This window comes from [Flexibacter] sp. ATCC 35103, from assembly GCF_001975985.1.
GTDB lineage: Bacteria > Bacteroidota > Bacteroidia > Flavobacteriales > Flavobacteriaceae > Flavobacterium.
In genome coordinates this window covers 1-57,671 of record NZ_MTQF01000006.1, presented here as the reverse complement: position 1 = coordinate 57,671, position 57,671 = coordinate 1, and the positions used below count along the sequence as shown (strand labels likewise).

Annotated in this window: 51 protein-coding genes and 1 pseudogene (1 of these 52 running past the window's edge); 28 read left to right on the top strand and 24 right to left on the bottom strand. The window is 34.8% G+C overall.

The features are described from left to right. Positions 1-269: the 5' end (the start) of an MFS transporter gene (locus tag BXU01_RS13750; RefSeq protein WP_083693733.1), read on the bottom strand. The gene continues 958 nt to the left of window position 1, outside the view; only the first 269 of its 1,227 coding nucleotides appear in the window; its start codon is at positions 267-269; its stop codon lies off the left edge, out of view. A 38-nt stretch (positions 270-307) separates the two neighbouring features. Continuing rightward, positions 308-970: a FadR/GntR family transcriptional regulator gene (locus tag BXU01_RS13745; RefSeq protein WP_083693732.1), complete on the bottom strand. Its 663-nt coding sequence runs from the start codon at positions 968-970 to the stop codon at positions 308-310. Between the two features lie 215 nt (positions 971-1,185). Here BXU01_RS13745 and BXU01_RS13740 point away from each other — a divergent pair, with 215 nt between their 5' ends. The 3 genes from BXU01_RS13740 (at position 1,186) to BXU01_RS13730 (ending at position 4,116) form a co-directional block, all read left to right on the top strand. Beyond that, positions 1,186-2,412, top strand: a complete 1,227-nt coding sequence (locus tag BXU01_RS13740; RefSeq protein WP_083693731.1) for a PQQ-dependent sugar dehydrogenase — start codon at positions 1,186-1,188, stop codon at positions 2,410-2,412. 158 nt (positions 2,413-2,570) lie between these two features. Beyond that, positions 2,571-3,434 (top strand): AraC family transcriptional regulator, encoded by an 864-nt coding sequence (locus tag BXU01_RS13735; protein WP_123774052.1) that lies wholly within the window; start codon positions 2,571-2,573, stop codon positions 3,432-3,434. 175 nt (positions 3,435-3,609) lie between these two features. Further along, positions 3,610-4,116 carry a hypothetical protein gene (locus BXU01_RS13730; protein ID WP_083693729.1) on the top strand — a complete coding sequence of 169 codons (507 nt, stop codon included), beginning with the start codon at positions 3,610-3,612 and terminating at the stop codon, positions 4,114-4,116. Here the strand turns inward: BXU01_RS13730 and pdeM are convergent. From pdeM to BXU01_RS13690, 8 genes are all read right to left on the bottom strand, one after another. Then, entirely contained in the window at positions 4,108-4,743 is a 636-nt protein-coding gene (pdeM, locus tag BXU01_RS13725) for a ligase-associated DNA damage response endonuclease PdeM (RefSeq protein WP_083693728.1), read from the bottom strand. The genes BXU01_RS13730 and pdeM overlap by 9 nt on opposite strands. Positions 4,744-4,748: 5 nt before the next feature. After that, positions 4,749-7,208 (bottom strand): ligase-associated DNA damage response DEXH box helicase, encoded by a 2,460-nt coding sequence (locus BXU01_RS13720; protein ID WP_083693727.1) that lies wholly within the window; start codon positions 7,206-7,208, stop codon positions 4,749-4,751. Positions 7,209-7,556: 348 nt separating this feature from the next. Continuing rightward, positions 7,557-9,158, bottom strand: coding sequence for an ATP-dependent DNA ligase (locus BXU01_RS13715; RefSeq protein ID WP_083693726.1), 1,602 nt, complete (start codon positions 9,156-9,158; stop codon positions 7,557-7,559). A 203-nt stretch (positions 9,159-9,361) separates the two neighbouring features. Then, positions 9,362-10,390, bottom strand: coding sequence for a ligase-associated DNA damage response exonuclease (locus tag BXU01_RS13710; protein WP_083693725.1), 1,029 nt, complete (start codon positions 10,388-10,390; stop codon positions 9,362-9,364). A gap of 7 nt (positions 10,391-10,397) precedes the next feature. Next, on the bottom strand, positions 10,398-11,009 hold the full coding sequence (locus BXU01_RS13705; protein ID WP_083693724.1) for a hypothetical protein: 612 nt from the start codon (positions 11,007-11,009) through the stop codon (positions 10,398-10,400). A 95-nt stretch (positions 11,010-11,104) separates the two neighbouring features. After that, entirely contained in the window at positions 11,105-11,485 is a 381-nt protein-coding gene (locus BXU01_RS13700; RefSeq protein WP_083693723.1) for a response regulator, read from the bottom strand. 164 nt (positions 11,486-11,649) lie between these two features. After that, positions 11,650-12,462 (bottom strand): SDR family NAD(P)-dependent oxidoreductase, encoded by an 813-nt coding sequence (locus tag BXU01_RS13695; RefSeq protein WP_083693722.1) that lies wholly within the window; start codon positions 12,460-12,462, stop codon positions 11,650-11,652. Positions 12,463-12,583: 121 nt separating this feature from the next. Continuing rightward, complete coding sequence (locus tag BXU01_RS13690; RefSeq protein WP_083693721.1) at positions 12,584-13,171, bottom strand: TetR/AcrR family transcriptional regulator; 588 nt, start codon at positions 13,169-13,171, stop codon at positions 12,584-12,586. Between the two features lie 333 nt (positions 13,172-13,504). Here BXU01_RS13690 and BXU01_RS13685 point away from each other — a divergent pair, with 333 nt between their 5' ends. Next, positions 13,505-13,996, top strand: a complete 492-nt coding sequence (locus BXU01_RS13685) for a GNAT family N-acetyltransferase (protein WP_083693720.1) — start codon at positions 13,505-13,507, stop codon at positions 13,994-13,996. A 2-nt stretch (positions 13,997-13,998) separates the two neighbouring features. Further along, positions 13,999-14,478, top strand: coding sequence for a MarR family winged helix-turn-helix transcriptional regulator (locus BXU01_RS13680; RefSeq protein WP_055095210.1), 480 nt, complete (start codon positions 13,999-14,001; stop codon positions 14,476-14,478). A 100-nt stretch (positions 14,479-14,578) separates the two neighbouring features. Here the strand turns inward: BXU01_RS13680 and BXU01_RS13675 are convergent, their stop codons facing one another. Further along, on the bottom strand, positions 14,579-14,920 hold the full coding sequence (locus tag BXU01_RS13675) for a helix-turn-helix domain-containing protein (protein ID WP_055095209.1): 342 nt from the start codon (positions 14,918-14,920) through the stop codon (positions 14,579-14,581). A gap of 268 nt (positions 14,921-15,188) precedes the next feature. On the opposite strand from BXU01_RS13675, the gene BXU01_RS13670 reads away from it, so the two are divergent. From BXU01_RS13670 to BXU01_RS13610, 13 genes are all read left to right on the top strand, one after another. Further along, positions 15,189-15,932, top strand: coding sequence for an SDR family oxidoreductase (locus BXU01_RS13670; RefSeq protein ID WP_083693719.1), 744 nt, complete (start codon positions 15,189-15,191; stop codon positions 15,930-15,932). Between the two features lie 239 nt (positions 15,933-16,171). Beyond that, positions 16,172-16,744 carry a Crp/Fnr family transcriptional regulator gene (locus tag BXU01_RS13665; protein WP_083693718.1) on the top strand — a complete coding sequence of 191 codons (573 nt, stop codon included), beginning with the start codon at positions 16,172-16,174 and terminating at the stop codon, positions 16,742-16,744. A gap of 593 nt (positions 16,745-17,337) precedes the next feature. Continuing rightward, positions 17,338-17,892: a YceI family protein gene (locus tag BXU01_RS13660; protein WP_083693717.1), complete on the top strand. Its 555-nt coding sequence runs from the start codon at positions 17,338-17,340 to the stop codon at positions 17,890-17,892. A 4-nt stretch (positions 17,893-17,896) separates the two neighbouring features. Continuing rightward, on the top strand, positions 17,897-18,115 hold the full coding sequence (locus BXU01_RS13655) for a 4-oxalocrotonate tautomerase family protein (RefSeq protein ID WP_083693716.1): 219 nt from the start codon (positions 17,897-17,899) through the stop codon (positions 18,113-18,115). A 5-nt stretch (positions 18,116-18,120) separates the two neighbouring features. Beyond that, positions 18,121-18,852, top strand: a complete 732-nt coding sequence (locus tag BXU01_RS13650) for an SDR family NAD(P)-dependent oxidoreductase (RefSeq protein ID WP_083693715.1) — start codon at positions 18,121-18,123, stop codon at positions 18,850-18,852. Positions 18,853-18,856: 4 nt separating this feature from the next. Further along, entirely contained in the window at positions 18,857-19,306 is a 450-nt protein-coding gene (locus BXU01_RS13645) for a nuclear transport factor 2 family protein (protein WP_083693714.1), read from the top strand. A gap of 18 nt (positions 19,307-19,324) precedes the next feature. Continuing rightward, a complete protein-coding gene (locus BXU01_RS13640; RefSeq protein WP_083693713.1) occupies positions 19,325-20,410 on the top strand; it encodes a nitronate monooxygenase family protein in 1,086 nt (361 codons plus the stop codon). A gap of 432 nt (positions 20,411-20,842) precedes the next feature. Continuing rightward, on the top strand, positions 20,843-22,144 hold the full coding sequence (locus BXU01_RS13635; RefSeq protein WP_083693712.1) for an epoxide hydrolase family protein: 1,302 nt from the start codon (positions 20,843-20,845) through the stop codon (positions 22,142-22,144). Positions 22,145-22,318: 174 nt separating this feature from the next. Continuing rightward, complete coding sequence (locus BXU01_RS13630; RefSeq protein ID WP_083693711.1) at positions 22,319-22,720, top strand: cupin domain-containing protein; 402 nt, start codon at positions 22,319-22,321, stop codon at positions 22,718-22,720. A 139-nt stretch (positions 22,721-22,859) separates the two neighbouring features. Next, complete coding sequence (locus BXU01_RS13625; RefSeq protein ID WP_123774050.1) at positions 22,860-23,879, top strand: alpha/beta fold hydrolase; 1,020 nt, start codon at positions 22,860-22,862, stop codon at positions 23,877-23,879. Between the two features lie 268 nt (positions 23,880-24,147). After that, positions 24,148-24,558, top strand: coding sequence for an organic hydroperoxide resistance protein (locus BXU01_RS13620; RefSeq protein WP_083693710.1), 411 nt, complete (start codon positions 24,148-24,150; stop codon positions 24,556-24,558). Between the two features lie 520 nt (positions 24,559-25,078). Continuing rightward, positions 25,079-26,095: a sensor histidine kinase gene (locus BXU01_RS13615; protein ID WP_083693709.1), complete on the top strand. Its 1,017-nt coding sequence runs from the start codon at positions 25,079-25,081 to the stop codon at positions 26,093-26,095. Then, positions 26,076-26,843, top strand: a complete 768-nt coding sequence (locus BXU01_RS13610) for a LytTR family DNA-binding domain-containing protein (protein ID WP_056254387.1) — start codon at positions 26,076-26,078, stop codon at positions 26,841-26,843. Before BXU01_RS13615 ends, BXU01_RS13610 begins: the two co-directional genes overlap by 20 nt. Positions 26,844-27,002: 159 nt before the next feature. On the opposite strand, the gene BXU01_RS13605 is transcribed toward BXU01_RS13610, so the two are convergent. The 3 genes from BXU01_RS13605 to BXU01_RS13595 all read right to left on the bottom strand — a co-directional run bounded on the left by BXU01_RS13605 (position 27,003) and on the right by BXU01_RS13595 (position 29,341). Next, positions 27,003-27,806 (bottom strand): thioredoxin family protein, encoded by an 804-nt coding sequence (locus tag BXU01_RS13605; RefSeq protein WP_255373768.1) that lies wholly within the window; start codon positions 27,804-27,806, stop codon positions 27,003-27,005. A gap of 92 nt (positions 27,807-27,898) precedes the next feature. Beyond that, positions 27,899-28,303, bottom strand: coding sequence for a DoxX family protein (locus BXU01_RS13600; protein ID WP_083693707.1), 405 nt, complete (start codon positions 28,301-28,303; stop codon positions 27,899-27,901). Positions 28,304-28,501: 198 nt separating this feature from the next. Further along, positions 28,502-29,341: an AraC family transcriptional regulator gene (locus BXU01_RS13595; protein ID WP_083693706.1), complete on the bottom strand. Its 840-nt coding sequence runs from the start codon at positions 29,339-29,341 to the stop codon at positions 28,502-28,504. Positions 29,342-29,434: 93 nt separating this feature from the next. On the opposite strand from BXU01_RS13595, the gene BXU01_RS13590 reads away from it, so the two are divergent. The 3 genes from BXU01_RS13590 (at position 29,435) to BXU01_RS13580 (ending at position 32,509) form a co-directional block, all read left to right on the top strand. After that, positions 29,435-30,430 (top strand): hypothetical protein, encoded by a 996-nt coding sequence (locus BXU01_RS13590; RefSeq protein WP_083693705.1) that lies wholly within the window; start codon positions 29,435-29,437, stop codon positions 30,428-30,430. Between the two features lie 223 nt (positions 30,431-30,653). Beyond that, complete coding sequence (locus BXU01_RS13585) at positions 30,654-31,235, top strand: TetR/AcrR family transcriptional regulator (protein WP_083693704.1); 582 nt, start codon at positions 30,654-30,656, stop codon at positions 31,233-31,235. Between the two features lie 59 nt (positions 31,236-31,294). Further along, positions 31,295-32,509 carry an MFS transporter gene (locus tag BXU01_RS13580; protein ID WP_083693703.1) on the top strand — a complete coding sequence of 405 codons (1,215 nt, stop codon included), beginning with the start codon at positions 31,295-31,297 and terminating at the stop codon, positions 32,507-32,509. A 139-nt stretch (positions 32,510-32,648) separates the two neighbouring features. On the opposite strand, the gene BXU01_RS13575 is transcribed toward BXU01_RS13580, so the two are convergent. Beyond that, positions 32,649-33,761, bottom strand: coding sequence for a PepSY domain-containing protein (locus BXU01_RS13575; RefSeq protein WP_083693702.1), 1,113 nt, complete (start codon positions 33,759-33,761; stop codon positions 32,649-32,651). A gap of 475 nt (positions 33,762-34,236) precedes the next feature. Here BXU01_RS13575 and BXU01_RS13570 point away from each other — a divergent pair, with 475 nt between their 5' ends. From BXU01_RS13570 to BXU01_RS13560, 3 genes and pseudogenes are all read left to right on the top strand, one after another. Further along, positions 34,237-36,621 carry a TonB-dependent receptor gene (locus tag BXU01_RS13570; RefSeq protein WP_083693701.1) on the top strand — a complete coding sequence of 795 codons (2,385 nt, stop codon included), beginning with the start codon at positions 34,237-34,239 and terminating at the stop codon, positions 36,619-36,621. 120 nt (positions 36,622-36,741) lie between these two features. Continuing rightward, positions 36,742-37,026, top strand: a complete 285-nt coding sequence (locus BXU01_RS13565) for a hypothetical protein (protein WP_083693700.1) — start codon at positions 36,742-36,744, stop codon at positions 37,024-37,026. 89 nt (positions 37,027-37,115) lie between these two features. Next, positions 37,116-38,042, top strand: a pseudogene (locus BXU01_RS13560) (IS3 family transposase); the annotation flags it as partial. A gap of 190 nt (positions 38,043-38,232) precedes the next feature. On the opposite strand, the gene BXU01_RS13555 reads toward BXU01_RS13560, so the two are convergent. The 8 genes from BXU01_RS13555 to BXU01_RS13520 form a co-directional block, all read right to left on the bottom strand. Next, the gene (locus tag BXU01_RS13555; RefSeq protein ID WP_083693699.1) at positions 38,233-39,618 is read right to left on the bottom strand and encodes an AMP-binding protein; all 1,386 of its coding nucleotides are present in this window, start codon (positions 39,616-39,618) and stop codon (positions 38,233-38,235) included. Positions 39,619-39,878: 260 nt separating this feature from the next. Beyond that, positions 39,879-40,121, bottom strand: coding sequence for an acyl carrier protein (locus BXU01_RS13550; RefSeq protein ID WP_083693969.1), 243 nt, complete (start codon positions 40,119-40,121; stop codon positions 39,879-39,881). Positions 40,122-40,573: 452 nt separating this feature from the next. Then, complete coding sequence (locus tag BXU01_RS13545) at positions 40,574-41,980, bottom strand: MATE family efflux transporter (protein WP_083693698.1); 1,407 nt, start codon at positions 41,978-41,980, stop codon at positions 40,574-40,576. Then, positions 41,977-43,812, bottom strand: a complete 1,836-nt coding sequence (locus BXU01_RS13540; RefSeq protein WP_083693697.1) for an IucA/IucC family siderophore biosynthesis protein — start codon at positions 43,810-43,812, stop codon at positions 41,977-41,979. The genes BXU01_RS13545 and BXU01_RS13540 overlap by 4 nt, the downstream gene beginning before the upstream one ends. Before the next feature lie 22 nt (positions 43,813-43,834). Continuing rightward, positions 43,835-45,184, bottom strand: a complete 1,350-nt coding sequence (locus BXU01_RS13535; RefSeq protein ID WP_083693696.1) for a lysine N(6)-hydroxylase/L-ornithine N(5)-oxygenase family protein — start codon at positions 45,182-45,184, stop codon at positions 43,835-43,837. Positions 45,185-45,201: 17 nt separating this feature from the next. Continuing rightward, entirely contained in the window at positions 45,202-47,643 is a 2,442-nt protein-coding gene (locus BXU01_RS13530) for a GNAT family N-acetyltransferase (protein WP_083693968.1), read from the bottom strand. Next, positions 47,621-49,141 (bottom strand): aspartate aminotransferase family protein, encoded by a 1,521-nt coding sequence (locus BXU01_RS13525; protein ID WP_083693695.1) that lies wholly within the window; start codon positions 49,139-49,141, stop codon positions 47,621-47,623. The genes BXU01_RS13530 and BXU01_RS13525 overlap by 23 nt, the downstream gene beginning before the upstream one ends. A 32-nt stretch (positions 49,142-49,173) precedes the next feature. Further along, entirely contained in the window at positions 49,174-49,806 is a 633-nt protein-coding gene (locus BXU01_RS13520) for a nitroreductase (protein WP_083693694.1), read from the bottom strand. Positions 49,807-50,075: 269 nt separating this feature from the next. Here BXU01_RS13520 and BXU01_RS13515 point away from each other — a divergent pair, with 269 nt between their 5' ends. Next, the gene (locus BXU01_RS13515) at positions 50,076-51,191 is read left to right on the top strand and encodes a taurine catabolism dioxygenase TauD (RefSeq protein WP_083693967.1); all 1,116 of its coding nucleotides are present in this window, start codon (positions 50,076-50,078) and stop codon (positions 51,189-51,191) included. Positions 51,192-51,366: 175 nt separating this feature from the next. Here BXU01_RS13515 and BXU01_RS13510 read toward each other — a convergent pair whose 3' ends face one another. After that, the gene (locus BXU01_RS13510) at positions 51,367-51,600 is read right to left on the bottom strand and encodes a hypothetical protein (protein WP_083693693.1); all 234 of its coding nucleotides are present in this window, start codon (positions 51,598-51,600) and stop codon (positions 51,367-51,369) included. 334 nt (positions 51,601-51,934) lie between these two features. Here BXU01_RS13510 and BXU01_RS13505 point away from each other — a divergent pair, with 334 nt between their 5' ends. The 3 genes from BXU01_RS13505 to BXU01_RS13490 all read left to right on the top strand — a co-directional run. Beyond that, positions 51,935-52,990, top strand: a complete 1,056-nt coding sequence (locus tag BXU01_RS13505) for a helix-turn-helix transcriptional regulator (protein ID WP_083693692.1) — start codon at positions 51,935-51,937, stop codon at positions 52,988-52,990. A gap of 849 nt (positions 52,991-53,839) precedes the next feature. After that, on the top strand, positions 53,840-54,583 hold the full coding sequence (locus tag BXU01_RS13495; protein WP_083693690.1) for a hypothetical protein: 744 nt from the start codon (positions 53,840-53,842) through the stop codon (positions 54,581-54,583). Between the two features lie 11 nt (positions 54,584-54,594). Next, positions 54,595-57,671, top strand: a 3,077-nt coding sequence (locus tag BXU01_RS13490) for an Ig-like domain-containing protein (RefSeq protein WP_083693689.1), incomplete at its 3' end; no start/stop codon positions are given.

Here is a 57,671-nt window from a genome sequence, read left to right as displayed (position 1 = left end):
GCGATAGCCAGCGAATACGGGCGTGGTCTTCTATCCGTATAAAAACCAACGAAGGGCTGTAAAATTGACGCTGTAAGTTGGTAAGTCAAAGTAATTAACCCGATGTCAGTAAAGGTTAAGTGAAATTTTTCCTTTATAATTGGGTATACGGCCGGAACCACTGCCTGAAGCATATCATTAAGAAAATGCGTAAAGCTAATAGTAAATAAAATGGAAAAAACAGTTTGCTGTGCTATCTGTTTCGACTGAGTAATGGTATTTGTTTTCATGTTTTAATATCAGATCATCTGATGAATTTGGGTAAAAATTAGTAATTAATATGTCCTATGATTTTTGCAACTGTGTTCCAGGCTTTTTTAGAATCTTGTGCAATAATACTTTTTAAAAGCTGCTCGTGTATTGCATATGTATCCTGAAATATTTTGGTATCCGGATAAAGATGTAGAAATCCCTTTTTTAGATGAATAGAAGCAGATTTGTATAAATCAGCCAGAATTTCATTTTTTGATGCTTCTGCAATCGCGATATGAAATTGTATATCAGCTTCTATACATTCTTCTAGTAAACCTCTGTTCGCAGCGATCATTCTGTTTTGTAAATGCATTTTCATGGCCATTATATCGTCTTCAGATCTGTTAATGGCTGCTTTTTCGGCGATCTTTAATTCTAATAATTGTCTTACTTCATCTAAATCCTGAACATTGGCGCGCATTAATCTCTGATCCATAGGCTCACGGGTTGTTCTAACTTCCTGAACAAATGTACCAACGCCTTGCTGGATGCGCAGTAATCCTGAATTGGCCAATAACTTCATAGCTTCTCTAATCGAAGATCTGCCAACACCAAAACTTTTCATGAGTTCTGCCTCAATAGGTAATTTCTCATTGAGTTTATAATGACCTAAAGAAATCTGCTCCTGTAATTTTGAAGCGACTTCTTCTGCCAGAGATTTTTTATTGATTAATGCCATAATTGTATTATCATATCATCTGATGATTACAAACTTAAAAAATATTATTAATAAATTATCAAAAAAATTAGAAACACTATTCTAGAAATTAAAATCGTATAACTTTTCTCATAAATTATATAACGGCTTTCATTTTTAATTTAAGATTTTTGTTTTATTCTAAATTTAGAATGACTACAACTGATAATTTTTTAAATATTTAAAACCCCAAAACTATGAGAAATATTAACCAGATTGCTATTGTTTCAAGTGTGCTAATTACTTTATTTAGCTGCTCTAACGATAAAGAAGTCGATGTAAATCCAGGCACAACTACTAATCCTGTAGAAGGTGATGCTGCCAATACAACTTATAAACCCGCATTCGAGGGACAAACCCGTATAAACGGTATTCAAACCAATACACCTTATGAAGGAGTTGCTATTGCTACGACTTTAACAAGCCCATGGGGAATAAAAACGCTTCCAGACGGAAGATTACTAATTACAGAAAAAACAGGTACAATGCGTATCGCTACAACAGCTGGAGTTTTGAGTGCTCCTATTACTGGTATTCCTACTGTAAATGCTGCTAATCAGGGAGGTTTATTAGGGTTATGTATTGACCCTGATTTTACTACAAACCGCATGATATACTGGGTTTTTGCTGAAGCAACTACTGGTGGAAATAATACGGCAGTAGCCAAAGGAAAACTATCGGCTGATGAAAAAACAATCGAAGGTGCAACAATAATATACAGAGCAAAACCTGCTAATCCAAGTACGCTTCATTATGGCGGACGTATTCTTTTTGACAAAACAGGTTCACTTATAATTAGTACAGGAGAAAGATCTGTATTAGAAACCAGACCATTGGCACAATCAGTTACGGCAGCTCTTGGTAAAGTAATTAGAATAACAAAAGACGGACAACCAGCAACCGGAAACCCTACTTTTACGCAAACCGGAGCTTTACCTGAATTATATTCTATTGGGCATAGAAATCCGCAAGGTTTAGCACTTAATCCAGTTACCAACGAAATCTGGCTTGCTGAGCATGGACCAAGAGGTGGTGACGAAATTAACCGTATAAAACCAGGTGCAAATTATGGATGGCCTACAATAACTTACGGAATCGAATATACAGGTGAAAAAATTGGTGCAGGAATTCAGCAACAAGATGGTTTAGAACAACCTGTTTACTATTGGGATCCGGTAGTTTCACCAAGCGGAATGACTTTCTATACCGGTAATCGTGTTCCGGAATGGCAAAATAACTTGTTTATTGGCGCTCTAAGCGGAATGCATATCGTGCGTCTTGCTATAAAAGATAATAAAGTAATTGGAGAAGAAAGACTTCTTGCTTCAGAAGGTCAACGTTTTAGAGACGTAACGCAAGGAAACGACGGAGCTCTATATGCTATTACTGATGCTGGAAGACTTTATAAAATCGATAAGAAATAGAGAGAAAATAGAAGATAGAGTAAAGAAAATAGAAGAAAGACTATAGACAATAGAGTAAAGACACTCACTCTTGATAAGATAATGGCGCTGTATGGCGCCATTTTTTTTGTTATGGGTAAATGGTTGACTATATTTGATATTGATTAAACCTAATACAATTGAAGAATAAAATTATAACATACTCGCTCGAACATCATAAGAGTTTGTTTGCTAATGCTGACACTAATACTGATTATTTTTACATTCAGGCGCAGGATCATCCTTACATCAGCGAACCTTATCGGGCAGAAAGCTATGCAATAGAATTTTTAAGAAAAGGAAGTATTGTAATGCAGAGTAAACTAAAAAAAGTTATAATTCACGCTCCGGCAATACTTACATTAGGACCATCTGTAATTAGAAGTTTTACAAAAGAAAGTGACGAAATTTTAATTGATATTATTTTTTTTAAACCGCAATTTTTTTTGCACAATCAGGCAAATGTTTTCTTTTTGTCACAATATGAGTTTTTCGAAAATAGCGAAATGCACGTTTTTAATCTGGAAAAAAAGAACAAAATTAAGTTTGAGCAAATCTTTTCGCTGCTAAGACAATCACTGGATAATAATTCTGCGCATCAGCCTTCTATATTTAGGGGATATCTCTATATTTTAATTTACGAACTTGATTTAATAAAGCAAATCTCTCGCGATGATTCAGCGCAAAATCCGCTATTCGAAAAATTTAAAGAACTACTTTCTAAAGAGTTTATAAACCAGCGATCTGTTCAGTATTATGCAGATGTTTTGAATGTAACCCGCAAATATTTATCAGAAGTAATGAAGAATAATAGCGGCAAGACAGCCAGCGAATGGATTGATGATATTGTTGTTCTTGAGGCAAAAGTATTGCTTCAGAACAAGGATCTAACGATCAGTCAGATTAGTGATATTTTAAATTTTCCTAATCAATCCGGATTTGGCAGATTTTTTAAAAAATGTGAAGGGATTTCACCTTTAGAATATCGCAGAAAGAATATCTGAAATATAATTTTGTATTCAAATAAAATTATATTAACAGAAAGTTTGTCATTTCGAGTAATGACACAAAAAGATGGGAAAAAAACTCCCGACTTTTCGAACAAACTACAAGACATTTAGCTCTTTCCTTATCAATCAAATCACCTCAACTTTGCACTGTAATAAAATAATATAAAATATGTCTAAAGTCGCAAAATTTGTAGTAATCATAAATGATAATGTAGTTTGGATGGAAGAAAAAGCACTAAAATTCTATTCCAATTTATTTGATTCATCTCAAGAAATAGGAGAGAAGTACGCTCAGGAAAACCTTTCAAGGCAAAAACTATTTAAAATTCAGAATGATTTTTCAGTTGAAGTGTTAATGGCGTATGAAGGCGAAAATCCGTTGTCATTTATGAAACTGAATTCATCCCGCCTTTGTAATCAAAATCTTGATGCCAATAAACCTGTGGGTGTAGATCATATCGTTTATTTCAGTCCTGAGGATATAATGGTACTTTTTAAACGTGCCGAAGAAATCGCTTTACAGAGAAAATACGATTTAATTTGGGCAAAAGCTTTTGAAATTGATGCCGTTTTAATAGAAAACCTGAAAACTTTGGGATACGAGGAATTCAATTATGAAAATGACAATACCCGCGATACCAATCAAAAACAACTTTATTTTAAAAAATCAGTTTAGATTGATCCTGATAACTTCATCATTTGCAATAGCATAAACAATATCATTTTCCTGCGGTTTTAGAACATGTTTTCCGGTAAATTCACCAAAAGCAGCTAAAATCATCTGATTTTCTTTTTGAAAAAAACAAGGTAGTTTTAAAGATTGTGCTCCAAAACCCCGAAGAATAATTCCGGGATGAATGTGCCCTGAAAAATTAAAAAAACCTTCCTTTATTGTGGGATGATGGGTTAATAAAAAGTCATCTATTTCCAGGGATTCTACAACATCAATATCAATTTTAGTATAATGTTTTTTATCGATAATGTCGTGATTTCCTGCAATAAGGATGATTTTATTAGTGCAGCAATCTACCCATTTTTCGAATAAATCCCATTCGGTATTTTTTGTGCTATGAAATAAATCTCCCAGAAAAATAATCTTTTCAGGTTTAAAAAAAGCTACGATATCAGTCAAACGTTTAAAGTTTTCAGAAACCACATTATTCGGAATCGCCACGCCGTGTTTTCTAAAATGCGATACTTTCCCTAAATGCACATCAGAGATCAAAAGCAATTTTCTGGTTTCCCAAAATAAAGCCCCGCTTGGATGCAAAATAAACGTTTGATTTTGTATTGTAATAGTCATAAATATTACTTCATATAAGAAGCTGTCATTTTTTTAATTCGTTCTGCTAATGTCTCGCTCGACAATTTTTCCCGTAGTCTGTCTGTAATCAACGGAAAACTAAAAGGAGTTGGTTTTAAACAGGGTTTCCATACTATTTCCTGATTGTTTATTCGTTCCAAAGCCAAAATCAAACGACCTTCTTCTAACTGATGTTCAAAGGTTTCGCGATACGCCTGCTGAAACAATAAATTATCAGGTTCGTAATCCCTGAAAACTTCAAACAATAATTGAGAACCGCTTTGCAAATGCTTTGTCTTTACCATTTTTCCGGGAAAACCAGTAAATACCAAACCTGCAATTACGGCAATATCCCTGAATTTTCGTCTTGCCATTTCAGTCGCATTCAAACTTTTTTGCAAATCATGATGCACATATTCCGTCGAAAACAAATTATTATCCAAAACATTCTGCATATCAATTTCCTGATCAGAAAGTAATTCAAATCCATAATCGTTATACGCCAATGAAAAACTGATAGGCAATAGTAAACTAATTCTGTAAGCTAATAAACTTGCTAAGGCTTCATGCACAAAACGACCTTCAAAAGGGTAAAAAATAGCATGATATCCTTCTCTCGTTTTAAAAGTTTCGATCAAAAACTGGTCATCTCCCGGAACGATAGATTCTTTTCTCTGCCTTGCAAATAAAGGTTTTAATGCCTTTAATTCCGGTGATAAATTATCAGTATTGGCGCGATACAATTCCTGACGCAGCAATTCGCTCATTTGTGCAGAAAGTGCCATTCGACCTCCCATCCAGCTCACTACTTTCGATTTCTTTTTGGGATCTGCTTTTCGTACCAATACCTGCATGTTCCTGACCCTGAAAAGTTCCAGATGTTTACCGGCAAAAATAAAAGTATCTCCCGGTTTTAATTTAGATACAAACCATTCCTCAATAGTTCCTATATAACCGCCGCTCATAAATTTTACATTTATAACGGCGTCGCCCACAATAGTCCCAATTTGCATTCTGTGATGCATGGCAATCAATCTGCTGTTTATTTTATAACGTCCGTCTTCTTCAACTTCTACCTTCTTATACTCGTCATAGGCTTGTAAACTCTGGCTTCCGTTAGTTATGAAATTCAAAATCCAATTCCAGTTTTCCTCTGTCATTGCCTGATAACAAAAGGTTGCTTTTACTTCCTTATAGATTTCATCAGGAATAAACCCTTCAGAAACAGCTAAAGTATTGAGATATTGTACTAAAACATCCCAACTGTTTAAATAAGGAACCCGATCTTCGATAACATTTTCTTCAACTGCTTTTTTTAATGCCGATGCTTCGATTAATTCGATCGCATGGGTTGCCAGAAAATAAATCACACTTTCCTTGCCGGGCTGATGTCCGCTTCGTCCGGCTCTTTGCAAAAAACGTGCAACGCCTTTTGGTCCGCCAACCTGAATAATGGTTTCTACGGGCGCAAAATCAACCCCCAGATCCAGACTCGAAGTACAAACCACAACTTTTAATTCTTCATCCCTGATAGCTTGTTCGACCCAAAGCCTCGTTTCCCGATTGATACTTCCGTGATGCATCGCCATTTCTCCGGCAAACTCAGGGTATTTTTCGAGCAATCGCTGGAACCAGATTTCACAGGCAGATCGTACATTGGTAAAGATTAAAGTCGTTTTACTGGCTTTTACAATTTTAGCAACCTCATCAATAAGATGCAGCCCCATATGTCCGCGCCACGGATACGTTTCCATCTTATCCGGAATAATCGAAATAACCTTTATTTTTTTATGAATCTGTGCCTTAATCAAAACCGAATTATGATAGGCTTCTGAATCCACTCCAAGTAAGACTTCCTGAGCTTGCTGCAAGTTTCCAATCGTTGCTGATATTCCCCAGATTCGCATTTTGGGAGCAATCGTTTTTAGTCTCGATAAAGCCAGTTCTGTCTGAACACCTCTTTTCGTACCTAATAATTCGTGCCATTCATCAATGACAATTGCCGTACAATTGCCAAATATTTTATCATAACCTTTTGTCGCCAAAAGCAATTGTAAACTCTCTGGAGTTGTTACCAATAAATCCGGCATTTTACCTTTTTGCTTGGCTCTTTCACTTGCAGATGTATCTCCGGAACGAATTCCGACTGTCATTTTAGTTCCTAAATCATTCACCACTCTTTCTGCAGCTTGTTTTATTTCTACCGAAAGAGAACGTAAAGGCGTAATCCAGATCGCTTTAAGTCCAGGACTATGTTTCGTTTTATAATTGGGATTATTTTTTATGTAGTCTAAAACAATAGGCAGCCAGAGCGCATAAGTTTTTCCGCTTCCTGTTGGAGCGTTTAGTAAACCATTTTTTCCTTGCAAAAAAGCAGTCCAGGTTTGTGTCTGGAACGGAAACGGTTTCCATCCCTGATTTTGAAACCAGTCGTTTGCTACCGAAAAAAGTTGCTCTCTGTTCATTTTATTATTTTTTCACCATTAAGATATTAAGTCCCATTAAGGTTTGCTGTCTAAAAGAAAATTTAGAAATGCATTTTTAATTAAGTCCCAACGGGACGGCATATTTATAAAAATTTTTAATGTATTTATTAAAGCCACGTAGGGGTGACATATTTTCGCATTTATTAGAAAATTAATATATCGCTCCGCTGGAGCTTTTTTTTATATTTATCTTGATTTCTATAAATATAAGACTCCGCTGGAGTCTTCTTAATGCGATTGCTTCGTTCCTCGCAATGACAAAAAATCCGCGCCGATCCGTGTTTTCGTTTTAGCGAATCCGCGTCATCCGCGTGCCATTTATTTACACTACAAAATCATATCTTTCAAATCCTCAATAGAATTCGCTTCATCGATTTTTTTATCGTGTCGCCATCTTAAAATCCTCGGAAATCGTGTTGCGATTCCGCTTTTATGTCGCTTAGAAAGTGCAATTCCTTCAAAACCAATTTCAAAAACCAATTGAGGCGTTACACTTCGAACCGGACCAAATCGTTCCAGTGTATTTTTCTTGATCCAGTCATCCACCATTCTAAATTCGGCATCTGTTAAACCGGAATACGCTTTTGCAAATGTCACTAATTCACGTTCGTTATTTTCGTTATTGTGCCATAAGGCAAAAGTATAATCGGTAAATAAATTAGACCGTCTTCCGTGTCCGCGCATCGCGTAGGTGAGGACGGCATCAATTACCAAAGGTTCAATTTTCCATTTCCACCAATCGCCTTTTTTTCTTCCTACAAGATAAGGAGAATCGTTTCTTTTAATCATCAAACCCTCGCTTCTCATTTCGCGGGAACGCAATCTTTCCTCTGTTAATTCTTCCCAGGTCGAAAATTTCACTCGTTCTGAAAGCAACAGCGGAATATCATTGTGTTTAATATCTTCATATAATTGTTCTAATAATATACGTCTTTCTTCAAAAGGAAGATTTCGAATATCCTGACCTTTCCATTCTAATAAATCGTATGCTTTTATAATTACGGGTGATTTTTTTAGTATTGCAGCCGAAACTGTTTTACGTCCAATTCGGGTTTGGAGATCATTAAAAGTTCCGATTTCGTTTTCTATAAACGGTAAAATTTCCCCGTCTATTACAGTTCCATCAGGAATTATACCAATGAAAGAAGCAAATTCCGGATATTTATCCGTTACCAATTCTTCGCCACGGCTCCAGACAAAAATTTCATTATCACGAATAATAGTTTGCGATCGAATTCCGTCCCATTTGTGTTCAGCACTCCAATCTTCCGGATTTCCTAGATTTGATGGTTCTCCTTCGATAGGATAGGCGAGGTAAAACGGAAAAGGCTTTGATAAATAATCGCTGTTTTTTTCGTCTAAAATTAATTCCTGAAACGTAATTGTATTCGGATTCCAATCGCCCATTAATTTGTGCGCAAGAGCATCTTCATCGATATTTTCAGCTTTAGAAAGTGCTCGCGTCATTAATTTCTGGCTTACACCAATTCTGAAGCTTCCGGTAATTAATTTGGTAAAAACAAAGCGTTCGTAATAATTTAATGCAAGCCAATTCTCCTGCAGATATTCTTTTTTCTCAATATCCGTTTTCTTTTTCAGGGCAATAATTTCCTGAAGATATTCAGTTAAACTTTTATCAGAATGTTCTTTTGTAGTTGGGATTACCAAAGCTATTGTTTCAGCTAAATCCCCTACAATATGGTAACTTTCTTCAAACAGCCAAAGCGGAATATTAGCAAGTTCATTTGCCCATAATCGCAATAATGTAGTATTAACCGGTCTTGGCGGACGACGGTGCGAAAGAATAGCAATTGTCCAGACTTTATCTTCATTACTGGCATTCATGAAATAATTGGTCAAAGCATCTACTTTTACCGACGTTTTATTAGAACTGTCAAGCGCTTTTATAAGTTCGGCAAAGTTTTTCATTTTTTATTTTTTTAGGAGAAGGAAGAGAATAGAGAATAGAGAATAGAAAAAAGATGAAAGAAGAAAGAGACAAGACTATAAATAGAGCAAAGAGGACATTTATATTTTTTTTTATATTCTTATTTCTTCTTGTGTTTTTTCTATACTCTTAATTCTATTTTCTATGCTCTTTCTTCTTCCATCTTGTCTCTTTCATCTTTTTTTTATTCTCTCTCTTCCTCAACATCTTTTTTCGAATCCATTTCTCCCAATTCGCCTTCATATTGAGTATGAGCAGTTCTGGCATCATATCCTAATTCCTGAAGATATTTAGAGAATATATCTGAATAACCGTGTGTACAAATTACTTTTTCGGCTCCGGTTGCTTTAATGCTTTCGAGTAAACCTGTCCAGTCGCAGTGATCGCTTAAAACGAAACCCCTGTCTACCGCGCGTCGTCGTCTTGCACCACGAAAAGTCATCCATCCGCTTGCAGAACCGGTAACAAAAGGCGTCATTTTTCTAATCCATGTAGAGCCATGTGCGCTTGGTGGAGCAAGAACAATACTCCCCAGTAAATCTTCTTTTTTAATTGCTGGTGTTACTCTTGTTGTTGGCGGAAAATGAACCATTGGTCTTAAAACTTCGGTCATGTTTTCGATTGCGCCATGTGTGTATATTGTGCCAATATTCGTGTCGAGGTATTTTAATAAACGTTGCGCTTTTCCTAATGAATATCCAAATAAGACAGATGTTTTTCCTTCGGCACGATTTTCTGCCCACCAATTATTGATGTCCGTCATTACTTCAGCCTGAGGAGTCCACTTAAAAGCAGGTAATCCAAAAGTACATTCTGTTATAAAAGAGTTGCATTTTACAACCTCGTATGGAGTAGAAATCCCGTCATCTTCGGTTTTGTAATCGCCTGTAAAAACCCAGACTTCACCTTTGTATTCTACCCGAATTTGGGCAGAACCTATAATATGACCTGCAGGATGAAGGGAAAACTTTACACCATTTACAGTAAAAGTCTCGTTCCAGTCTTTTCCTGTAACGTTAATATCGCCAAGACGGTGTTTTATGATAGGTACATTCGTATGATGTGTGATATAATTTTGATGTCCCCAACGCGAGTGATCTGCATGACCGTGCGTAATGATGGCATTTGTAACCGGACGCCACGGATCAAGATATACATCTGCCTGCTGACAATATATGCCTTTATCATTGAATGCTAATAGTGGGACTTTCATAACTTTATTAAGCTATTTGAGCAATTCTCGCACTTTTATACAAAGGATATGAACTCATAAAATGAGATACTTCATCTTTCATTTTTTCGTAAGATTGCCCATAAAAGTATAATCCTGTTGTCGAATTTCCTTTCCAGAATCTTTCAGCAGATTGTGTAGTATTGGTTCGTCTTGAAATTTCAGACTGAACGAAATCTAGATTATAAGTTTCCTGATTTTTTTCTTCTGAGTTTTCTCCATCCAGATAAATGGCAATTCCTTCGTTTTTACCAAACGGAATTTCCTGATGTGTTTTTTCGATAATGATCTTTGATCCCTTTGGAGCACCACAATCCTCAAGATAAATCATGATATCTTTTAGGATATTTTCATTTATTTCTTCCTGATGAAATTTGACATGAATATCGCAAAAAATAATTTCTCCCGGTTCCTCCTTAAGAATTCCGCCACCGGAAATCTCACCATAATTTTTTGAAGTTAAAAAATCATTTAAAGGTAACAGATAAAGATTTCGTTTATCTGCGGGTGAAACTTTATCATTGATCTGAATGACAATATCATATTGATTTTGATCAGGCTCATTGCTTTCAAATAAGTTGGAGATAAATTGCAGCAGCATAGCAGTTAAGGTGTTAGTGGTAAAATTTTACCCAAAGTTACTGACTTAGACAAGTTTAGAATTTATACTTTTTCCCTTAAATGTTACATGATTTCTTATCCAATTATGTTATCCAGTGTCCTTATCAATTCCTGAAAATTATTAGGTTTGGTAAATATTTTTACTGAGTCAAATTCGTTCGTTAGCTTTTTTAATGTATCGTGTGTATGTGATGAATAAACAACAAGCTGAATTTTGTTAAGTTCAGGAATTTGTCTCAATTGCTGTATGAATTCTGCTCCGCTAAGATAAGGCATCTGCATATCCAGAAATATAAAGTCAGGCAAGACTGTTGCTGCTTTTAAGTTATTTAATGCTTCTAATGAATTATTGGAAATAGTAGTGATGATATTTTTATTCAAAGAAGCTATTGCTGCGATAAAAAGTTCGCAGTCATCCTCGTCGTCATCTACTAATAAAATTACAGTATTTTTCATTGCATGAAATTATTTTAAAATCAGGACAATTAGTTATATAATTTTCTTCAGAATTTACATAATTTCATTTTTTTTCTAAGTCCTTTTTTAAATTATTAAAGCAACAAAAAGGGTAAAAGTTTAATGACTTTCACCCTTTGTGCTATATAAAATTTTAAAAAAAATTATCCATGAGCTGCTACAGATACGTCAGCCCATTCTTCCCATGTTGCTAATTTTTGCTCGTATATTTGTTTTGCAAACGGCAAGGCTACTTTACCTAAGAATAGGCGTAAAGGAGGATTTTCAGCTTCAACCAGTTTTACAATTGCCGGAACAGTAGCACTTGTTTTCCCAAAAGTGTCAGGATCATGTCCTTCTTCTATTGCTTTTCTAATTCCGTCATAAGCGTCGATGCTTTTACTATTGAATCCGTTACCCCAAATATCCGTAACATATCCATTTGGTTCAACCAGCGTAACATTGATTCCAAATTGTTTAACTTCTTGTGATAATGTTTCAGTAAGACCTTCTACAGCAAATTTCGAAGCATTATAAAGTCCTAAATTTGGTAAGGTTGTTATTCCTAAAATAGAAGAAACCTGTATGATATGACCGCTTTTTTGATTTCTCATAATAGGCAAAACAGCTTGAGTTAACCAAAGAGTACCAAAGAAATTCGTTTCAAATTGTGCTCTGGCTTCTGTTTCGCTAGCTTCTTCAACGGCTCCGTTTTGTGCATAACCTGCATTATTAATCAGGATATCAATTGTATCAAAATGTTGTTTTACTTTTTCTACAACAGCAAATGAATCTTCGCGGTTGTTTACGTCTAAGCTCAAAGGCAAAATTGCGTCACCGTATTGTGCTTTTAAGTCGGCCAGCGTATCAATATTTCTTGCTGTTGCGGCTACATTGTATCCTTTTGCTAGAAATGCTTCTGCCCAGGCTCTTCCAAATCCTTTTGATGCTCCTGAAATTAAAATTGTTTTTGACATGATGTTTAATTTTTAATTGTGAATGGTTAATTGTGAAATGTAAATTGATATTTGTTTAATTGTAATTGATTTTTGATACGTAATAAAAATGACCTTTCGGTCATATTTTTGGTAAAAAAAATTAGAGTGTGTTTTCCTCTATTATTTTTTTTAGGGTTTTAATGATGATTTTCATTTTGTCATTATTGCCTGACATTCTTGAAATTAGGTGACCGCCTTCCATCATTGCAAACATAACTACTGCAAACTCTTCAGCATTCCACTCAGGTTTAAATTCTCCGTTGGCAATTCCTTTATTAATAATACTTGCCAATAATTGCTGATTAGCATTACAGCCTTTATTGATTTTCTCTTTTACAACGGGATTGGTATCATCAGCTTCTGTTCCAAAATTCAATAACGGGCAACCACCGGTAAGTGGTGGATTTACAGCATTGCTAAAAAAATCTATATAAGTAAAAAGTTCTTCTTTTGCGGTTTTGCTTTTGCTGATTGCAGCTAAAAGTTTATCACCTAATATTTTCATATTATGATCTACCGCGGCGCAGGCAAGGACATCTTTATTTTCAAAATGCACATACATACTTCCTTTAGACAATTTTGTAGCCTCCATAATATCACTCATAGCTGTTGCCGCAATCCCTTTTGTATTAAAAATTGGCGCTGCTTTTTCTATAATGAATTGTCTGGTTTCTTCTCCCTTTGTCATGATAGTTTCATTTTACGAGTACAAATATATGACCGATTGGTCATAAAAACAAAATAACTTGATTTTTTTATGATAATTTTCACATTTCGTGTTTGAATCTGATTCAAATAATTTGACAAAGTACAAAGTGTATTTCACGCAGATTCTGCTGATTTGAGCTGATTTAAAGAGATTTTACAAATTTGCTACTTACAAAGAATAATAAAAATAATCTGCGATATCTGCTTAAATCTTTTTTTAAATCTGCGTGAAACAAAAAAAGAACAATTTTTAATCAAATATTTTTATTTATGTATTTAACTACGTAGTTTTGTATAATAAATTTCAAAAAACATGAAACCACAAATTATTCCCATAGAAAATAAATATTCTGATGTCATTGTAGATTTAATTTTAAACATTCAGCAAAAGGAATTTAATGTTGCCATTACAATCGAAGATCAGCCGGATTTATTGAACATACAAAACTTTTATTATGGCGGAGGAGGTCACTTTTGGGGTGCTTTTGTAGATGACGAATTGGTAGGAACAATAGCTTTAGTGAAATTTAATAATACCCAGGCTGCTATTAGAAAAATGTTTGTGAAGAAAGAATATCGCGGAAAAGAATTTTCTATTGCCCAGAAATTATTAGACACTTTGGTTGATTATTGCACCAAAAATCAAATTGAAGATTTATATTTGGGAACAATAACAGTACTCGAAGCTGCTTTGCGTTTTTATGAAAGAAATAATTTTATACGAATCGAGAAAGTATCGCTTCCAAATACTTTTCCTGTAATGAGTGCCGACAATGTATTTTGTCATTTAAAACTAAAAAAGTAACGATGAATATAATTGATGAATCAGGGATTTTAGCCATTTCAACACGATTGCAGCGTCTTAGTGAGCAATTGCGAAAAGATGGTGCACTATTTTATAAATCATACGGAATCGACTTTGAACCCAAATGGTTTCCGGTAGTTTATACTTTACATCATAAAGAAGTTTTGAGCGTTGTAGAAATTGCAAACGAAATAGGTTACACACATCCTTCGACCATTAGTTTATTAAAGGAACTTGAAAAACAAAAACTAATTCGTTCTAAAAAAGACAAAGTAGACGAGCGTAAAAGATTGATTTCACTTACACCAAAAGGGCAGGAACTGATCGTGAAAATGAAACCTGTCTGGGATGTAATGTCCAGCGTTCTTAAAGAAATAGCAGACAATCAAAACAATTTACTTCAGGCGATTAACGAAGCCGAAACCAAATTAATGCATCAAAGCTTTTTGCAAAGAGCGTTGCAGTTAAAAAGCGAAGAATAGGTGCAAAGGTTTCTTAAGTCGTTATCTTCGATAGCTATCGGGACCCAGATTTTTTCTATTATCATCCAAGGGTGAAGTCGGAGGTCTTCGCAATTGGAATTTATTTCTCTACTCTGTTTTTAATATGTTTTCTATGTGAAATCCCCCAATTGATCATTTCGGTTATAATGGGACCAAAAGATTGACAATAAGGAGTAGATTCATAAAGTATTGGCACTTTTGCATCACGATCCTCGGTTCTTTTTACCAGATTATTAAGTTCCATATCCTTAAGTTCTTTCGATAACATTCGGGATGTAATTCCGGGAATACTCTGCTGGATTTCCTTAAAACGATTGTTTCCGTTACAGATCGAATTTATGATTGGCAATTTCCATTTTCCTCCCAAAACATATAATGTATCCTGAAGCGCCTGAAACTCTTCTTTCTGATTTCTTTCCATAAGAATTTTTTAAACTAATATATAAAAACATTTTTTTTCACCATATAAGTGATATAAGAAAATTATGAGCTAGTGCGAATTGGATTGTTTTAAATCATATAAGTGATATAAGGAATTATAAGCACTTGCTGTTTTAACGTTCCAAATTTAAATGAACTTATATCACTTATATGGTAAAAAAAGCATTTAAGTATACTCTGTGATACCATTGAAAAAGCAATATGTTTTCAGATCTAACTTTGTCCCATTAATTTTTAAAACATAAAAAATGGACAATTTAAATCATAAAGTTGCAGTTATCACAGGCGGAAATAGCGGTATAGGTTATGCAACAGCAAAACAATTAAAACAACAAGGTGCAACCGTTATTATTACCGGCCGCAGAAAAGAAGCCATAGACAAAGCGGCTCTTGAGTTAGGAGTAAAAGCCATTGTTGCAGATCAGTCTAATATTGCTGATATCGAAAATCTGGCATTAAAAGTAAAAGAAGATTTTGGTACTGTCGATATTCTTTTTATCAATGCCGGAATTGCCGGATTAGGAAATATAGAACAAGCCACAGAAAGATTATTTGACAGTATTATAAATGTAAATTTCAAAGGTGCATATTTTACCCTAAGCAAATTTATTCCAATACTAAAAGACGGGGCATCAGTCGTTTTTCTTTCTTCTAACACGGCAAGTATGCCCGGTCCCGGATCATCGATTTATTCTTCGAGCAAAACAGCCATTAATTCTGTAATGAAATCGGCTGCTTTAGAATTGGCGTCAAGAAAAATCAGAGTAAATTCCGTTAGTCCCGGTCCAACAGAAACTGAGGTTATGAACAAAGTTGGCTTAGATAAAGAAACCGTTAAAACCATTATGGATGTAGTGGTCGATAAAGTGCCGTTAAAACAAATGGGAACCTCAGAAGATGTTGCCAAAATGGTTGCATATCTTAGCAGTGAAGCCTCAAAATTCATCACCGGAGCAGACTTTATTATGGATGGCGGGATGGTTTTAGTTTAAGGTTCTAAGTCTCTAAGATTATGAGCTGCTAAGTTTTTATTGTAGTGGCGCATAGCAATGTGTCTTTTTTTTGCATTATAAAAGATGTTTTCAAAAATAATAATCAGGTCAAAAACTTTGCATCTTTTAACCTTTCAAAAAAAACTCAGTAACTTAGCAACTCAAAAACTCAGTACTTTTGATCCTTTTTCAAAAACTTAGAATCTTAGAGACTTAGCAACTTAGTATCTTTTAAAAAAATGGACTCCAAAGAAATCCTACAACAGCATATCGCCAAAACGGCTTCGTTGACAGACGATCAATTCGATTATTTCTTTTCACATTTTAAACCTCAGACTTTCAAAAAAGGCCAGACAATTATTGGAGCAGGTGATAAAGTCGATTGTGAGTATTTTGTAATTTCAGGTTGTCTGAAAGCTTTTTTTATCAATGATGAGATCAAAATGTACATTCTTCAATTTGCCATGCCAACCTGGTGGACATCTGATTATACAGCTTTGTACAATCAAACTCCTGCAACCATAAATGTAGATTGCATTACAGATGTCGAATTACTTTGTCTTTCGAACGGTGATCGAGAGAAACTTTGCGAAGAATTTCATCAGGTTGAACATTTTTTCCGTTGGAGAACCAATAAAGGATATATTGCTTCTCAAAAACGACTTTTATCCTTTATGAATAATAACGTCAAAATTCGTTACGAAGAATTATTAGCATTATATCCACAGCTTTATAATTTAGTTCCCAAACATTTAATTGCTGCTTATCTTGGCGTTTCAAGAGAAACCCTAAGTAGATTATATAATTCATAGTTTTTTTAGCTACAGATTTAAGATTTTGTTTCACGCAGATTTAAAAAGATTTAAGCAGATTTTTATTTTTCCGTTTAGTTTGTCATCCTGAGCGAAGTCGAAGGACGCGCAAATATAATTCGTAGAAGTTTTTTAGCCACAGATTAAAAAGATTAAAAGGATTTTTTAATTTTTAGTTTTCCACATAGTTGTCATCCTGAGCGAAGTCGAAGGACACACAAGTAACTCCGTAACGAAAGCCCAATCTTTGTCGAGGTGTTTTATTTGCCAAGTAGTTTGTCATCTCGACGAAGGAGAGATCACACTAGAAACTGTGCAATCGATAATCTCCAATCTTTGTCGAGCTACTTACGTGTCCTTCGACTTCGCTCAGGATGACAAAAATGAGAATAAAACTTTGCACTTCCACGTCTATGCGAGATTAAAAAAAGTCCACACCATCAGCTTAAATCTTTAAAATCGCGTGAAACAAAAAAACTTTGTTCCTCTGAACCTCACAACCTTTGTACCTCAAAAAAATATTGTGATCTACATCACGTAACCAATTTTTATACTCGCCGTTCCTTTGTATTGTACTTTTAAATACAATAAAAATGGAAACAACAAATTTTAAAATCGATAGTTCAAACAGTAACATCGATTGGACTGGTAGAAAAGTTACCGGTGCACATAATGGTACAATTGGTATCAAAGAAGGTCATTTTATTTTGAATGACGGAAAAATAAATGGTGGAAATATTGTCATCAATACCTCATCAATAAAAATTCTGGATGTAACAGATCCGGATACAAATGCACAATTTGCTGGACATTTGGCGTCAGATGATTTTTTCTCTATCGAAAAATTTCCAACTGCAGCATTTGATATTCTTTCTGTAAAAGAAGTTTCAAACGGAAAATATTATCTTGAGGGAAATCTTACTATAAAAGATATCACACATCTTGCTGGTTTTGAAACCGAAGTAAAAAGTAATCAAAACACGCTTTCTCTTGTCGGTAAACTGATTATTGATCGTACTAAATACGATATCAAATTTCGTTCAGGAAATTTCTTCAAAGATTTAGGCGATACATTAATCTACAACGACTTTGAGTTGGATTTTAATATTACTGCCGAAGCTGCATTTTCAGCACAATCTAAAAACTAAAGCCATGCCTTACGTAAAAATCGAATTGACCCGCGAAGGCGTTACCCGCGAGCAAAAACAAGAATTAATAAGCGGAATCACCAATTTGATTACCGATGTATTAAACAAAGATCCGCATTTAACCCACGTTGTAATTCAGGAAATCGAACTCGACGATTGGGGTTACGCAGGAGATCAGGTATCTGTATTAAGAGAAAATGGCATCACAGCCGATAAAAAATAAATATCATGAAAAAACAAACAATAATCGTTACTGGAGCAGCTTCAGGTATCGGAAAAGGAATCGCCAAATATTTCTTAGACAGAGGCGATAATGTCGTAATTAATTCATTAACACCATCTGCATTACAAAGCACGTATAAGGAGTTTGGAGCAGGCGATAATCTGGCCATGTTTGCCGGAGACGTGAGCAAGAAACAAACCGGAGAGGAATTGGTAAAAATTGCCATCGAAAAATTTGGTTCTGTAGATGTATTGGTCAACAATGCGGGAATCTTCGACAGCAAACCATTCCTGGAAGTTGATGAGTCTTATCTAGATAAATTTTTGAACACAAACCTAAAAGGAACTTATTTCACCACACAATCTGTTATTCCGCAAATGCTGAAACAGCAAGATGGTGTTGTAATAAACATTGGAACACCTTTGGTCAACCACGGATTAGGCGGATGGCCAGCTTCGGCTCCTGTATCAAGCAAAGGCGCTATTCATGCTTTAACGATTCAGTTAGCAGCAGAATTTGGCAAACAAAACATTCGTATCAATACGATAGCTCCCGGCGTTATACGTACACCAATGCACGGTGATAAAGCAGATCAAAGTGCCGGATTACATCTGGTAAACAGGGTAGGAGAGATCGACGATGTAGCTGAGATGGTGTATACTGTTGCAAAAAGCAGTTTTATTACCGGTTCAATCATCAATGTTGACGGTGGTAAAGGCGCTGGACATAACTTATAATTAAATGAAAACTATTTTATTAATTGCTTTTATGCTCTGTACTTTGCAGGGCATAAAAGCTCAAAATAACACTAAAATGGAAAATCAGGCAGACGTATCAGCAATTACTGATGCATTAGAAAATTATTATTTTAAAGGAATTTACGAAGGAGATGAAATACGTTTAGGAAGTATTTTTTATGAAGGCGCTTTACTTTTTGGAGATATAAAAGGGCAGCCTTATTTTAAAACGGTAGATCTTTATCTTGATGGTGTAAAAAACAGACAAAGCCCTAAAGATTCAGGAAAACCTTTTAAGGGAGAAATCCTGAAGATTAATGTAGTAAATTCAATAGCGACAGCCGAAATTAATGTTAAAATGTACGACTTTAATTATCGGGATTTTTTATCTTTCCATAAGATTAACGGAAAATGGCTGATTGTCAATAAAATGTTGACAGATATAAGTCAATAACTTTAAAACGTAGAAATAATGTGGTACAATACAAAAGCTACGAAATTATTAGGCATTGATTATCCTATAATGCAAGGACCATTTGGCGGAAACCTGTCAACGGTAGAATTGACTGCTGCGGTTTCAAACGCCGGAGGACTTGGCGGATACGGCGCTTATACAATGTCTCCTCAGGAAATATTTGATATAGACAAACAATTAAAAGCGGCAACAGATAAACCGTATAACATCAATCTCTGGGTATCAGATCATGATATTCCGCCATCTGGATTATCAGACGAACAATACAAGAAAACAACGGAATTATTTAAACCTTATTTTGATGAAGCTGGAATTCCGTTACCGGAAAAACCAGCTCCATTTCAATCCAGATTCGAGAATCAGCTCGAAGTTATTCTGGATGTTAAACCAAAAGTATTCAGTTTTATGTTTGGCGTTCCTTCGGTCGATGTTTTAGAGCAATGCCGAAGATCCGGAATTACAACTGTGGGTGCGGCAACGACTTTAGACGAAGCGATTTTTCTGGAAGCTGCCGGAGTAGATATGATTATTGCATCTGGTTTTGAAGCAGGCGGACACCGACCTTCGTTTTTGGCTTCAGCCGAATCATCCTTAACAGGAACCTTTGTATTATTGCAACTAATTCGTGAAAAAGTAAAAATACCAATTATTGCCGCGGGCGGAATCGCAAACGGAAAAGGAGTCGCTGCAGCACTAGCTTTAGGCGCAAGTGCCGCTCAGATAGGAACAGCATTTTTAGCTTGCGATGAATCGAATGCATTACCGATTCATAGAGAAATGTTATTTTCTGATGCAGCAAAATACACTACTTTATCCAGAGCATACACAGGACGTTTGGGACGTGGTATAACAAGCCGAATTGCCAAAGAAATTGCAGGTAAGGAAGAGAATATTCTTCCGTTTCCGTTGCAGACAACACTTATATCTCCATTACGAAAAGCAGCTCTTGACCAACAAAAATGGGATATGATTTTATTTTGGGGCGGACAAATTTCTCCAATTCTAAAACATACCAAAGCCAAAGAATTAATGCATTCTCTGATAGAAGAAACAAATGCTTATTTTGATGATTTGAAAGGATAAATAGATAAAAAAAATATTTAAAAGAGACTGCCCTAAAAGTGGTCTTTTTTCATTTATAATAGTTCCGCCAAACCCGACAGGTTTTTAATCCCGAGGCTTCGCGACTGTCGGGTTAGAAATGCCGTAAAGATAAAATTATCCGTAATTTTTATCATTCTGAGTAACGAAGAATCTTCACTATTAGCTCGTAAAAAATTGCGTAAACCTTTGTCAAAGTTTTAAACTTTGAAAGGTAATATAGCAAAAGTTTGTCATCTCGACTAAGGAGAGATGACATAGTACTTTAAAATTGTCTATAAAAACTTTCAACTTTCACAATGTCCGTTTCGGGATCAACTTCGTCCGTTTAGACTATTTCATGATTTTAAATCCCTTGTTATCGAGATACTTTTGACAAAGAAATTAATCACAATAATATAATTTATAATCAAAATGGAAACAATTCTAAAAAACAAAAACAGCTTTCTGACTGCCATTGCAACAGGAACATTTATGCTGATCGCAGCAACCGGATTTGCACAAAAAGATCAGCTAAAAACTAAAAATGATGCCGAGTCAATTCGTCCGTATCACATTAGTATTTCGCAAGAAGTATTAACAAATCTTCGAACTCGTATAAACGCTACAAGATGGCCGGATAAAGAAACCGTTACAGATCAGTCACAAGGAGTAAAATTACAGCAAATTCAAAACCTTGTACAATATTGGGGAACTACTTATGACTGGAAAAAAACCGAAGCCAAACTAAATGCACTACCTCAATTTGTAACTAATATCGATGGTTTGGACATTCAGTTTATCCACATTAAATCAAAACATAAAAATGCATTACCGTTAATAATTACGCATGGCTGGCCAGGATCTTTCTTTGAACTTTTAAAAGTAATTGGTCCGCTAACAGATCCTACTGCTTATGGCGGAAAAGCAGAAGATGCTTTTGATCTTGTAATCCCGTCAATGCCGGGTTATGGTTTTTCAGAAAAGCCAACAGGAACAGGTTGGGGACCGGAAAAAATAGGAAATGCGTGGGATGTTTTAATGAAACGTTTAGGATATAAAAACTATGTATCGCAAGGAGGTGATTGGGGTTCTGTAATTGCAGATGCTATGGCACGTCAGGCTCCGCAAGGATTATTGGGAATTCACGTAAACATGCCAGCAACGGTTCCTGCTGATATTGCGAAAGCTTTAAAAGACGGAGATCCCGCTCCCGAAGGATTATCGGTTAAGGAAAAAGCGGCGTTCGTTTCTCTTAATAAATTATACACAAGAGGCGGAGGTTATGCCGGAATGATGGTAACGCGTCCTCAGACTTTAGGATACGGACTTACAGATTCTCCTGTGGGATTGGCTTCTTTTTTCCTTGATAAATTCAACGAATGGACGTATAGTGGCGGAAATGCAGAAAAATCGCTTACAAAAGATGAAATACTGGATGATATTACCTTGTATTGGTTAACAAACACTGCCAACTCATCGGCACAATTGTATTGGGAAAATAATACCAACAACTTTAATGTGGTGGAACAAAAAACAAACGATATAAAAATTCCGGTTGCAGTAACAATTTTCCCTGGAGAAATTTATCAGGCACCAAAAAGCTGGACAGAGAAAAGTTATAAAAACCTGATTTACTTTAATGAAGTATCAAAAGGAGGTCATTTTGCTTCCTGGGAAGAACCACAACTTTTTACCGAAGAACTTCGCGCAGCGTTTAAATCTTTGAGAAAATAAGAAATAGTATAATAATACCTAACAGGCTTCGAAAACCTGTTAGGATTTTCAAAAAACTATGTTTCTATGTGTTTAGATCAAAGCAAAGAATTATAAAGATTTAAAAAAAAATCTGCTCGATCTGCTCAATCTGCGAGAAAAATTATTTAAAACATAATCTAAAAAACAAACCAAATGAAAACAAATAAAATATACGCAATCATGATCGTAGGACTTATTGCATTATTCACTCCATCGAATGCTCAGGCACAAAAAAGCGGAGTAAAACGTACCGATTTACAACAACACGATTTAAGTATTACTGGGAAAGAAATGGTTCAGGCAAGAATTGATTTTGATGCTCATACTTCGTTCGGGAAACACGCCCATCCGGGGGAAGAAGTGATCTATGTGCTTGAAGGCGCATTAGAATATCAAATTGAGGATGAAACTCCTGTAACCTTAAAAGCAGGCGAAGTACTTTTTATTCCTGCAGGAAAGTATCACTCGGCAAAGAATCATACCAACACTAAAGCTTCTGAGCTGGCTACTTATATTGTTGAAAAAGGAAAACCTATTTTGGTACTGAAAAAATAAAAACTCAGCTTTTGGTTTGTCCGTTTCAGGTTTCACTTTGTCCGTTTGAACTATTTTTTGATTGTAAAGCGGTTGTGATCGCAATACTTTTGACGAAGAAATAAGCTAATAATCAAACCATTAAAAAAAAATAATAATCATGAAAACAACACAAATAAACAAAAATAGCTTTAATAAAAGAGCATCTAAAATGCTTTTGATCGCTGCTTTATTTTTTGCAATGACAATTGTAAATGCACAAGCAACAAAACAAATAACAACAGCTAGTACTCTTGGAACCTTAAAACAAATTAATGCCGGATTATTAAATGTTGGCTATACAGAAGCAGGACCTTCAACAGGAACTCCGGTAATTTTGCTTCACGGATGGCCTTACGATATTCACAGTTATAATGAAGTAGTTCCCATTTTAGTTTCAAAAGGATATAGAGTGCTTACGCCTTATTTAAGAGGATCAGGAACTACGACTTTTCTTTCTAAAGATACTTTTCGAAACGGTCAACAGGCAGCATTAGCAAGTGATATTATTGCTTTTATGGATGCGTTAAAAATTGATAAAGCCATTATTGGCGGATTCGATTGGGGAGCAAGAACGGCAGTCGTTATGGCAGCACTGTGGCCGGAACGTCTAAACGGATTAGTTTCTGTAAGTGGATATCTGGTGGTAAATCTTGAAGCAAATTTAAAACCTCTAACCCCGCAGGCAGAATTAGGATGGTGGTATCAATATTATTTTGCGACCGAAAGAGGAAAACTCGGCTACAGCCAAAATACCTATGAATTTAATAAACTGATCTGGAAAATAGCTTCCCCATTGTGGAATTTTGACAAAACAACTTACGATCAAACGGCACAATCTTTTGATAATCCGGATCATGTGGCAATCGTAATTCACAATTACAGATGGAGACAATCTCTGGAACCCGGAGAATCCAAATACGATAGTTTAGAAAAGAAATTAGCAGCACGACCAGCGATCAAAGTTCCTACTATTACAATCGCAAGTGATTTTGATGGCGCTTTCACCGATGGAAAAGCATACGCCAATAAATTTACCGGTAAATACGAACACAGAATCTTAAAAGGAATTGGACACAACGTTCCGCAAGAAGATCCTAAAGCATTTGCTCAGGCAATAATCGATGTTACTAAAATTTAAGTAGAAAGAAAGTCTTCCGCAAAGAACGCAAGGATTTACGCAAAGTTCGCTAAGGTTTATTTTTAAAGTTACACAAAGTGGCACAAAGCTTTGCGCTCTTAGCGTTTTAATAAAAACCCTTAAAATTAAAAACCCTTTGCGCGCTTTGCGGTAAAATTTACCACAGAGAACACAAAGATTTAAACAAAGAGAGACAAAGTTTTGCGGTTAAATCATTAAGCATTCATATTTAAATTTTCAAATAATCTAAAATCTAAAATTAAAACTCATGGAAACAAAAGTATTATACACAGGAAAAACACACACAACAGGCGGTAGAGAAGGAGCATCTCAAAGTTCAGATGATCAATTAAACATTAAACTAAGTTCGCCGGGAACATCACGTACTGGAACAAATCCGGAACAACTTTTCGCAGCCGGATGGTCAGCTTGTTTTATTGGAGCAATGGGAATTGCAGCTTCTAAATTAGGAATCAAAGTTCCCGCAGAAACTGCCGTAGATGCAGAGGTGGATTTATGTCTGGCCAACGGAGAATATTTTCTACAAGCACGTCTTAACGTAAGTCTTCCGGGAATCGATCCTGAAAAGGCAAAAGAACTTACAGAAATGGCACATCAAACTTGTCCTTATTCGAAAGCGACAAGAGGAAATATTAATGTGATTATAAACATTTTGTAAACACAAAAAAAACAGAAAGCCTCTTCAGTCGAAGAGGTTTTTTATGCTAATGCTTTTCACACTATAATTACCATTCAAAAGTATTTTTTTTCTTCAAAATTAAATATTCGATTCTGTTCAAGTAATAGTTTATATAAAACTATACAATCTAAAAATATTCAAACACTTGATTATTTTATATTCTTTAAAATTATAATGAATAAAATGCTTATTCAGTACTAAATAATCCTTCAAAAAATGTTGATTCTGAATTATTTGACATTGTTGCGCTATTTGCAACTAGAAAAATGCCCGAGTCAAATTTAAAATTGAATTATTATTAATGACTAACATGATATAAAAACAACAATATTAATGTCATAAAATCAATTATTTTGAATGTGGTATGTAAAGTGATTAATTAATAAAAATGAGAAAGAAATAATTGCCTTTTTTTAAAACTAAGTCCTTATTTTTCTAATATAAAATACTTCTAAAATATTATATCTTTACCAAAGCAAGATTAAAAAAAACACAAAATATGGAAAAAGTAAAACGCTTTCAGGTTTCCTCAAAAGTAATATGGGGAAGTTCTATAGCATTGGCAATTCTTGCTTCGATACCTAAATTATTTGATGCCGATTCTACTTTTGGAGACATTGTTATAAACGCTTCGATCACTTTGTTGTTTTCCATTTTTATATGGTATTACAATATGTACAGTTTACCTAAATTTTCCTCACAGGGCACCAATACAAGTTTATTCAACTGGAAACTTTTACTGAGTGTAATAATGGGTATTTTGGTTATGGTGATTTTGGTAATTGGCCATCAGGAACTTTTTCAGATCTCAAAAATGGATGCTCCAATAATGTTCGAATTGCGCGGTGTTTTGATCAATCTGATTGTGTATATGTTTCTGCATTTGCTTTTTCAAAACTATCAAACTCAGCAAATGGGCGTTGAGCTTGAACGTACAAAAGCCATAAATCTGGGTGCACAATATGAACTTTTGAAACAACAGGTTAATCCGCATTTTTTGTTTAATAGTTTGAATACCTTAAAATCGATGGTTGATATTCAGGATCCTCAGAGTTCTGATTTTATTTTGAAATTGTCTGATTTTTATCGTTTTACATTAGAAAGCCGAAAATTGGATTTGATTCCATTACGAGAAGAACTTCAAATCCTGGATTCTTATGTTTATCTCTTAAAAGCCCGTTTTGAAGACGGATTTGTTTTAGAAAATCAAGTCGATCAAAGGCAATATGATTCTGCTGTTCCGCCATTTACACTGCAATTACTAATCGAAAACTGCATCAAACACAATGTTGTTTCCTTAGATAAACCTTTAAATATTAAACTATATACCGAAGGAGATTTTTTAGTAATCGAAAATCAAATCCAACTCAAAAGAGGCGTATTGTCTACCGGAGTTGGACTGGATAATATCAACCAGCGTTTTTCGCATTTGATTCAAAAAGAAATTGAAATCGAGAAAAATGAAACTATTTTTAAAGTAAAAATACCCATGATTTATGACTATCGTAATAATTGAAGATGAAGTAAAAACCGCCAAAGCACTTGGCCAGCTTATTTTGAGTATCAGACCAGATGCCCAAATTTTGTCATATATCCAGAGTATAGACGGCGCTGTGAGTTATTTGTCAGAGAATGATCAGCCTGATCTTATTTTTATGGACATTCAACTCGCTGATGGTTTGTGCTTTGAGATTTTCAAAAATGTTGAAGTTTTATCGCCAGTAATTTTCTGTACCGCTTTTGATGATTATGCAATTGAAGCTTTTAAATCTAACGGAATCGATTATGTACTAAAACCATTTTCGAGAGAAAGCATCGCACAGGCGATTAAAAAAGCAGGTGAATTAAAGAATTTCTTTCAAAGGAATAAAAAAGCAATGCCAGATTTCGAGTATTTATTAACAAGAACTGGTGAAAATAAAGGGAAAAGCAGTTTTCTTGTTTTTAAGAATAACAAATATCAAACAATTCTAACAGAGAATATTGCCTTTTTTTATATCAAAAATGAAACGCCAACGATTATGACTTTCGATAAAGTCGAATATCAAATCACTCAATCCCTTGATGAAGTGCATAAACTTTTATCACCAACTCAATTCTTTAGAATGAACCGACAATATCTGGTTAACTTTTCAGCAATCAGAGAAGCAGAACATTATTTCTCCCGCAAACTAATCATCAAATTAACCATCCCAACCGAAGAAAAATTATTGGTTGGTAAAGACAAAGCGACTGCATTTTTGAGTTGGTTAGAGAATAGGTAAATTAAAATTTATAATGCCACAGATTAAAAAGATTAAACTGATTCTTTTTTTGAATTAGTTTGATTTTAAATTTTAAAAAAATCTTTTTTAATCTGTGGCATAAAAAAAACACAATAATCAGTGAATAGCGGTTTAAATCCGTGCAATCTGTGGGCAATTTTACATCAAAGGAACTTTCGCTGTAGTAGAAATTTTTCCAGTCGAAGTATTTTGAAGGAAACCAATTAATTCCCAGTCTTTTGTATTGAAATTTACAGGTTTTTCAATTGCAATATTTCCGTCTTTTTCTTTTACAGCAAAACTTTTAAGCTGTCTCACAATCTGAACGTGATGCAAAGTATTTCCTTTATTTTCGCCGCGTGCTACTTTCGAAATCGCTTCCTTTTGAACCACAGCAATAAACAAATTGGTGTTTTTCTGAATTTCGTTTGTTTTAAAATGAATGTTTATGGAATCTGTATCATCACTTTTTGCTGTGAGTTCCAGATTAGAGTTGGTTCTAATGCTTAGAGCATCAGTTATTTTTTTAGAAAGTGCTGTTTCATAGTAACCTGCAAATTCGGTAGTTCCGTTTATGATAAACTGAGGTGTATACATGACATAAAGATTCAGCCAATTTTGATATTGTTGCTGGCGAACCGTAAATTGGTTTGAACTAAATTGATCTTTCCAGCCCAGACGATCCCAATAATCAACATGATACGCCAGGAAATAAACGTTTTGATCTGTGGTTTCGTTCTGTAATTTCGCTATCAATTCATCGGCAGGAGGACAGCTCGAGCATCCTTCAGATGTAAAAAGTTCAACAACAGCAAATCCGTTAGTATTAGAGGTTTCTACTTTAATTTTTTCTGATTTTAATTTCCCGGTCAGTTCTTCATAACTGTCCGGAAACATCAAACAGTTAAGGGAAAATAGCCCCGAAAGAGATAATATTGCAGCTATTAAAAGAGTATTTTTCATTGTGTATTATATTTTAAATTATTGATTATAGCAGTAGAAAAAATGCCTAAGAAAAAACCTTAGACATTTTTTCTGTTTGGTAATTGTTTGTTTTAGAGTGACGTATTGTAATCTACAGTGCTGTAAGTCGCCGTATATAATTTTCTAAACGTAATATAAGTTACACTTACCATAGTAAAAGCGATAATGGCATCGATCGTTGCAGGAAAACCCAATACGGCAAGTTTAGAAAAGAAAGCAAAAATGATATCAAAAAAGATTCCTGCAAATACCCATTCTTTCAATCTTAATAATTTATTTGGGATTAATAACGTAATTACTCCCGCAACTTTCATTACGCCAAGTAAATAAATAAAATGTTCCGGATAACCCAATTGTTGTGTAATTCCCCAAACAATTGGGTTTGTGGTTAGCTCAAAAAAGCCGCTTGCACCAAACCATAAAGAAGTTAATACGATTCCTGTCCAGTAAATAATTTTTGTTGTTTTTGTACTCATGATTTCTATTTTTTAAGTTGATTTATAAGGCAAATTTGCGCCATAAGCCCTCAATTTAAAATTGAAATTATGCTGAAACGGACGATTTAAAAGTTGAAACAGACAATCTGTAAGTTGACTTAATTTTGAAGGTTTGTATTAAAGGTAATTTAGAAATAGAGATTCTTAATTAGATTAAGATGTGGGATTTAAAGGATATCAATTCACCTTATTTTTTCTAAAAGCAGATGGAGTAGTGCCTCTGTGTTTTTTGAATATTTTATTCAGATGACTTTCATCGTTAAAACCCAATTCATTTGCAATTTCTCCCACGCGCAAATCACTGTAAAGAAGTCGGTTTTCTGCCAGCTTTATTCGGTATTTCGAAATATAATCCTGTAAAGTTTCGTTCGCTTGTTTTTTAAAATACCTTCCCAGATACGTTTCAGAAATTCCAAATTTCTCACTCATAATCCTAACGCTCAATTTTTCAGGTTCATAAATATGAGTTTGAATGTATTCAAGAAGCGTATGTGCTTTTGCATCAGATTGTTTGTTGATGTTTTCCGGAAGATATTCTGAAATATTTCGTGCAATAATCACAATCAAAGTGTTGATTAATAGTTGAATAAGTTCTGTGTTGTATAAAGTAGGATTATAATATTCATGCCTGATAGCTTCTATAACCGGATGTACCAGATTTTTGTCAGTAATTCTTTTTAAGATACAACCAGGCTGATGATGAGCATGTTGTAATATATATTCTAGTTTATAAAGATTGTTAGAAGTAAAAGGACCATTTTTAATATAAATATCTGTAAAACGCAACTGAAAAATTATAGTTGGACTCTTGATTTCTAACGAATGCGAATCCTGAGGAGTAATCAAAAAAAGATGTCCCGGTTCATATGACAGTCGGTTTTCATTGATCGTCTGAACTCCAGTTCCTGAAACGATATAAAGCAATTCAAAGAAATTATTGCCCACTTCAGTATGAAGAGATTCATTTATTTCCTTAAAAATAACTTCGTATGGCAGGTATATATTGTTTTTTATCATAACAGGATATTACTAAATTAACGAATGATATTACAATTTAAGTCTGGGTAAATCAGTATAATTTTGCTCAAAGTTAAATCAAATATTTTAATAATGGAGAAAATAGAACACAAAACGGTACAGCAAGAGATTCATAAACAAAAGATTGCATTGCCAATTGCTCCGGCATCATTTTTTGCAATGACATTGGGATTAGCCGAAACAGGAAACGCCTGGAGAAACGCCACTTCTTTGTGGAATTTACCATCTTATGTTGGCGAAGTTTTAGAAGGATTGGCGGTGCTTTCGTTTTTATGGTGGTTATTGGTTTATTGCAACAAATGGATTCAGCATAGAAATTTAGCCATAGCCGAGTTCATAGATCCTGTACAATCGTCGTTTCTGGCTTTGATTCCAGAATCTGTAATATTAATGGCAATTGCAGTTCATATTTACAGTGAGTCAATGGCTATTTCTTTATTTTGGGCAGGTTCTGTTTTAAATCTTGTTTATGGCGCTTATAAACTTTCCGGTTTATGGACACAAGAACGTCAGGCAGAACAAACTACACCATCATTGTTTTTGACCTTTACGGCGAGTATTTTAGTAAATGCCCTTGCAGCAGGATTATTAGGATATACGAATTACGGATACGTACTTCTTGGTATTGGAACAATTTCCTGGCTCATTATGGATTCCGTAATTACCCAACAATTAGCGATTGGTGGACTTGGCACAAAAACCAGAAACTTTATGGGAATTTATATGGCGCCGGCAGTTATTTTATTTGTGGCTTATCAGGTTTTATGTGGCAATAATCTAAGTATACCAGTAGTTTACGGTTTGATGGGATATGCTTTATTTATTTTTGTTGCAATAACTTTTGCTTTAAAATGGTTAAAAGAACAAGCTTTTGCACCTGGATATTGGGCATATACGTTTGGGATCGCTACTTTATCTCAGGGACTTTCTATTTTTGCTTTAAAAACCCACGATTTTCCGGTTTCAATATTAGCGATAATTATATTCTGCATAATGAATGCTGTAGTTTTAGGAGTTGCTATAGGATCTGTAAAATTGTTATGGAAAGGGAATTATTTCCCGAAGTAAAAAAATCAATTAAATATACTAAACCTGTCAGGTTTGTCTCAAACAGAATAATTTCAAAAATCAATAAAAATAAACCCGCGCCAACCCGCTTAATCCGTACAATCCGTGGGCTATTTTATCAAAACTAAAAAAACGTACAGCTCCCTTATAATTAAAATAAAAAGTTAAAACATTTGCAGATAAAGACCGAACGGTCTAAATTTGTTTCTTCAAATAAAAAGCCATGAGCAAAGCAGAAAGAACCAGACAATTTATTATTGAAGCATCGGCTCCTATAATTAACAAAAAGGGAATGGCAGGTACTTCATTGACTGATATTATGGAAGCAACTAAACTTGCCAAAGGCGGTATTTACGGTAATTTTGAGAATAAGGAAGAGATTTGCAAGGAATCATTTCTTTATTTAAGATCTCAATTATCTGATAAATTAAACAGTGCTGTAGCGGAAGGAAAATCGGCAAAAGAGAAACTTTTTAATTTATTGAATGTGTATGCCAATGATACAAATACGGCAGATGGCTGTCCGATTTTGAATTTTGGAGTAGAAGCAGATGATACCAATCCTGCAATGAAAGAACAGGTAAAAAAAGCAATTCGTTCGGCCCAAAACAGGTTTTTTACTTTAGTCGAAGAAGGAATAAATAATAAAGAATTGTCAGCAGCTATAAATCCGGAACATTTTAGCATTAAAGTTTTTGCTATGATAGAAGGTGCTATTTTATGTAGAAAAATTTTGGGAAGTGATGACCAAATGAAAATTGTCCTGGACAGTATCAAAACCGAATTTGAAAACTATTTATTGTAGTTTTTTTTTGAACTTTTTTAGACCGATCGGTCTAATTTAATACTAATTAATTTTAAAAAATGAGAAATTTAAAAGAAAATCATAAGGGCTTCAGTACCTTATTAGCCTTGTCACTTATTCCGTTATCCGGATTTGCAACAGATATTTATTTGCCTTCACTTCCTGCCATGGCAAAAGATTTACATGTTTCAGCAGGAGCCATTCAGCTTTCGCTTGTTTTCTTTATGTTTAGTCTCGGCGTAAGCCAGATTTTTATAGGCAGTATTTTAGACAGTTTCGGACGTTTTAAAATTAGTATTGCATCGCTTGCCGTATTTTCGGTTACCAGTTTTGTCATTGCTTTAGTACCTGATATTTATGTTATTTATACCATGCGTATCATTCAGGGAATTGCCATTGCTTTTATTGTAATTGCAAAACGTGCCTACTTTGTAGATCTTTATTCAGGCGAAAAACTCAAAAGTTATATTAGTTTATTTTCGATTATTTGGGCTTGTGCACCCATTATGGCGCCTTTTCTGGGAGGATATTTAGAACATAGTTTTGGCTGGAGATCCAATTTTTATTTCCTTGGCGGATTATCATTGCTTTTCCTGATTTTGGAACTTTTATATAGTGGTGAATCTTTAAAATATTTTCATCCCTTTAAACTAAAAACTATCGCACAAACATATTCCGGAATGCTAAAATCAGGTGATTTTACTTTAGGTGTTTTAATTCTTGCCATCTGTTTTGGTCTTGTTGTTGTGTATAGTTTATCGAGTCCCTTTATTGTAGAACGTGTATTGGGATATTCAGCGATTACAACAGGTTACAGTTCTTTATTGTCCGGTTTAGCCGTAATGACAGGTGGTATTATTGCGAAATCACTTATTCATAAACCACTTGCAAACAAAGTTACAATTGCCGTTACGGTACAAGTTATCCTGGTATTACTGATGATTTCTACAGCATCAATAACCAGTAATATTTATACATTGATAGGTTTTACCATGGGAATCAATGTTTGCGGAGGTTTTATTTTTAATAATATTTATGGGTATTGTTTAAGTCGTTTTTCTAAAAATGCTGGAGTTGCAAGCGGACTTACAGGCGGAGGAACTTATATGTTAAGCTCATTATTCAGTTATGGTTTTGTGAATTTATATGCTGTAAAAAGCCAGTTATTATTAGGCTTTGCTAATATTTCACTAATCTTTATTGTGGTTATAGTTTTCATGATTTTTAATAGATACAGAGTACAAAATCTTGCAGCAAATGTGATTAAGTCATAAAGTTTTAAATTTCAAAAATTAAATCTTAAACTCGAATACATAACTGCATTAGAAAGAAGAGCAGAATTAAAGTTATTTTACATGAAATTGGATTTTAAAAAGGGCGAAAGATAAATTTATCTTTCGCCCTTTTTTAAGTTTACTTTTTTTGTTTTTTCTTTTTCCCCAACCAGATTAATAATCCTGTTACAGGTAAGGTTAAGGCAAAAAGTGAAACCAGAAACGCGATGATCTTAGTTGGTAAACCGTAAATACTTCCGGTATGAACGGGGTAGTTCAGACGTCTTATTTTGTCTCCGTTTGAAAAATTTTCGTAAGGTCTTGCTTCAATTTCTTCGGCAGTATATTTGTCAAAATAAGCTGCGCTTGATTGATTAGGAATTGTTTTTTCTGAATATTCTTTTAAGACTAAAATACTATTGATGGTATCAACCGGCATTCTGATCTGGATATTTCCTTTGTACGGAAAAATACTGTCTGCTGCATTGTAAATACTCTGATAAAAAGCAGTATGGTTTAGTTTGGGATCTATTTTTGTTGGATTTTTTACTTTTGCCGATGGTTTTTTTGTCGTTCCTTCAGCCAGAAAATAAACACCATCCTGAAACCAGGTAAAAGCAAATGATAATCCGGTTAGGGAAATAAGCAATAAAATGAAGAAGCTGTAAAAACCAAAAGTCGAATGAAAGTCCCAATTGACCCTTTTAAAAGATGCGCCCCATTTAACAGTTAATCTTTGTTTTAGGTTTTTCATCTTTTTTGGCCACCACAAAATAATACCTGATATAAGCATAAAAGCAAAGATCAAGCACGAACTTCCTGTGATAATTTCCCCAAAATCGCCCATTAACAATTGCCTGTGTATGGATAAGACTACCACAAAAAAACGACTTTCCTGAGGCGTTGTTGCCAGAACTTTTCCTGTATACGGGTCAATAGAAAAAAATTGCGCTTTTTTGTCAGCATCTTTTCCCAGAACCTGCATGGTTCGTTCAGGATCATTAAAGGTATAAATTCGCGTAATTTTTTTTATCGAATACTGTTTCTGAAGTATATCTGTACAATAATCAATTGTTTTTTTGGTAGTGCCAATTGTAGTAACATTATAATATTCAGGATTTATGGCTTTGTCGATTTCTTTTTCAAATACTAAAATACTTCCGGTTAATGCCGCTATAAAAACAATTAAACCTGAACCCAGACCAAGCCATAAATGTAATAATCCAATGTTTTTTTTAAATCCTTTCTTCATAAATGTGCTATTTTTTAAATCTGTTTATAGGTTGTAAAGTGTAGATTATTACAGTTAATAAATAGATTCAGCAAAGATTTTGTTAATCTTATTAATAGAGTTACTAAAATTCTGCAGCAAATTTATGCTTATTTAGACTAAGTATACAATGTCTTCAAAAAAATATCTTTTTAAAACTTTAGAATAATTGAAAATTGTTTTTATGCCGAAAGCAAGCATACGTTAATAGGTTATATTTCTGATTAATTTCTAATATTGTACGATATATAACTTGTAAGAATTATTTTTTAGGATTACATAAAACCTTACGCCATCATTTACAAATAGGCTGATAGAGTATGTTGTAAAATAGAAGCTATTCTTAATTCTGCACAATAAATAGAAATATTACTTGTTAAACGATTATTAATTTTTACTTTTGCACTGTTTTTATTCATTCTAAATAAGAACATGTACTAACCAAATTTAAAAATCAATGAAATATCTTAGTTTAAGAACATCACATTTTTTATTTATTATTAGCTTTTTATTTTCAGTCTTTTCTTTTGCCCAACAAACCAGTGGTAAAATAAAAGGATCTATAACAACTTCTGACGGAAAATCAGCTTCAGGAGCAACCATTAGTCTTAAAAATTCAAAATACAAAACCGTTACGAATAGCGACGGCAACTTTACATTTAATAAAGTAGCAGAAAACATTTATACGTTACAAGTTTCTTTGCCGGGTTATGAAGTTATCGAAAAGCAAGTTACGGTTGGAAACGATGAAACGGCGACTGTAAGCCTTCAATTAAAATTTTCAGGCAAACTTGAGGAAGTTTCAGAAAAAAGCGGCGATCAGCTTGATGAGATTATCGTTTCAGCCAGCAGAAAGGTTGAAACTTTATCAAAAACACCATCTTCTGTAACCATAATTAATGCTAAGGATATAGAAGATTTATCTATTGTGAGTCCAAATATTGCAAATATTGTGGCTTATGCAGTTCCGGGTTTAGGATCGGCAACGAACAATACCGGAAATTACGGGCAAACACTTCGCGGTAGAAATCCTTTGGTTCTTATTGACGGAATTCCGCAATCGACACCATTAAAATCTGCAGGACGAGAAATTCGTTCTATTGATCCTTCTGTAATCGAACGCATCGAGGTAATCAAAGGTGCGACTGCCATTTATGGAAATGGTGCTGATGGAGGATTGATTAATTATATCACGAAATCAGGCAAGACTCAAAAGAAATTTGCAGGATACAGTGAGGCAGGAACTAATGGAAACATAAAAGGGGATAGTACTGCCGGATATAGATTTAACCAACAGTTTTATGGAAAAATCAATAAATTCAATTATATCGTTGGTGGAACTTATGAAAAAACCGGTGTGTTTCGTGATGGCGAAGGCGAGGTTATTTCTCCTGAATATGGATTAGGGGAAACTAAAACCTATAATATTTTTACCAAAGCAGGTTATGATTTAACAGATAAGCAAAGAATTGAATTGATGTACAATTATTTCAGTTCAAATCAGGATTCTGATTTTATACTTAAAAACGGTGTGTATGGGGTAAGTCCTGCAATTGGTGTTTTAGGAAACAGACCCGGAGTTGATGAAGGAACACGTTACAATCACAACGCAAACCTGCAATATGTAAACAAGCAAATTTTTGGAAATACGTCTTTAACGGCAAACTTATATTTTCAGGATTTCCTTACGATATTTTCTAATTCTACTTTTTTCTATGGTAGCGGACAATCTCAGACAGCATCGGCTAAAAAAGGATTAAGGGTTTATTTGAATTCACCCTTTACTATTTCCTCAAACTTTTCAGGAGATGTAACTTATGGTTTTGATTTACTTAACGATAAAACCAATCAAAAACTGGTTGATGGCAGAGTTTGGGTACCCAATATTAATATGGTCAATCTTGCTCCTTATGCACAATTGTCAACGCAGATTTTTAGTGATTTTACGGTAAAAGCAGGTTTACGTGCTGAGAATATTAAAATAAATATTGATGATTATAATACGCTTGCCACAGGCGCAAACGGTGCGGGAAGTATTGCCGTAAAAGGCGGTGATCTTACTTATGATGCTTTTGTTTTTAATACTGGAATCAGATATTCAAGATTTAAGTTTTTTAATCCTTTTGTAAGTTTCTCTCAATCTTTCTCTGTATTTGATTTAGGCAGGGTTTTGACTAATGCCAAAGAAGATGCCGTATCAAAACTACAAACAAAACCTATTATCGTTAATAATTATGAAGGTGGTTTTAGCAGTCAGTTAGGGAAATTAAATTTAAGTGCAGCTTATTATTTCAGTACTTCAAAATTGGGTACAAATCTGGTTCAGGTTGATGGTTATTTAGTGGCTGAACGTTTACCGGAAAGAGTTTGGGGTTATGAAGTTCAGGCTGATTATCAAATCATCAAACAATTGACAATAGGTGGAAATTATGCTTATGTACAAGGTAGAGGAGATAAGGATTCTGATGGACATTTTTACGGACCTACGGATATTTATTTAAAATCAAACAGAATTCCACCTTCAAAAGTAACGGGTTATGCAAAATATGGTGATAAGAGATTAAATGTAGAGTTATATTGGATGTGTGTTGGTGATCGCGATGTTTTCCTGCCAAATGCAAAAGGTGCTTATGCAATTGGTGAAGGACCAATAAAATCTTTCAATTTATGGAATTTAGCAACTGCTTATAAAGTTACAGAGCAAATTAGGGTAAAACTAGGAATCGAAAACCTTTTAAATAAGGATTATTATACGACAACTTCTCAGTTTTACGGTACAAATGCCAACTATACAAGAGGAAACGGATCAAGATTTAATCTGGCTCTTGGGTATAGTTTTTAGTATTCAGTCTCAGTTTTCAGTCTCAGTTTACAGTCTCAGTCTCAGTTTACAATACTGCGACTGTAAACTGCGACTGAATATGTCTTGTCCTAAAATAGGTTTACACAAAAGTGTAAAAATATGGAAAGATATTCAAGAACATCACCTTCAAAATGGCAGTCTCAATATAGCGAAGAATTTAAACGATTTGTCTGTAATGATTTTTTAACCGGAACTTTGACAAAAAGAGAAATTGAGAATAAATATAATATTGGACATTCAAGATTAACTTACTGGCTCAAAGAAATAGGTTTTGATTATTCTAAATCCAGTATTGTATATTTACCTAAGATGGAAGACTACACTAAAAAATCAGGAAATAAAGAAGGTGAAGAATCTGTATCTCAGTTAAAAAAAGAACTGTAGGAAGCTCGACTTTTGGCAGAAGCTTATCGCAAAATGATTGAAATTGCTGAGCAGGAATTCAAAATTAAAATTGTAAAAAAGTCCAATACCAAGTAATTCAGGAGATGAAACACAATTATCCCAGGATTGGTTTAGGCAAATTTTGTCAATTACTTGGCGTAACCAGACAGGCATATTATCAGCACTTTTGGTATCAGCAGCAGCTTGCTTTTGAAGATGAACTAATTGTTTTTGAGGTATTGAAAATTAGAAAAAAACATCGTCATATGGGAGGAAGAAAGTTATATGAACTTTTACAGCCTTTCTTATTAGAGCATCAGATAAAAATGGGCAGAGATAGACTTTTTGATATTTTGTCTGCTAATTTTTTATTAGTCAGGCGTAAGAAAAAGCCAAATATCACTACTGATTCGTTGCATAGATTTAAGAAATATCCCAATCTTATCAAAGAATTTGTACCGATTTGCCCTAATCAATTATGGATAAGTGATATAACATATTGGAGAATAAAGGATAGTTTTATGTACATAAGTTTTGTCACTGATGCTTATTCTAGAAAAATTATCGGTTATCATTTGGCGAATAATTTACAAACCTCAGAAACGATTCAAGCTTTAAAAATGGCAATATCAAATCTTTCAGAAGAATCTAAAGATGAATTACAACTGATACATCATTCAGATAGAGGGACACAATATTGCAGTAATGAATATGTGAGGCTGTTAGAAGTCAATAACATTGGTATTAGCATGACAGAAAATGGAGATCCTTTAGAAAATGCAATAGCAGAACGAGTTAATGGCATTATAAAAGAAGAATATTTAGATGATTATCAAGTTGATAATGCACAAGAGGCTAAAGAATTATTAGACGCGGTTATTAAGTTATATAATAACGAAAGGCCTCATATGAGCATAGGAAACCTTACACCAAACTATGTGCATCAAAATAATATAAAAACTGAAAAATTATGGAAGAATTATTATGTAAAAAGTCCTACTATTGTAAACAAATAGCAGGACTAAAATATAGTTGTAAATCTATTTTAGGATTAAGTGTAAATATGTAAACTTTTTTCAGGACGAGACAACTTTGCGTGCACGAGCGGGACGCTCGCGCTAGCATTAGAGACTGAGACTGAGACTGAGACTGAGACTGAGACTGAGACTGAGACTGAAAACTGCGACTGTAAACTGAGACTAAAAACTAAGCATAACTCAATTCCAGCCATTCCTTCAGCAACGGATAATTCACTTTTCCGTTTGGTGTAAGCGGTACATCTTCGATAGGCATCACTTTTAAAGAACTGGCATGCAGGTTCAGTTTTGCTTTTAAGACTTTTAGAATTAACTCTTTATTCAAATTCTGGTCTGTGTACATAACGGCTAAATGTTTATCATTTATTCCTAAACAAATAAAAGTTTGTCCGCCCAGAGCATCTTTCAAAAGTAATTCGGTTTCATCAAGATTAAGCCTTACTCCAAATAATTTTACAATTCTTTTTATCCTGCCTACAATATAATAATATCCTTCGGCATCGATTCTGGCTTTGTCTCCTGTGTGCAGTTTTTCCTGTTGTTCAAAAAACTGAAGATCGGCTCTGATATTTGCGTAACCGCCAAATACATTTGGACCAATATAAATAAGCTCATCTGTTTCATGATCGATCTCAAATCTTCCGTTTTTAACTGGTAAACCAATCGATGTTCCTTTTCTTAAAAGATCTTTCGGAGGTAAATACGCCATTCTTCCGCAAGCTTCGGTCTGACCATATTGTGCGAAGAATTGCTTGTCAAATTTCTCACTGAATTCTGCAATTGCTTCGATCAGTTTCTGGTTTAACATGCCGCCTGTATGCGTAAGATAGCGCAGCGAAGGATGATCTTTTCTGAAGAACCCAATGCTGTACAACATCTCATAAAAATAAGGAACGCCGCCTAAGGTAGAATATCCGTATTTTTTGAAATCAGCCCAGAATTCTTTCTGAAACGCATCTTTATCCGTACACACAATCTGATTTGCTTTGATACAATTGGTCGTAAAAATCGATAAGCCATACACAAAATTTATGGGCACATTTAATGGCACTACATCATCTGTTCTTATAGGCATATATTCCATAATAGACCTGGCATTCTGAACCAGGTTTTCATCAGAAAGTCTCACGAATTTTGGTGAACCTGTTGTTCCGGAAGTGCTTAATAAAAGTTTGATTTTGGCATGTATCGGATAAATTAAATTTACATTTCGTTTAAACAATACAATCGTATCCGAAGCTTTTACGGCGCTATAACCTTCTATAGCAGTTCTGGTAGGATCATAGATATAATAAGGAGTATATTTTTGTTCTAAATTCTCCTTGAAATCTTCCAGTAAACCCATTCCTAATAAGGCAATTGTATACCTGCTTTGATAAAAATTAAGCAATGTTTCTATTGCTGGCAACTGATTATCATTATAGATAAAAACAACAGATCGCAGGTTTTCTATTTCTAAGGATTGGTGCATTTCTGCAATAGATTTCGAAAGTCCCGTATTCGAATCTGTAAAGATCAGTTTTTCGTTTTTTCGGATTAAATCGTATAGTTCCATAAGTTTAGGTCTATTTTAATCGGTTAAGTTTAATTATTGAAAAATGATTTAAAGTATAGTCCCGAAACCCAATGTCATTAAGTGACGCTTTTTTTGATAATTACGTGTACAAAATTTTCTCGCAAAGTCGCCAAGTTTGTTGAATTTCTTTGTGCTTTGCGACTTTGCGAGAGATTTATTCAATACAGTATTAAAAAAACTTTCTTTAACTTAATGGCATTGGAATCCCGAACTATGTATTAAAAGTCTTACGACCTGTTCTAATTAATTTCGAATCCGTACTTTTTAAGGATATCTTTTATTTTTGCTACACTTCCCATTTCCAGGATATCTTCCATTTCTATCGAGATATTATAAGTACTTTCCAGTTCTTCAACCAGAACTAAATGACTCATAGAATCCCATTCGGCAATAGCCTGATATTCTAATTCATCGTTTACTGCTTCAACAGGAATTTCAAAAGCTCTTGCAAATACTCCGTGTAATTGTTCTATTGTACTCATTTTTTTATTATTTAAATTAAATTGTGTTAAAATTTGTATGTGATGATGTTTAAAAATATGACTATAAATATATCGCTCCGCAGGAGCTTTCATAAAAACGAATTCTGAATTTTCTATAGATATGTCGCTCCGCTGGAGGCTATAAATATTTCGCTCCGCTGGAGCTTTCATAAAAACGAATTCTGAATTTTCTATAAACATATCGCTCCGCTGGAGCTTTTAATAGAAACTGATTTTTCTATAACTATATAGCTCCGCTGGAGCCTGCTATTTAGCTAATACCAGTCCCAGAGGGACGTAATATCTATAGAAAATTCAGAATTCGTGTTTAATGAACCCCAGCGGGGTTACATATATATTCACGCAGATTAAGATTGCAACAGGTTTAATTTCAAATAATAATCTGCCCACATCTGCTTAAATCTTTTTAAAATCTGCGTGAAACATTTTTTTTAAACTTTAGTATGTTTCCATTTTCCTTTTCGAAAGACAATTATACAGGCAACTGCCAATACAATTTCAGATACAAGGATGGCTGTAAAAACACCATTTGATCCCAGTTCAAGCGATATTCCCAAGGCGTAGGCAAGCGGAATCTGAACGATATAAAACATTAGTATATAAAGCCAGGTAACCACTTTTACTTCTCCCGCGGCGTTGAGCGCTCTTGAAATTACCATGGTATATCCCAAAAGAATATACGCCATCGAAATAAAATGGATGTATCTGGTACTAAACGAGATCACTTCCGGAATATCTGTAAAGATTTTTACAACAGGAACGGCAAGAAATATCCACGAAATACCAATTAAAACCAGAAATCCCATGTTTAGCATTCCTGCTCTCCAGACTGATTTTTCGGCTCTTTCGGGTTGTTTGGCACCCAGATTTTGTCCGGTTAATATTCCCGCTGCATTTCCTAATCCCCAGGCGGGCATTGTCGCAATAGAAGTTACTCTTTGCGCTAAGATATATCCTGCCAACGCGTTGGGACCAAAATGAGACATAATCTTAATCATAAATACCCAACTCGAAGCCGGAATAATAAACTGAACCGTTCCGCCAAAAGCGAGTTTTAAGACTCTTTTGAAAATGGCCAGATTAAATACCAATTGTGCCAAACCTATTTTCAAGACGGTTTTGCGTCTTAGAAGAAACCATGCCTGATAAAGTACACCAATTACCCTGGCAATTAAAGTGGCTAATCCCACACCTAATAATCCGTAAGCGGGAATTGGTCCCCAGCCAAAAATAAATATCGGGCACAATACAATGTTTAGTGCATTTGATAGCCAAAGGATTCTCATTGCGGTAGAAGCATCTCCGGCACCGCGGAATATTCCGTTTATGACAATGCGCAGGATCAGAAATCCGCTTGACGCAAACATAACGATTCCGTAAGTTGTTCCTTCCTGAACCATAGCGTCAGAAAGTCCCATGGCACTCATAATATTTGTGGTCCATATGGCACAAACCACACTTATAAGTATCGCAATTGGTGTGGTTGCATAAATAACCTGCATTGCTGTCTGACCTGCCGCTTTGAACTTTTTCTCGCCAATTCGTCTCGAAATCATTGCCGATGCTGCAATTCCCAAACCTATTGAAACCGAATAACAAAAGGTGATAAAAGTTGTCGTTGCTCCTGCAATCGAGATGGCGTTTGTACCTAATCTACTCACAAAGAAAAGGTTTGAACATACAAATAATGATTCCATCAAAAGTTCTGCAACCATTGGTACAGATAATAAAATGATGGTTTTATTGATACTGCCGGAGGTAAAATTGCTTTCGGTTCCGGCAAGAGAACGCCTTAAAAGACCAAAGAAAGAGCGTGTTTTTAAGATGGCTTCTTTCATGAGTTTTCTTTTTCTGTTAACGCTTCTTCATGGATTAGTTGATGCAGCGGATTTGGAATAAAACCACTTTTTTTCATATGCGGAAAACCAACTGTTTCTTCGTAACCATTATACAAACGGCGGCTATTGAAAATAAGGCGTTTGAACTCCGGAATGAATAAATTGTATTTATCAAACATATCCTGCAGTTCAGGATGTTCGTCCTGATATTCTAAAACAATATCGTGAACACAAGTCCAGAAAGAAACTTCAGAATAGTTTGCTGTTGTTATTAATACATCACTCAGGTATCTGAAAAATGCATCAAAAACGGCAATAAGAATCGTTAATGGCGCATTTTCAGGATTTGGAGAAGCCACAAACATATTATCGATAAATTCCTGCGGAAGCTTTTTCTTTCCTTCTTCGTTAATCAAAATATCGCCCACAAAATCCTGCAAAGCGATTCGGGTTGGTACATAATCCTTTAGAATAAGAATCACATTTTGCCCATGCGGATCGATACATAACGAATGCTGGTAATAAATTTGAAGCACAGGTTTAAGATAGGCTCTCATATAGGCTTTTAACCATTGCTCTGTAGAAAGTCCAGATTTTATAATCAGTTCTTCTACAAGGCTTTTGCCATGATCGTCTACATATAATAGTGCCGCCATTGTCATTAGATTCTCTCCGTGTTTGAGTGAATTTACCGGACTTTCGCGCCACATCGCGCCTAAATATTCATTGTATTGGTACGGCGGATTTACAATTTTACTATAACTGGGATGTGTATAAGAAACCGAAACCACTTCGCCTAAAAGCACAACTTCCATCTTTTGCAAGTGCTCGTCTTTTTTAAGAATGTCTTTAAGATATTCCGTAAGACGTGGGGCAATCGATAATTGTTTGGGACACAAACCTCTAATGTGGCTTGTGTTTAAGATAGATATCGACGTTTTTACGTAATGTTTATTGGGTTTGCTCTGATTAAAAAAGGTACGAATACTTTGTTGCGGACTATAAATATCTTCTGTTAATTCTAACGGAATAAGATGTTTAGACGCAATCTCATGAGAAAACTGCATAACCAGTTTATTCTGCCATTGCCATAAATGCACAGGAATAAAAATGTAATCTTCCGGATTTACTTTTGACTGAATCAGCTTGTTTTTAAAAACTTCTATTTTTTCGGTTCCTATTTCATCTTCATAGAAAGTCTGCTCATTCATATCAGTTTGTAAGCGTAAAGTTGCCCTGTTTTTATGAGCAGCAATCCAAACCAATTGTGTTTTTTGACCGGATTCAGGTGTGTAATTCTCATAATCTTCAGAGTCAAAACCTATTCGGCCTTTGTTTACAATTACCCACGGATGACCGTCGAGACTGTGTTCGATGGTTTGAAAATCGGCATCGGCCAACTTTGAAGCTGATAAACGACGTTTCGAATGAATAAAAGCATCAGCATATAAAGTATGAAGCAATTCCTCGATATAATGTGCCAAAGTAAAAGAGTTGATGCCAAAAGTTTCCTGAAGTTCGATAAAGAAATTGGGTACATCGACGCGATCGAGTTTTACTTCATTTTCAATTTTATGAATGCTTTCCTTGACAATATGCCAATAATTTAGAAATCTTGGATAGGCAGAAAAACGGTAATAAATATTCTCTTTGTCTGTTTCTAATATAAAATGGGTAAGACCATTATCTTCTTTGCCTATTATTTGCGGCTTAGCAACATCTTCGCGAATTAATTCGGCGATACTTTTGGCGAGCAGGTTTCTATTTACCTGATCCCAAATCACTGCGTTAAGATGCTGTGCGTCTTTGAATGTGTTTTCTGGGGTTATCATTCTAGTGGTATTTTATTAGGGTCTAATTATTTAATTGCTCATTTATTAATTCCAAAACATTGGCTTCAGACAATTCCTGTGTTGCTTTTTGTACACCAAATTGTTGAAAAGCAATTCGTTTTTCGACCTTATACACTTCACGATTTGCAAGTTGGTTAATGATGATCGAGTTTCTGTAAGCGCCCATTCCCAGATCAGGAGTCGAAAGACCATGCGTGTGTAACTCGGCATTTTGAACAAAAATATCCGTACCGTTTTTATCGATAGTATAATTTCGATGCACATTAAATAATCCATTTTCTAAACGGTTTATCTTGTTTTCGATTCCGGATAAAATAGAAGGTTCTTTGTATTTATAACCTGTTGCGAGAATAAGATAATCGCTTTGATCTTCAAAAGGCTGGTCTAATTCTGTGTGAACAAAATCCATAGAATAAGAACCATCTGAGTTTTCGTTTACTGAAGTTAAGCGCAAATTCGAACGTAATTCGACATTTAGCGATTTGTCTTCTAAACTCATTTCGTACAAACTATCAAAGATTTCGTTGATTAATTCCTGATCGATTCCTTTATAAAGTCCGTGTTGACGGGCTAAAAGCTGTTGTCTTTTTTCAGGAGATAAACTATGAAAATGGTCTACATATTCTGGAGACGTTAACTCCAGCGTTAGTTTTGATTTATTATCCAAAGGGAAAAAGTGAGACGAACGCGTAAACCATTTTAATTGCAAACCATTTTCGGTTTCAGGCAAGAGATCACGGAAAACTTCGGCAGCACTTTGTCCGGAACCAATTATAGTTACAGATGCATTTTTATTGATACGGGATTTAAAATTCAGGTATTTTGAAGCATGAATCACATTTGGAAATTCAGGATCGATAAATTCAGGAATATGCGGAGAAGTTCCGGTACCCAAAACTATTTTGTTTGCATGATAAGTTGTCGTGATACAAGTCTGGGTATTAATGACCATGATTTTGTAAACTCCATGAATATGATCGATCGAAACTACTTTGTGTGAGAACTTGCAATTTTGCAATTGTGCCGCGACCCATTTGCAATATTCATTATATTCTCGTCTGTAAATAAAGAAGTTTTCACGAATATAAAATTTGTACAAACGATTGTTTTGTTTGATATAATTAAGAAAGCTGTACTTATTTGTGGGATCCGCCATTGTGACCAAATCTCCTAAAAACGGAACCTGAAGTGTGGCGTTATTCAACATAAGTCCAGGATGCCAGTCGAAGCTTTCTGACTGATCAAAAAACAATGCCGATAGTTCTTCAACAGGTTCTATAAGTGCTGCAAGTCCAAGATTGAAAGGACCAATCCCGATGCCAATTACGGAGTATATTTTTTCTGTACTCATTGTGGTATTTTTATGAATTAAACTTGGGGTGCTGAAACGGAATTATTCTGAAAATCTTTGGCTGCAGGAAATTTTGCCCAATACCATTCTCTGTAACAAAAGTTAAGATTGGCTTTTTTATGAGGCATTTCGATTACTTTTTCGATTTTAAAACCTACGTGCGCTTTATTCATCATTGATGCGATCGAGTCTACAGATCCTTCGCCAACCATTTTACCTACTTTTGGTTCTCCAAAGACAAAATCCATCATCGATTGTGTGGCTGGTGATCCGTATTTTAGTTTTGGATCTGTTGGCGCGATAAATTGATGTGTTCCATAATCAGATGGCAGAACATCATAATAATCGCCCACAATGTCACGGCTTGCCCAATATACTTCGATATTAAAAGTAGGAACGCCGTTTGCTTCACCAATAAAACTATGCCCGTGATCTCCAGGAAGTAACATTCTGTAAAAAGCTTCGATTTCGCGAATTGGCCAGTTCATTTGCCAGATTTTCAAAGCGTGTTCACGGTGAAACCATTCGTGAAGCATCTCAATATCTTTATCAATATCTACGGAACGCAAGGTTATAGTTACATTTTCTTTCTCGAAAAAACGGCTGAAAACGGTCGTATTCTCTTTTGGGTTAATAAGTTTTTTAGAGAAAAAATGTTTGTTTAGCGGGTTAGGATATTTTTTATAAACTGCAGGATTTGTTCTTGGCGCACTAGCTTCATCCATATTGTTTAAACTCGTTAACAGATTTCCTTTTACAACCAGTTTTACACTATTGGTAAAATGACTTACAAGACCTGTAGTATCGATATCTTCTTCATTTTTAAGAGCTTCATAAATAAGGTTAAGAAGTGTCGTTTCGTCGGCCAGTTTATTTTTGCCCAGAATATTTACTACGCCAAACAAGTGGTTTACCAGAAGATAATATCCCCAGAAGTCAATAATTCTGCTTTCGGCAATAAACGATCTGCTTTCTTTACCAAAATCAGGAATCAGTCTTTCGAGTTCTTCCACTTTTCCCTGACGGAAAAAATAACCCTGATTGTCTCTAAAATAAAGTTTGGCCGGAAAAAGGTCTTCATCAAATTCTACCAGCATGTTTTGTTGATGAAACTCAGATCCAAATCCGTATTTATTAAAAATACCAATAAGCGGCGTTATGGTAATATTTAGATATTGCTTAAACCATGAAAGGGCGGTATCTGTTACAGATGCATCTTGTCTTTTGGCAGCTTCATTGATCAGATTAAGTATTCTTGGTGATTCGCCCAGAACGCCGTCCTGACAAACAGAAGCAACCATTGTTACATTTTTTCTGGAGTTAGCGCCGTGAAAAGGGTTTTGACGAACGCTTGTACTAAAACCATCGATAATTTTATCGTCGTAAGTAACCGCAATAAAAGCCGGATCTGTAATAAGTTGTATTTGTGGATATTCTTTTTGAATTTCCTTTCCCCAATCGGTCTTCATAAGTTGTGCCGCATCATAACCACGGTTTAATTCATGGAGATAATTGACACGGAAAGAGTTGGTGATTTTTACATGCAAAGAGAATTTATACATCCATTCGCTTTCTTCATTATAAACCGTTCTTACAGATGATGTTGCAGTATAAGAAGGTCCAAATTCTCCAAGACTGAAAAGAAGTTGCTTCGATTGCATTTCTTTAACTTCCTTTTGATCTAATAAATAATTAGCTTCCCAAGGATGCACAGGAACTACTTTATAATTGGAATAAAAACCGAGTAATTCTTTAGAATGTGCATCTGCACATTTTACGATTTCTTCTCTCAGGTGATCTGTAATCAAATAGTCTGCGGCACTTTTTTCTATTACATTTTCCGGATGAATCAGGAAAAAATGTAAACCAAATTTCCCTCCGGTTTCAGGAGAATATTTCAGCAGTTCGTCTTTGGTAAAACCTTCTCTGCTTTTAGGCAAAGGATGAACCGTGTGTCCTAAGATCAAAGATTGCTCAGATTCTATAAAAGATTGTTCGGCATTGTTGGCAGAATGATCGCTGTTTTTGTAATGCTCCAGATAAAGCGCGAGATTATCGATACTGTTTTCCATACGTTTTTGAGTAGGAAGTGCATCGATATCAGGATAATCTGTTTTAGCATATTTACTGATAAGTTCAAGAAATTCCATTGGGTTTATTTCCCTGAATTCATCAGATGCAAGAGTGCGCGATACAATTGGAAAACCAAAAGAATGAACGCCGCTTTCAGAAAAATAAGTGAGCGGAGCAAAAACTTCCTGACCAATCGTGGTAAAATCGAATCTCAGAAATAAGCTGTGATTAATGGTTTGCATAAAATCTGCCAGCGTTTGGTCGTATTTGGGAATACCTTCATAGCGGCTCCAATTACTAAATTCCCTGCAGTAACAATTGATCAGGGATTTAAAATTTACCTGTTCTGCCAGTTGGCGAAAATTAGTTAAGTCTGTGGTATTCATTTCCGTTTTGTTTAATGAGGTTAAGTATTTTTTTGATGTCATTTAGGGTTGTAAGCGGATTAAAAATGGTGAACTTGAGATAGAATTCTCCGTTTACTTTTGTGCTGGCGACTAAAACTTCTCCGCTAAAAAAGAGTTTTTCTTTTATGTACTGGTTCACTTCGCAAGAGGTAGATTCTGCCGGACCATCCAGATATCTGAATACTAAAACGCCTAAATCTGAATGACATAAAAGCTCAAAGTTTTCATCAGATTCAATAATTTCGGCAGTTTTTTGGGTTGTTTCGATTATTGTATCCGTAAATTGTCCTAGTTTTTCTTTGCCCAAATAGCGAAGCGTAAACCAAAGTTTCAGCGCATCAAAACGGCGTGTACTTTGTATAATCGATTTGTTGATTTGCGCCGGAAGTGCATCGTAGTTCTGCTCCTTTGGATTCAGATAATCAGCGTGATGCTTGATAATATTAAGATGCAGTTTGTCTTTTACAATAAAAGCGCTGCTGCTTATAGGCTGAAAAAATGATTTATGATAATCGATCGTTACAGAATCTGCCAGTTCAATTCCGTTTAAAAGATGTCTGTGTTTCTCGGTCAGTAATAGTCCGCAACCGTAGGCAGCATCTACATGAAGCCATAAATTATTGCGGTTTGCAATATCAGCAATAGCTTTTAAGGGATCTACGTTTCCAAAATCTGTAGTGCCGGCAGTTGCCGTAATCGCAATTGGGATATTACCTTTTTCTATTTCCTGAGCAATTGCTTTTTCGAGTTTTTCAGGATCCATGCGGTATCTTTGATCCACGCCAACATGTACAATTGCTTGTTCGCCAAGTCCTAAAATCCAGGCATTTTTATGATTACTAAAATGGGCTTTGTCTGATACAAAAACTCTGAATTTTGAAGCATCCGGAGGAAGACCGTCCAGTTTTATATTCCATTTTTGATATTCCAGAGAATAGTAATCTCTGGCTAAAAGCAATCCCATTAAATTGCTTTGAGAACCTCCGGCTGTAAAGATTCCGTCGCCTTTAGTATAGCCAATTTGCTCACTTGTCCAGTCTATAAGTTTGCGTTCCATAAAAGTTCCGCCCGCACTTTGATCATACGTATCCTGAGAAGAATTTATGGCACTTATCAAAACTTCGGCTGCCAATGCCGGGATTACAACAGGACAATTTAAGTGTGCAATATATTCCGGAAGGTGATAAGCCGTGGCATGTTTTACATAAAGTTCGTCGACTTCATCAAGCAGACTTTCGTAATCGGGCAGAGGAGAGGCAAAATCTACAGCTTCGACTTTTGACCTGATTTCGTCAGGTCTGATGCCGCTAAAAGGTTTTTTATTGTTTTTAAGAAAATTAGAAACACGCTCTTGTGCTAATTTTACAGCCTGAGCATATTCAGTACCTGAATTTTGATGAAAAATGTCTTTATACAAATCCTGTTCAGGCAAAAGTCCTTTTGCAGCGACTTCTTCATTGATTAGTGTGGTATTCATAGTGGTATTTATTTAGGGGTTTTAATTATTATTTACTCGAGGTAAATGACTTTTTTAGACAAAGGCGTTCTTTTCTTTTTAGATGATTTTAAGCTTTCAGGATAATAACCCAGATAGAGGAGACCTAATGATTTTTCGTTTTCTACCAGACCAAACTCAGCAACATAATCTATTGCTACATCTTTGGTACTCCAGTAACTGCCTACTTTATGTGCCGTACAGGTAAGTGCAATATTTTGAACTGCTGATGATACTGCGGCGATTTCTTCCCATTCTGGTAGGTTAATTTTGGTGTTTCGAACCATGATTACACCAATGAGACAAGCAGCTTTTAACGGATAATTCCTGAGATAATTTAATTTCTCTTTTTGGGCTTCAGGTGATAATTCAGTATAAAAATCCTTGTAATAATGCGCCATATATTCTCCGTATTGCTTTAGATATTTTCCTTTAAAAACAATAAATCTCCAGGGCTCTGTCATTTTATGATTTGGAGCCCATGTGGCATTAATCAATATTTCGTCGAGAAGCTTTTTGGGTATTTCTTTTTTTACAAACTCATTGGCATATATGCTTCTTCTATTGCGAATATTCTTCGATATTTTTTTTAGTTTATAAGAAGAATCTGATTGCTTGATTTTACTGGGTTTTCTCTTAATTATCATATTTTTTTCAAAATTTTTAAGAAAATTCTTTTGTTTTAAATGAAATAAAAATATATTTGTAAGTAAATATTATTTAGAATAAATAAAAATAGTGCAAGACAAATGTATAAATTAATCTGAATAAAAAAAATAAATCTCAAAAAAAATATACGAATGCCCGTACATATTGACTTAAAGTCTTTTTGTGATTATTTTGTATAACATTGATTATAAATGATTTATTTTTTAATACCCCCTATCTTTTAATAACTAAAAAACGAATTGAAAAAATGAAATCACAATCAATTATTGCAGAGGAAAGACCTGCAGAAACAGTTTTAAATTTTGATATTCCTACAAAACCACTAATCGTAGTAATAACGCCTCAGGAGAGGAATATTTTGTCGAATGTTGGCAATCTTTTAGTAAAGGCTTTTGACCATTATGAAAACCCCGATTATATAGCTGCACTTCATCTTCATGCATTTCAATTATTGCCGGAACGCATTAGCAGAATTCTAAGTCAGTTTGGTACTGATTTTTCTGCAAATCAATACGGCGCAATTGTATTTCAGGGACTTTTAGAGGTCGATCAGGAAGATTTAGGACCAACGCCTCCAAACTGGCAAGGAGCAGATTATGCAAAACTGAATAAATACGGTTTTATTTGTTCGCTTCTTCATGGCGCAGTGCCATCAAAACCAGTGCAATATTATGCGCAGAGAAAGGGTGGAGGACTTTTGCACGCCGTGATTCCGGATGAAAATATGGCGGCAACACAAACCGGATCCGGATCAAAAACAGATTTGTATGTACATACTGAAGATGCTTTTTTACTGAATCAGGCTGATTTTTTGAGTTTCCTGTATTTAAGAAATGAAGAAAGAGTTCCGTCGACTTTATACTCGATTCGTTCTCATGGAGAGATGAATCCGGTTCTCGAAAAATTATTTGATCCCATTTATCAATGTCCCAAAGATGCCAATTATGATTATGAACAAGTAGTTTCTGGTCCTTTGGCATCTGTTTTATACGGAAATAAAGAACTTCCGTTTATTCGTTTTGATGCTGCGGAGCAAATATTCAACGAAAATGCGGGACAAACTCAGGAAGCTTTGTATAATTTGAAGGAGTTTTGGAATGAAGCCAAGGAACTTATAAACAGCGAATATATTCCGAATTCCGGCGATGTTATTTTTGTAAATAATCATTTATGCGCACACGGACGAAGTGCTTTTATTGCCGGACAACGCGAAGAAAACGGGAAGATTGTAAAATGTGAACGCAGACAAATGTTGCGAATGATGAGTAAAACGAGTTTAATTCATATGAGAGCTGTAACCCAAACTGATAATCCGTATTTTATTATGGAAGAACATTTGGGGAATATTTTTGATCTTGAATAGTTTTGTTTTGATTGTGTTCACGAGCGGGACGCACGCGCGAGCTTAAAGAACTCGAAATATAAAACCCGTATAGTTAAGATGTCCTACGCAGTTAAGTGCGTTGCGGTTGTTTCCAATACCGCCATCATATTATACGGGTAAATTATTTTTTTAAATGTTTGTCGAAAAGTTTAAATTATTCAACATCCAGATAAGGATTCAAAATCTCTGCTAATTCGTTTAACCAGTAAAAACCTTGTTCGAGGTTTAATTTTTCGGTTTCGAGGGTTTCGCAATCTCGCATGACACTTAAGGCGAGAACGTAATTTAATTTTCTAATGGTTTTTGCCATTAATTTAGGATCGATCGAATTGCTGAAGAAGTCATTTAAACGCAATTCGGTTTCTTTTGAAAGAGTGTTTGTACTCATAATCTCGAAGTTTAGGGAAATATAAAACCCGTATGGGTTAGCTGTCCTACGCCTTCGAGAACACGTTGCAGTTGTTTCCAATACCGCCAGCATACCACACGGGCAATTTTTTTTTGATTTTCATAATCTCGAAGTTTTTAGGACTGCGAAGATACCAAATAAACCTTGTGATTAGTAGGGTTTCTTAATTTTTGTTAGACAATAAGTTATCTAATTTTTTAAATAGAAAAAGCTGGTAAAGATATTTTTACCGGCTTTTTTATGCATTTATTTCTTGTAAATGTGCGATGAAATTTTTAAATTAGTAAAATATACTCCTAAATAAACCTAATACATGCCTTTAGATAAATTAACTAAATATAATAAAGATTCATTTTTTTTGTTTAAAGACGATCTTTATCAATTGCGGTATTTATTTAATTCGCCAAAAATGATGGTTGATAGTTTATTAAAACTTCCCGTTATAAATCATAATTCTTTAAAACAATTTCTTTCGTTAAAGACTTCTTTCTGCAAGATAAAAATGTATTACCGGGAAATTGAAGATGGTTTTTGGCTTTTGGCTTTGTACATGAATATCAAAGAAAATTTGGTTACCAAATCATATTATGACAAAGAGGTTTTAAGTGAATATTATTTGCTGACTTTTTCTGTATTTGAGTATAAATTTCCGGTAAAAGATGCCGCGCCAATAACACTTTTAAGTACTTGCTGGACTTTTAGCAAGCCTGATACTGAGATATCGAGTTATTTTTATGAAGGTTCAAACGGTAAATTTTTCAGTTTTGCTATTACAAAAGAGTGGGCGAGTAAAAATTTTACTTCTAAAAAATTCAATAATTCAAAAGCAATTAAAAAGTTTTTAGACGGTAACAAAGGTTCTTGTACGTGGCTAGATATTGCGCCAAATGCCCATGAATTAGCAAAAGAATTATCTGAAGCAATAGAAAATGTAAATGCTGATGAAAGTGCTAATCCGGGTTTAAAGAAAAAATCGATGAAATTGATCACGGAGTTTTTTAATAATTCTTTTGATGATAGCCGTATATCGGATAACGTTTCCTTAAACAATTCAGATTATCATAATGTAGCAAAGGCAGAGAAAATAATCTTACATAATTTGCACCTTCCGTTTATTGGTATCGAGGCCATAGCGAAGGAAGTAAATACATCGCCCACAAAATTAAAATCAAATTTTAAAACTGTTTTTGGCTTTTCGATGCTGCGATATCATAAAGAAAAAAATATGGTTTTAGCAATGCAGTTAATTCAAAATTCGAATATTCAAATTCAGGATATTTCGCTTTTAACGGGTTATGATTCTGCCAGTAGATTTTCTGCAAGTTTTAAAAAACGATTTGGTCAACTGCCTTCAGAGGTGCGTTTTTAATCTTCACAAAATTTTTTTTCCAAAAACGGACTTCATTTTTTCTAAAATACTGAAAAAAAATACTTTTTGCTGTTTTAAATTAATTGCTTGATTTTTAGTATTTTATGAAAACAGAAAAAGTGATATAAATACTTCTTTTCTTTCAAAATAAGCCCTTTTGTTTTTCTTTTTAAAAATGTCTTAATTGACTATTGTCAGGCTATGTTTTAATATAAATTTGACGATCCAAAAATAATATTCAGACCTATAGAAATAAATAAATTGCTGTATTGGTGAGGTTTACCGGCTTATTACCAAATTGCAATTTTTTTTATAACAGTTTTAATTGATTTTGGTATTCAGCTTAAAATAACTTTTTCGATTATCTCGTTTTTATGTTTTCAACCTGCAGGGTCAATTGTTTTATAAGATGTATAGTTTTATTTGTATCACTATATTTTTCATCTCTGTATTATCAAAAAATTAGCCTTACAATTCTGCATATGTGGAATGGTTTAAAACGTAATCAAAATCACTCAAAAAATACTTTTAGTGATCCCTATTTTCCATTTCTTCTTTTTCAGGAAAATTATAACAGTGAAATTAAATCTGTAATCAGATCATTTTTCATAGCAGATATTTCTATTCAATTACATCCTTCAGTTATTAAAATAAAAAACTCAGACAACAAACCTTTTTTACACACTTTACGTATGTAGTAAAATTGCTGTGGTTTTGCTTGCTGAAAACGAATATATATTACAAAAAACAATACCGATTGAGTCTTTATCACTGGATATCAATCATTAGAATATTTGAGGATAAATGAATATCCTGAATTACATTTTTTAGAATTTTAATTATTTATATATGGGGAACTTTACTTATTTAAAAAATTTATTGGCTAATAAAAAAAGAGGTTTGAACAGACTTCTGGTCTGTCTTGACAGCAAAATACAGTTAGCCTGTTTTTTATTTATTATTTTATTTCTGAGTTTTAAATCTACAGCTCAAAACAATTTCAGTCTTCAGAGTCAGCAATTCTACAAAGTGATTTCTTTTGGTGAAAAAATTGATTTTGGAGATATTGATTCTTCAATATCATGGACCGTTTCTAATTCTCAAAATAACATCAACATTACTTTACGCGGAAACGAAATTAATGATTATGTATTTGATGAAACCGGTGAATATGATATTCATTTTCAGGAAAATAAAAAGCATGATGATGAATGTACTCATCCAATGTTTACAGAAAGATTTCGTATAAAAGTAGAGCCTGTGAAGTTATTGTTTGATTTTTCTAAAATTCAGTTTTCAGAAAAATTAGAAAAAGGGAGAAATTATAACGATTTAATAATCACTGTTCCTGTACAAATTGTAACTAAAAATACTTCGATTACAAAATTATCTGCACCGGGTATGTCGGTTGCCGGATTAGAGGTTTCACTTACTGCACAACCAGTTGAAAAGGAAATTATACTGACTAACAAAGTTCAATTATTAAAATATAAAGTATCAGGAATGATCAATAGGGAAACTTATTTGATGTTTGATTTTTATGATTTTAATAATCAGGTACAAACTTATAATCTTCGTCAGATAATAAAATAATTGTATTATATATGATAAAAAATTACGCTACCGTAAATCAAATGCTGAACTTAAAAAAAGCAATATTTTTGTTTTTTGTATTTTTCACGTTCAGCCAAATATCAACTGCTCAATGTTCTAAACCACCAGTAGGATGTTCTACTACTGATTTATCAAATTTTGGATTTGCTTCAAATAATGATGCTGCAACTATTGAGTATGATAATTTCGTTTCGAGCTGGCATACCACAGTTGTCAGGACTGCAGATGGCTCTTTTCAGACTTGGGGAGAAACAATTGCAAATAATGGAACTTCGAATGAGTTAGCCCCAAAAACAATAAATAAAGCAAATTTTCCGGGTTTAACTACTGGCGCTGTTCCTTTAAAAGTGGCGCTGGGAAGTAATTCATCTACGAATGTTCAGGGTATTCTTTTAGCGACAGATGGTTTATATGCCTGGTCTAAAGCTGGTGCTGTAATTGATGCTACGCTTACTCCAAGTACAGTTTTTCAAAAAATTGCAATTGGCGGTAATGCCAATGGTTTGCCTACAGGTGTGGCTCCCGGAGATGTTAAAATGATGTTTGCTACTTTTAAAACATTAGCTATAACAACTTGTGGCGGTGATGTTTGGGTGATTTCACAAATCCCAAATGCAAGGGGTAATGGAGCAGTTGGAAACAATACAACATGGTATAGAGTTACAACTTCAGAGACTGGAAATCCTTTTTTGACTGGTGTTGTTGCCTGTAGAGGAAGTGCTGATGGTCTTATGGCGTTAAAATCTGATGGTAGTGTTTATGTATGGGGAACTAGCTCATTATTAGGTGATACATCTGGCTTTACGACACAGACAAGAGCTGCAAAAATGACATTACCAAGTGGAATAACTCCAAAAATGATTGGTTCATCAGGAAGTTCTGCAACACGATCTTATTATATTTTGGCAACTGATGGTAATTTATATTCCTTAGGAAAAAATAGTAATAAACAACTTGGGGATTGGACAACGACTGATAGATTTGCATGGGTTCAGCCTAGATATAACTCTGCAACGGGTCCTGTAATGAACAATATTAAATGGTTCAGTCCACAGGAACATGATTTTAACTATGGTGCAATTAATGTACTTAACAGTAATAAAAACATTTATGCATTTGGTACGAACAACGGTTTATTGCTTGGTGTTACAGGAGGTAACAGCGACCCTGTTATTCCTAACGGTTTAACTGCTGCAGATAATATTATTGCTGTAGAAACAGGAGGTCACACCTCCATGATTGTTAAAACTTGTGAAGCTAAATTTGGTTATGTAGGTCATAGAATTAGTGGTAGTATGGGTGACGGTACAAATGCTTCTACTAATGAAGCTAATTATACTTTTGCGACGGCTGCCGTACAGATTTGTGGTGCCGAATCGAATCCTGCTATTCAGTCTGCTTCGACAGGCGGTGGACCAGATTCTAAATATTGTGTTGGTGATCCAGTTTTGTTAACTCCAACTCCGGCCGGTGGTACATTAAGTGTAGTAAGCGGTCCGGCTACTTTATCAGGTAATACAGTGAATTTTACTGCTGCAGGTACAGCTGTAATTAAATATACTGTTGCAAATGCTTGTGGAGCACCTACTGAAACAAGCAGAACTTTTGAGGCATCGCTTTGTCCGATAGATTTAGAGGTTACAAAAACAGTTGATGCTGTTAATGCCAGTGTGGGCAGCAACAGTACTTTTACGATTACAACTAAAAATAACGGACCCTATAAAGCTACAGGTGTTAAGGTAAATGATGTTTTACCTGGTGGTTATACTTTTGTAAGTGCAACACCTTCAACAGGAACCTGGACAGCACCAGACTGGACCGTTGGAAGCCTTACAAACGGTGCAAGTGCAACTTTATCAATTGTAGCAACAGTGAATGCTTCCGGATCATATGCTAATACAGCGACCGTTACCGGAAATGATCCTGATACAAATACTGCTAATAATACAGCAACAGCAACACCTTTAGTACAAACTAATCTTTCGGTTACTAAAACTGTAAGTACAGGTACGCATAATGTAGGTAGTGATGTAACCTTTACAATTACTGCTTCTAATGCGGGACCAAGTAGTGCTACTGGAGTTACAGTAAACGATGCGCTTCCGGCAGGTTATACTTTTGTTAGTGCAACGCCTTCGACAGGAACCTGGTTAGCACCAAATTGGACTATTGGAAATCTTGCAAATGGAGGAAGTGCAACCCTTAGTATTGTAGCAAAAGTGAATGCGACTGGTTCTTATGCCAATACCGCTACTATTACAGGAGGACAGAACGATCCAACTCCGGGTAATAATTCAGGATCGGCTACAGCAACGGTAAATCACGCACCGGTTGCTAATGATGATGATCTTAGTGCTTCTCCTTTAACAGAAGATGGTGCTGACGGTACTGTAAATGTACTTTCTAATGATACAGATGAAGATGGTAATCCAACTGCCCCAGTAAATGGAGTAGGACAATTTACTGTAGATTTAGATCCGGCTGTGGCAGGTATTCAAACAACATATACAGATGCTAAAGGTGTTTGGACATTAAATATAACTACCGGAATTGTAACTTTTAATCCGGCAGACAATTATAACGGAACGGCAAAAATTACGTATACATTATGTGATACTTTTGGATTGTGTGACAATGCAGATATTACATTTGTTGTAACTTCGGTTAACGATAATCCGGTTGCCAATAATGATACAAAAACTACAAATGAAGATACGCCTGTAACTATTGACGTAACAGCAAACGATACTGATGTTGACGGAACTATCAATAAAGCAACGGTAGATTTAGATCCTGCAACGCCAGGAATCCAAAATATTTTTACAGTTGCTGGACAAGGAACTTATACAGTAGATGCATTGGGAATTGTAACTTTTACCCCTGTATTAAATTACAACGGAATAGCTACACCAGTAAACTATACTGTAAACGATAATGACGGAGCAGTATCTAATATCGCTACGATTACTGTAACAGTAACAGCAGTTAACGATAATCCAGTTGCAGTTGATGATGTTTATACAGTTGCAGAAGACAATACGGTAACGCTAAATCCTCTGGCTTTAGA

What these genes read in the sequence shown, in the direction of transcription:
- BXU01_RS13745 (WP_083693732.1), bottom strand. Translation starts at nt 970, where the DNA reads ATGGCATTAATCAATAAAAAATCTCTGGCAGAAGAAGTCGCTTCAAAA.
- BXU01_RS13740 (WP_083693731.1), top strand. Translation starts at nt 1,186, where the DNA reads ATGAGAAATATTAACCAGATTGCTATTGTTTCAAGTGTGCTAATTACT.
- BXU01_RS13730 (WP_083693729.1), top strand. Translation starts at nt 3,610, where the DNA reads ATGTCTAAAGTCGCAAAATTTGTAGTAATCATAAATGATAATGTAGTT.
- pdeM (WP_083693728.1), bottom strand. Translation starts at nt 4,743, where the DNA reads ATGACTATTACAATACAAAATCAAACGTTTATTTTGCATCCAAGCGGG.
- BXU01_RS13720 (WP_083693727.1), bottom strand. Translation starts at nt 7,208, where the DNA reads ATGAACAGAGAGCAACTTTTTTCGGTAGCAAACGACTGGTTTCAAAAT.
- BXU01_RS13715 (WP_083693726.1), bottom strand. Translation starts at nt 9,158, where the DNA reads ATGAAAAACTTTGCCGAACTTATAAAAGCGCTTGACAGTTCTAATAAA.
- BXU01_RS13710 (WP_083693725.1), bottom strand. Translation starts at nt 10,390, where the DNA reads ATGAAAGTCCCACTATTAGCATTCAATGATAAAGGCATATATTGTCAG.
- BXU01_RS13705 (WP_083693724.1), bottom strand. Translation starts at nt 11,009, where the DNA reads ATGCTGCTGCAATTTATCTCCAACTTATTTGAAAGCAATGAGCCTGAT.
- BXU01_RS13700 (WP_083693723.1), bottom strand. Translation starts at nt 11,485, where the DNA reads ATGAAAAATACTGTAATTTTATTAGTAGATGACGACGAGGATGACTGC.
- BXU01_RS13695 (WP_083693722.1), bottom strand. Translation starts at nt 12,462, where the DNA reads ATGTCAAAAACAATTTTAATTTCAGGAGCATCAAAAGGATTTGGAAGA.
- BXU01_RS13690 (WP_083693721.1), bottom strand. Translation starts at nt 13,171, where the DNA reads ATGACAAAGGGAGAAGAAACCAGACAATTCATTATAGAAAAAGCAGCG.
- BXU01_RS13685 (WP_083693720.1), top strand. Translation starts at nt 13,505, where the DNA reads ATGAAACCACAAATTATTCCCATAGAAAATAAATATTCTGATGTCATT.
- BXU01_RS13680 (WP_055095210.1), top strand. Translation starts at nt 13,999, where the DNA reads ATGAATATAATTGATGAATCAGGGATTTTAGCCATTTCAACACGATTG.
- BXU01_RS13675 (WP_055095209.1), bottom strand. Translation starts at nt 14,920, where the DNA reads ATGGAAAGAAATCAGAAAGAAGAGTTTCAGGCGCTTCAGGATACATTA.
- BXU01_RS13670 (WP_083693719.1), top strand. Translation starts at nt 15,189, where the DNA reads ATGGACAATTTAAATCATAAAGTTGCAGTTATCACAGGCGGAAATAGC.
- BXU01_RS13665 (WP_083693718.1), top strand. Translation starts at nt 16,172, where the DNA reads ATGGACTCCAAAGAAATCCTACAACAGCATATCGCCAAAACGGCTTCG.
- BXU01_RS13660 (WP_083693717.1), top strand. Translation starts at nt 17,338, where the DNA reads ATGGAAACAACAAATTTTAAAATCGATAGTTCAAACAGTAACATCGAT.
- BXU01_RS13655 (WP_083693716.1), top strand. Translation starts at nt 17,897, where the DNA reads ATGCCTTACGTAAAAATCGAATTGACCCGCGAAGGCGTTACCCGCGAG.
- BXU01_RS13650 (WP_083693715.1), top strand. Translation starts at nt 18,121, where the DNA reads ATGAAAAAACAAACAATAATCGTTACTGGAGCAGCTTCAGGTATCGGA.
- BXU01_RS13645 (WP_083693714.1), top strand. Translation starts at nt 18,857, where the DNA reads ATGAAAACTATTTTATTAATTGCTTTTATGCTCTGTACTTTGCAGGGC.
- BXU01_RS13640 (WP_083693713.1), top strand. Translation starts at nt 19,325, where the DNA reads ATGTGGTACAATACAAAAGCTACGAAATTATTAGGCATTGATTATCCT.
- BXU01_RS13635 (WP_083693712.1), top strand. Translation starts at nt 20,843, where the DNA reads ATGGAAACAATTCTAAAAAACAAAAACAGCTTTCTGACTGCCATTGCA.
- BXU01_RS13630 (WP_083693711.1), top strand. Translation starts at nt 22,319, where the DNA reads ATGAAAACAAATAAAATATACGCAATCATGATCGTAGGACTTATTGCA.
- BXU01_RS13625 (WP_123774050.1), top strand. Translation starts at nt 22,860, where the DNA reads ATGAAAACAACACAAATAAACAAAAATAGCTTTAATAAAAGAGCATCT.
- BXU01_RS13620 (WP_083693710.1), top strand. Translation starts at nt 24,148, where the DNA reads ATGGAAACAAAAGTATTATACACAGGAAAAACACACACAACAGGCGGT.
- BXU01_RS13615 (WP_083693709.1), top strand. Translation starts at nt 25,079, where the DNA reads ATGGAAAAAGTAAAACGCTTTCAGGTTTCCTCAAAAGTAATATGGGGA.
- BXU01_RS13610 (WP_056254387.1), top strand. Translation starts at nt 26,076, where the DNA reads ATGACTATCGTAATAATTGAAGATGAAGTAAAAACCGCCAAAGCACTT.
- BXU01_RS13605 (WP_255373768.1), bottom strand. Translation starts at nt 27,806, where the DNA reads ATGAAAAATACTCTTTTAATAGCTGCAATATTATCTCTTTCGGGGCTA.
- BXU01_RS13600 (WP_083693707.1), bottom strand. Translation starts at nt 28,303, where the DNA reads ATGAGTACAAAAACAACAAAAATTATTTACTGGACAGGAATCGTATTA.
- BXU01_RS13595 (WP_083693706.1), bottom strand. Translation starts at nt 29,341, where the DNA reads ATGATAAAAAACAATATATACCTGCCATACGAAGTTATTTTTAAGGAA.
- BXU01_RS13590 (WP_083693705.1), top strand. Translation starts at nt 29,435, where the DNA reads ATGGAGAAAATAGAACACAAAACGGTACAGCAAGAGATTCATAAACAA.
- BXU01_RS13585 (WP_083693704.1), top strand. Translation starts at nt 30,654, where the DNA reads ATGAGCAAAGCAGAAAGAACCAGACAATTTATTATTGAAGCATCGGCT.
- BXU01_RS13580 (WP_083693703.1), top strand. Translation starts at nt 31,295, where the DNA reads ATGAGAAATTTAAAAGAAAATCATAAGGGCTTCAGTACCTTATTAGCC.
- BXU01_RS13575 (WP_083693702.1), bottom strand. Translation starts at nt 33,761, where the DNA reads ATGAAGAAAGGATTTAAAAAAAACATTGGATTATTACATTTATGGCTT.
- BXU01_RS13570 (WP_083693701.1), top strand. Translation starts at nt 34,237, where the DNA reads ATGAAATATCTTAGTTTAAGAACATCACATTTTTTATTTATTATTAGC.
- BXU01_RS13565 (WP_083693700.1), top strand. Translation starts at nt 36,742, where the DNA reads ATGGAAAGATATTCAAGAACATCACCTTCAAAATGGCAGTCTCAATAT.
- BXU01_RS13555 (WP_083693699.1), bottom strand. Translation starts at nt 39,618, where the DNA reads ATGGAACTATACGATTTAATCCGAAAAAACGAAAAACTGATCTTTACA.
- BXU01_RS13550 (WP_083693969.1), bottom strand. Translation starts at nt 40,121, where the DNA reads ATGAGTACAATAGAACAATTACACGGAGTATTTGCAAGAGCTTTTGAA.
- BXU01_RS13545 (WP_083693698.1), bottom strand. Translation starts at nt 41,980, where the DNA reads ATGAAAGAAGCCATCTTAAAAACACGCTCTTTCTTTGGTCTTTTAAGG.
- BXU01_RS13540 (WP_083693697.1), bottom strand. Translation starts at nt 43,812, where the DNA reads ATGATAACCCCAGAAAACACATTCAAAGACGCACAGCATCTTAACGCA.
- BXU01_RS13535 (WP_083693696.1), bottom strand. Translation starts at nt 45,184, where the DNA reads ATGAGTACAGAAAAAATATACTCCGTAATTGGCATCGGGATTGGTCCT.
- BXU01_RS13530 (WP_083693968.1), bottom strand. Translation starts at nt 47,643, where the DNA reads ATGAATACCACAGACTTAACTAATTTTCGCCAACTGGCAGAACAGGTA.
- BXU01_RS13525 (WP_083693695.1), bottom strand. Translation starts at nt 49,141, where the DNA reads ATGAATACCACACTAATCAATGAAGAAGTCGCTGCAAAAGGACTTTTG.
- BXU01_RS13520 (WP_083693694.1), bottom strand. Translation starts at nt 49,806, where the DNA reads ATGATAATTAAGAGAAAACCCAGTAAAATCAAGCAATCAGATTCTTCT.
- BXU01_RS13515 (WP_083693967.1), top strand. Translation starts at nt 50,076, where the DNA reads ATGAAATCACAATCAATTATTGCAGAGGAAAGACCTGCAGAAACAGTT.
- BXU01_RS13510 (WP_083693693.1), bottom strand. Translation starts at nt 51,600, where the DNA reads ATGAGTACAAACACTCTTTCAAAAGAAACCGAATTGCGTTTAAATGAC.
- BXU01_RS13505 (WP_083693692.1), top strand. Translation starts at nt 51,935, where the DNA reads ATGCCTTTAGATAAATTAACTAAATATAATAAAGATTCATTTTTTTTG.
- BXU01_RS13495 (WP_083693690.1), top strand. Translation starts at nt 53,840, where the DNA reads ATGGGGAACTTTACTTATTTAAAAAATTTATTGGCTAATAAAAAAAGA.